Origin of the sequence: Salinarimonas rosea DSM 21201 (genome assembly GCF_000429045.1) — a bacterium.
GTDB lineage: Bacteria > Pseudomonadota > Alphaproteobacteria > Rhizobiales > Beijerinckiaceae > Salinarimonas > Salinarimonas rosea.
In genome coordinates, this window is sequence record NZ_KE386842.1 from 199,385 (window position 1) to 251,159 (window position 51,775).

Below are 51,775 nucleotides of genomic sequence, written 5' to 3' on the forward strand. Positions count from 1 at the left end.
CGGGGGAGGAGCGAGACGGCGGCCGCGCTCCCGCCCCATCGGGGCGGGGACGATCCGCGGGAGCGGATCAGGGGCGGGGTCCCCCGGCGCCGACGTGGGCGGTTTCGGCTGTCGCCGAACGCGCCTTCGGCGCACCCCCTCCGTCTCGTCGGCTCCGGCGCCGATCCACCTCCCCCGATGGGGGAGGTGCGAGACGGCGGCCGATCGGCTTGGTATACCGGGCTCGCCGCACGAAGGCCGACCGAAGGACCCACGCCCGATGCCCGCCCCCAGCCTCCTCCTCCTGAACGGCCGCGTCTTCGCCGGGCGCGCGGAGGGCGTCCACGAGGCGATCGCGCTCGCGGGGAACCGCGTCGCGGCGCTCGGCACGACGCGGGAGATCGCCGCGCTCGCCGGCCCGGGCACGCGCACGATCGACCTCGGCGGGCGGCTGGCGACGCCGGGGCTGATCGACGCGCACATGCATCTCCTGCCGCTCGGCCTGACCATGGTCGAGCTCGACCTGACCCCGCAGGCGGCGCCGACGCTCGACGCGCTCCTCGCCCGGGTGGCGGAGCGCGCGGCCGCCCTGCCGAAGGGCGCCTGGGTCCTGGCGCGGGGCTACGACCAGGCCCGCCTCGACGTCGGCCGCCATCCGACGCGCGACGAGCTGGACCGCGCGGCGCCGGACAACCCCGCCTACATCGTGCGGGCCTGCGGCCACGTCGCCATCTGCAACTCGCTGGCGCTGAGGCTCGCCGGCATCGACGAGACGAGCCGGGCGCCGCAGGGCGGGCTGATCGAGGCGGACGCGCACGGCCGCCTCACCGGCCTCCTCGCGGAGACCGCCCGCGACCCGGTGCGCGCGGCGATCCCCGACCCGTCGCAGGCGGAGCTCGTCGACGCGATCGAGCGCGCCGGGCGCGCCTGCCTCGGCCACGGCATCGTCGGGGTGATGGACGCGGCGGTGGGCATGCGCGCCGGCATGTCGGAGCTCGGCGCCTACGACGCGGCGCACGAAGCGGAACGGCTGCCGGTGCGCGTCTCGCAATGCCTGCTCGGCGGGCCCGGCGGCATCGCCGAGGCGGCCTACGAGGCGGGCTTCCGCCCCGGCCGGGGCGACGCGCGGCTGAAGGCCAAGCAGGTCAAGATCTTCACCGACGGCAGCGCCGGCGGGCGCACCGCGGCCATGAGCGCGCCCTATCTCGGCGCCCCCGAGACGCGCGGGCTCCTGTCGCTGACGGACGACGAGATGCGCGAATACACGCGTCGCTACCACGATCAGGGCTGGCAGCTCGCCGTGCACGCCATCGGCGACGCCGCCATCGAACAGACGCTGGACGCCATGGAGGCCGCGCTCGCCGCCGCGCCGGACCCGGACCGGCGCCATCGCATCGAGCATTGCGGCTTCGCCCGCCCGGACCAGACGGCGCGCATGGTGCGGCTCGGGATCGAGCCGGTGCCGCAGCCGGTCTTCCTGCACGATTTCGGCGACCTCTACGTCGACGTCCTCGGCGAGGCGCGTGCGCTCCCCTCCTACCCGACACGGACCTGGATCGAGGCGGGGCTCCACCCCGCCGCCTCGTCGGACGCGCCGGTCTGCGCGCTGGACCCGCGCCTGTCCCTCGAGGCGATGGTCACGCGGCGCACCCGCACCGGCCGCGTGATGGACGCGCGCGAGCGGGTCTCCCCCGACACCGCGCTCGCCGCCTTCACCGAGTTCGGCGCCTTCGTCGAGAAGGAGGAGGCCACGCGCGGGCGCCTCGCGCCCGGCATGCTGGCGGACGTCGCGGTGTTCACGCAGGACTTCCTCGCCGACCCCGACGCGGTGCGCGATACGCGTTGTGCCATGACCATCGTCGACGGCGCGATCGTTCACGAGAACGGGTGAGGCGTCGGACGCCGTGCGCGAGACGATCCCGATCACGGACCCGCACGACCCGCGCATCGGCGATTACCGGGCGATCCGCGAGAAGGATCTCGTCGGGCGGGCCGGCAAGTTCGTGATCGAGGGCGAGGTGGCGCTGCGCCTCGCCGCGCGGCGCGGGCGCTTCCCGCTCGCCTCGGTGCTCCTGTCGGAGAAGCGCGCGGCGCTGGCCGCGGCGATCCCCGAAAACGTGCCCGTCCACGTCGCGCCCCAGCCCGTGCTCGAGGCGATCGCCGGCTTCCCGATCCACCGCGGCGTGCTGGCCATCGGCCTGCGCGGCGCGGAGCCCGACCCGGCGACGCTGCTCGCGGGCCTGCCGCCGCGGGCGCTCGTCGTGGCGCTGATCGGGCTGACCAACCACGACAACGTCGGCGGCATCTTCCGCAACGCCGCCGCCTTCGGCGCCGACGCCGTGATCCTCGACGCCGAGACCTGCGACCCGCTCTACAGGAAGGCGATCCGCGTCTCCGCCGGCGGCGCGCTCCTCGTGCCCTTCGCCCGCGCGGGCGGACCGCTCGAGACCGTCTCGACGCTCGAGGAGGCGGGCTTCACGCCGCTCGCGCTCTCGCCGCGCGGGGAGGAGACGTTCGCCACGCTGGCCCGGCCGCGGCGCGCGGCGCTGGTGCTCGGCGCGGAGGGCCCGGGCCTGCCGGACGCGGTGCTCTCCCGCGCGCGCACGCTGCGCATCCCGATGGCGGGCGATTTCGACAGCCTCAACGTCGCGGTCACGAGCGGCATCGCGCTGCACGCCCTGGCGGGCGGCGGCTGAAGAGGTCCGTCGGGGCACATCTCGCCGCCGGGGTCGCCGTCTTCGGCTCGAATGCAACCTGAATTCACCCTTGGTTGGAGTGCTCGACGCCTCAAGGATGGCGAGTAGGTATATTTGCTTAAGTAATTATTCAGATGAATCCGTTAGAAATTAACTTGTCCTCCCCGGAGGCGTAGCAGCGCGGCGCGCGAAACACGCTCACGGAACGAGGATCGTCATGGTACGGCTTTCCCGTGACTGAGCTCGCGTTACGGCAACTCCCGGTCTCGAGGTCCCGGCTTCGGCACGGGCCGGGAGCGCCCTCGCCGGCCCGCGGACGACCGCGGGCCCCTTGATCTGCATTCCAGACGCGATGGAGTTCCCCCCGATGCTCGCTCTCAAGACCATGCGTTTCTCGTCGCAGGCGGGCGATGTCGGCCTCGATGCCCGCTTCGTCCTCGACGGCCTGCCGGACGCGGTGATGCTCTGCGAGGTGCCGAGCTTCGAGATCGTCTACGCCAACGAGGCCTCCCGCAAGCTCCTGCGCGCCATCGCCCACGAGCTCGACATCGACGTGGAGCGCATCGTCGGTACCTCGATCGACGTGTTTCACAAGCGCCCGGAGCACCAGCGCGCGCTCCTGTCGGACCCGCGGCGCCTGCCGCACACGGCCGACATCAAGCTCGGGCGCGAGCGCCTGTCGCTCAACATCGCCCCGGTCTTCGACGCACGCGGCCGCTACACGCACGCCTCGCTGACCTGGAACGTCACGACCAAGGCACTCGAGAAGGAAGCGGAGACGCAGCGCCTGCTGCAGATGATCGACGAGATGCCGATCGCGGTGATGACCTGCGACCCGGTCGACTTCAAGATCAACTACCTGAACAAGACCAGCCGCGAGACGCTGAAGCGGATCGAGCAGCATCTGCCGATCAAGGTCGACGAGATGATGGGCTCGACCGTCGACGTGTTCCACAAGAACCCGAGCCATCAGCACGGCATCCTGCGCGACCCCTCCCGCCTGCCGATGAACTCCAATATCCGCGTCGGCCCGGAGACGCTCAACCTCAAGGTCAGCGCCATGCGCGATGCGCAGGGCGCCTATATCGGCCCGATGGTCTCCTGGTCGATCGTCACCGACAACGTGCGCCTCGCAGCCGGCGTGACGCACACGGTCGATCAGCTGTCGGCGTCCTCGGCCACCATGGCGCAGTCGGCGTCGGGCATGGCGGAGACCGCCGAGCGGGCGCAGGCGATGGCGGCCTCGGTGTCCGCGGCGACCGAGGAGCTCGCCGCGTCGATCGGCGAGATCGCGACGCAGGTGGCGACCGCCACCGAGCTCGCCCGCGACGCCACCACCCAGTCGACCGGCGCGGACGGCATGGTCAAGCGCCTGGCGGAGGCAGCGGCGGCGATCGGCGGCATCACCGAGGTGATCCAGTCCATCGCGGCCCAGACCAACCTGCTCGCGCTCAACGCCACGATCGAGGCCGCACGCGCCGGCGAGGCGGGCCGCGGCTTCGCGGTGGTCGCCGCCGAGGTGAAGGCCCTCGCCACCCAGACGGCCAAGGCGACCGACGAGATCAAGGAGCGGATCGCCGGCATCCAGTCGATGACCGGCGACACGGTCGAGGTCATCGCCTCGGTCCGCTCCCAGATCGCGACGCTGAGCGAGACGTCCGACCAGATCGCCGCCGCGGTGGAGCAGCAGTCCGTCGCCGTGCGCGAGATCACCACCAACATGACCGGCGTCTCCGACGCCGCCGCCGACACCGGCCGCGCCGCCGCCTCGCTGAGCAGCGTCTCGAGCGATCTCGACAGCCAGACGGCCCAGCTCTCCTCCGAGGTGCAGAGCTTCATCACCAAGTCGCGGTGAGCGCGAGGGGCCCGCGGGACGGCCTGCGCGGCGTCCCCCGCCCCCTCGGCGGCCTCCGTCCCCGCTCCCCGTTCCCCGCTCCCAGTTTCCCGAGCGGGGCGATGTCCCGGGCGACCTACTCGCCGAGCCGGTAGGCCACGACCTGGTCGGCCACCTGGTCCTTGAGGATCGGGTTGCCGCCCACCGCGAAGACGACGTAGTCCGTCCCCTCGTGGGTGAACACCGCCGGAATCGAGACCGCCGGCGCATCGACGCGGTCCGACCAGATCTCCGCGCCCGTCGCGGCGTCGAGCGCGCGCACGCGGGCGTCCATCGAGGCCCCGATGAAGACGACGCCGCCGGCGGTGACCACCGGCCCGCCCAGCGTCGGCGTGCCCCAGTCGCGCAGCCCGTAGAAGCCCCAGTACTGGCCCATGCCGAAGGGCACCTCGTAGAGGCGCTCTCCCGTGCGCAGGTCGATCGCGGTGAAGGTGCCGAACGGCGGCTCCCAGCACGGGATGCCCGCCCAGTTGCTCCAGTCGGTCAGCAGGAAGCCGTAGGGCGAGCCCTCCTGGGGATAGTAGCCCTCCTCCGCGCCCGAGCCGCCGGCGATGCGCTCGTATTCCTCGCGCGGGATCAGCCTTATCGTCTGCACGACGCGCATCGCGTTGACGTAGAGGACGTCGTTGCGCGGATCCACGGCGACGCCGCCCCAGTTCGTCGCCCCGGCCGTCCCCGGGTACATCAGCGTCCCCTGCTCGGACGGCGGCGTGAAGATCCCCTCGTACCGGTACTGCTCGCGCTCGCGGGAGCATTGGCCGAGGCTCATCGCGTCCGCGAGCCACCACACCTCGGGCAGGTCGAGCGCGTCGCTGAGCGGCGCCGGCACGGTCGCGAAGGGCTGCGTGCCCGCGGCGACCTCGCCGGACGCGTTGCTGGGCGGCACCGTGCGCTCCTCGACCGGAAACAGCGGCTCGCCGGTGCGGCGATCGAGCACGAACAGGAAGCCCTGCTTCGTGGCCTGCACGAGCGCGGGGATCGTCTCGCCGCCCCGCTCGATGTCGACGAGGGTCGGCGCCGAGGGCGTGTCGTAGTCCCAGATGTCGTGGCGGACGTGCTGGAAGCTCCAGGCGATCTCGCCGGTCGCGACGTCGATCGCCGTCACGGAGGTCGCGAGCGGAACCGGGTCGGTGCGATCGCCGCCCCAGTAGTTCGGGCTCGGCGAGGAGACCGGCGCGTAGACGAGGCCGAGCTCGGGATCGACGGACATCGCCGTCCAGATGTTGGCCGTTCCCGTCCGCTCGATCATCGCCTCGGGAATGAACGCGGTCTCCCAGAGCAGCTCGCCGGTGCGCGCGTCGACGGCCAGCAGGTTCCCCGGGGGCGCGACGCTGTACTCCCAGTCCTTGCCGGCCCAGCCGAGCAGCAGAGTGTCGCCGACGACGGTGGGCGGCTGCAGGAGCGAGAACGGGAACTCGTCGTTCACGTCGTTCCACTGGTTGACGTTCAAGACGCCGCCCTCGCCGAAATCGGCGCAGGGCGTGCCGTCATCGGCATCGACCGCGTGCAGCGTGGCGTCCATCGTGCCGATGTAGACGCGCTTCTCGCAGGTCCCCTGCCCGCCGCTCTCCCAATAGGCGACGCCGCGGTTCTTCAAGGCGGGCTGCGTCAGCGCCTCCAGGGTGGAGCGCGTGTCGTAGCTCCAGATTTCCGACCCCGTCGCCGGGTCGAGCGCGATGATCCGGTAGAACGGCGTGCCGAGATAGAGCGTCTCGTTGGCGTAGACCGGCGTCGCCGACCACACGGTCGCCGGCAGCTCGCCGGAGCCGTCGGAGACGTCGCCGGTGCGGTATTCCCAGGCCCGCTCGAGCCGTCCGATGCTCTGCGGCGTGAAGCTCTCGACGTCGGCGAACTTCCGCGAGGCCAGATCCCCGTGGAAGGAGCGCCAGGCGGGCTGCTCGGCACGGGCCTGGAACGCACTGGCCGGGAGCGCGAGGAGCGATCCCGCGGCGAGCGAGGCGAGGAGGCCGAGGCGCGTCAGGGGAGCCTTGGAAGAGGCGGGCAGCACGCGCGCGACGACGAGCCCGCCGAACGCCACGATCATGGCCACGGCGAAGGCGTCCTGCATCAGGAACCAGGCGGCGAGCGCCGTGAGCAGCGCGCCGATCGCGAGGAGGACGTCGAGCGCGACGAGAAGGCCCGCGCGCATCGGCGCGAGCAGGGCGAGCAGCGCACCGGCGGCGACAGCGCAGGCGCCGACGAGGGCGAGCAACGCGCCGAGCGTCCCGTCGACGCCGGTCCGCGAGCCGAAATACGCCACGCCCGCGAGCGCCGCGCCGACGAGGGCGGGAACGAGTACCAGAGCGTAGCGGGTGCGCATCCGAGCCTCTCGAAAGTGGAGAAACTCGGCAACGCACCAGCACAGGAAGAGTTTCCCTCCCGGCCGGCGCTCAGCCCCGTCTCGGCGCCTCGCCCGGAGGCGTCACGGCCGATCCTCCGGCATGAAGTCGCCGCGCGCCGCCTTCACCTCCCGCACGAGGAAGTCCATCGTCGCTCGGATGCGGGCGATGTCCTTGAGGTCGGCGTGGACGATGAGCCAGTAGGAGCGCGAGAAGCTGGTCTTCTCCGGCAGGATCTGGACGAGGCGCGGGTCCTGCGCGGCGACGTAGTAGGGCAGCACGCACACGCCCGCCCCCGCCAGCGCCGCCTGCATCTGGGTGACGAGGGAGGACGACGCGATCTTGGCCCGCAGGCCCTTGTTGACCTCGTCGAGGTAATCGAGCTCGGGGGTGAAGATCAGGTCGTCGATGTAGCCGATGACCGGGTGGTCCTGGAGATCCTCGGGCGTCTCGATCGGCTTCGCCCGGTCGAGGTAGTCCCGGGTGGCGAAGACGCCGAGCTTGTAGTCGGTCAGGCGCCGCGCGACGATCTTCCCCTCCTTGGGCGGGGCCAGCGAGATCGCGATGTCGGCCTCGCGCTTCGAGAGCGAGAGCAGCCGCGGCATGGCGACGATCTGCAGCTCGAGGTCCGGGTACTGCTTGGCGAGGTCGGCCGTACGCGGGGCGAGGAACATGGTGCCGAAGCCGTCCGGCGCGCCGATGCGCACGGTGCCCGACAGCGCCAGGTCCGCCCCGCCGATCTCGGAGGAGACCGCGAGCGCCTGCGTCTCGATCGCCTCCGCCTTGGCGAGCAGCCGCTCGCCGTGCTCGGTCAGGGCGTAGCCCTGCGGGCGGCGCTCGAACAGCTTCGCCTTCAGCGCGTCCTCGAGCGCGGTGATCCGGCGCGAGACCGTGGCGTGGTCGGCGCCGAGCCGCCGCGCGGCGACGGTGAGACGGCCGACCCGCGCCACCGCGAGAAAGAAGCGCAGGTCGTCCCAATCGAAGCGACTCATGTTAGACTCCACCAGGCACCGGTCTCGAGCGGGACTCCCGGCGGGACGCACGGCCCCGTCCGCGGACGTTTCCCCCAGGGTGAGCACGCGTGCAGTTTCGCACGTGACGGCTTCGATTTCTCCTATAGCTGTGCAAATATCGCAAATGCTAACCGTATGCCGCGAGAGCAAGGGAGGCGTGCAACATGCGCACGGTCGGACATTTCATCGGTGGCCGCGAGGTCGAGGGTTCCTCGGGACGCTACGGCGACGTCTACGAGCCCATGACGGGCGAGGTGCGGGCCAAGGTCGCGCTCGCCACCCGTGACGAGGTCCGCGCCGCCGTCGAGAACGCCCTCGAGGCGCAGCCGGCCTGGGGCGCGACGAACCCGCAGCGCCGCGCGCGCGTGTTCATGAGGTTCATCGAGCTCCTGCATCGCGAGTACGACGCGCTGGCCGAGCTGCTCGCCCGCGAGCACGGCAAGACCATCCCCGACGCCAAGGGCGACATCCAGCGCGGGCTCGAGGTCTGCGAGTTCGTGCTCGGCATCGCCCACCTGCAGAAGGGCGAGTACACCGAGGGCGCGGGGCCCGGCATCGACATGTACTCGATGCGCCAGCCGCTGGGCGTGGTGGCCGGCATCACGCCGTTCAACTTCCCCGCCATGATCCCGATGTGGAAGTTCGCCCCGGCGATCGCCTGCGGCAACGCCTTCATCCTCAAGCCGTCCGAGCGCGACCCGGGCGTGCCGATGCGCCTCGCCGAGCTGATGATCGAGGCCGGCCTGCCGGCGGGCATCCTCAACGTCGTCAACGGCGACAAGGAGGCGGTGGACGCCGTCCTCGACGATCCGGACATCAAGGCGGTGGGCTTCGTCGGCTCCTCCGACATCGCGCACTACGTCTATTCCCGCGCGGCCGCGACCGGCAAGCGTGCACAGTGCTTCGGCGGCGCCAAGAACCACATGATCATCATGCCCGACGCGGACATGGACCAGACGGTCGACGCGCTGGTCGGCGCCGGCTACGGCTCGGCCGGCGAGCGCTGCATGGCGATCTCGGTCGCGGTCCCCGTCGGCAAGGCCACCGCCGACCGGCTGATGGAGAAGCTCGTCCCGCGCGTGGAGAGCCTCAAGGTCGGCCCCTCCACCGATCCCTCCGCCGACTTCGGCCCGATGGTGACGAAGGCCCACCTCGACAAGGTGCGCCGGTACGTCGACCTCGGCGTCGAGGAGGGCGCCAAGCTCGTGGTCGACGGCCGGGACTTCTCGCTGCAGGGCTACGAGAAGGGCTTCTACATGGGCGGCTGCCTGTTCGACGACGTGACGCCGGACATGCGCATCTACAAGGAGGAGATCTTCGGCCCGGTCCTCTCCGTGGTGCGGGCCAAGGACTACGACGAGGGCCTTCGCCTCGCCAACGATCACCAGTACGGCAACGGCGTCGCGATCTTCACCCGCGACGGCGACGCGGCCCGCGACTTCGCCGCCAAGGTCCAGGTCGGCATGGTCGGCATCAACGTGCCGATCCCGGTGCCGCTCGCCTACCACACGTTCGGCGGCTGGAAGCGCTCGGGCTTCGGCGACCTCAACCAGCACGGCCCGCACGCGATCCTGTTCTATACCAAGACCAAGACCGTGACCGCCCGCTGGCCCTCGGGCGTGAAGGAAGGCGCGGAGTTCTCGATCCCGACGATGCAGTGAGGGGCTCGCCTCCGGCGCCGGTGCCGCGTATGCTCCGGCGACCGGAGGTCCTCATGGGCTGCATGACCACGATCGACGGCGACGCGCTGTGGGCGAAGCACCTCGACGACGAGGTGCTCGCCGCTGCGATCCGCGGCATGCGTGAGGGCGAGGCGCTCACCCTGCTCGTCGCCGAGCGGCCGATCCGCTTCGTCAAGATGCGCAACGGACGCGACGGTCGACCGACCAACGCTCTCGAGCCGCTCGGGCAGGACAAGCCGCTCTGGGACGCGCTCCAGCGTCGACGCGGCGAGCCCGTCAGCGTCGCCCTGCCGCCGCGAACGACCGACCCGTATCTCCTCCATCTCGACGCACATCTACGGGAATGGGCATCCGCCGAGGACGAGGCCGCGTTCGATGAGCTTTGAGCGGTTCGACGTCGTCGTCGTCCCGTTTCCGTTCGTCGACATCGCAGTGTCCAAGCGGCGGCCGGTGGTCGTTCTCTCCGTCGGCCCCTTCAACGCAGCGCACGGGCATGTCGTCGTCGCGATGATCACCACGGCAGCCGCAGGCACGATTTCCTCCGACGTCAGGGTCACGGATCTGGCGGTTCGCGGCCTGACGCACCCCTGCGTCGTCCGTTGGAAGGTCTTCTCCATCGACAAGACGCTTGTCGGGCGCCGATTGGGAGCGCTTTGCGAAACGGACCGCACCTCGGTGGAGCACGGGCTTCGCTCGATGCTCATCGGGTGAACGCTGCGGCGTATCGTTGACGTGCCCAAAGGAGACGCTCATCGTGAGCGTCCCGTTTCATGAACGGAGGTCCGCCCCATGCCGACCAACGATCGCGAGGTCGAGCTTCGGCGAGCCGCAGTGCCGGATGCGCGTGCGCGCGCCATCCTGCGCGGGCGGGAGATCGCCGCGCAGGACCTTCGCGATGCGGGCGGAGCCTACGATCTCGAGCAGGTCAGGACCGTCCTCGGCGACATCTCACGGCAGATGGTCGCCCGCAAGGTCGAGGCGGGGCAGCTCCTCGCGGTGCCGGGCCCGAGCGGACAGCGGATCTATCCGACGTTCCAATTCGCGCCCGACGGATCGCTCCTGCCCAGCCTGCCCGCAATCCTCGCGGCGTTGCCGACGCGCGATCCCTGGGCCGTGCTCAACTTCCTCGTCAATTCCGACGAACGGCTCGACGAGCGTCGCCCCGTCGATCTGCTGCGGGAAGGGAAAAGCGCCGCCGTCTTGGCAGCCGCCGCTCACCTGGACGAGCAGGGCGCTTGAGGCGAAGCCGCCGAACGGCGCGCCCATTTCGCCATCGCGTGCGGATCGAACACCCGACCGCGCCCCGCCCCCCACGCTTGTCATCCCCGCCCCCACCCGCTAAGCCGCCCTCCTGCCCGCTCCGCACACAAGACGGCAACGGAGATCCCATGCGCGCCCTGCGTCTCCACGGCGACCGCGACCTCAGGCTCGAGAGCCTCGACGACCCGCCCGCCCCCGGGCCGGGGGAGGTGCAGGTGCGGGTGCGGGCGGTGGCGCTCAACTTCCTCGACGTGTGGGGCTTTCGCGGCATGGCCTTCGCCAAGCGCCGGCTGCCGCAGGTGGCGGGCGTCGAGGCGTCGGGCGAGGTCGTCGCCGTGGGCGAGGGCGTGTCCCGCTTCTCCGTCGGCGACGCCGTCGTGCCCTACGGCGCGGACACCTGCGGGGAGTGCCGCGCCTGCTGCGAAGGGCGCGACAATTTGTGCGAGAACGTCAAGGGCATCATGGGCTTCCATGTCGACGGCATGGCCCGCGAGCTGATGAACCGGCCCGAGCGGCTGCTCGTGAAGGTGCCCGCCGGCGTCGCCTTCGAGGACGCCGCCTGCGCCGCCATCGGCTTCGGCACGGTGCAGCACATGCTGTTCGACAACGCGAAGCTCGAGCCCGGCGAATCGATCCTCGTCCACGCCGGCGGCTCGGGCATCGGCACCGCCGCGATCAAGATGGCCAAGGCCATCGGCTGCACGGTCTACACGACCGTGGGCGACGACGAGAAGGGCGAGAAGGCGCGCGCGCTCGGCGCCGACCACGTGGTCAACTACCGCACCGAGCGCTTCGAGGGCGAGGTCCGCCGGCTGACCAAGCGCAAGGGCGTCGACGTCGTGTTCGAGCACGTGGGCGCCGACACCTGGAACGGCTCGCTCTTGTGCCTCAAGCGCGGCGGGCGCCTCGTCACCTGCGGCTCGACGTCGGGCGTCTCGACGCAGATGAACCTGATGCAGCTGTTCCAGCAGCAATACCGCATCTTCGGCTCCTTCGGCTGCTCGATGGCCAACATCGCGCAGTCGCTGGAGAAGATGGCGGGGGGCATGACCCCCGTGATCGACTCGACCTTCCCCCTCGCCGAGTTCCAGCAGGGGCTGGAGCGGCTGGAGGGGCGCAAGGTGTTCGGCAAGGTGGTGGTGACGCTGTAGCGGGCGGCGGCGCGGGGCGGCACCTTCGGCCTGGAGCAGCTTGACGCGACTACGTAACTCACGTATTCCTCTGGCTCCGTAAGTTACGTAGTCGCCGTCATGCATACGGTGTTGGAGACGAACGCGTTCAGGCGCGCCGCCGATCAGGTCGCTCTGTCCGAGGACGACCGTCTGCAGATCGCGGCGTTGGTCTCCGGGAACCCGACGATCGGAGACCTCATTCCTGGAACGGGTGGCGCACGCAAGTTCCGCTATGCGCCGCCGGGCCGCGGGAAGCGTGGGGGCTATCGCGTGATTTTCTACTTTGCTGCAGATGATGTCCCCGTGTTCCTGATGGATATCTATGCGAAAGGGGAGAAGATCACTTTGTCGAAAGGCGAATGCAACGCTCTAGCCAAGATACTCGGCAGCGTTGCCGAGGATTACCGGGCGTCTGCAAGTCAGAAGCTCAGGAAGCTTGTGGAGAGTTCGAGATGAGCAAGGCTGGAAAGCGGCTTCTCGGTGCCGCGCACGAGGTCGCGGCGATCGCGCGCGGGGAGATGCAGCCTGCACGCGTCCACCTGCCGGCCGACATCGACGTGAAGGCGATCCGCGGCGCGCTCGGCCTGTCGCAGGAGGACTTCGCGTCCTCGTTCGGTTTCACCGTCAACCAGATCCGGGACTGGGAGCAGGGGCGCTCTCGTCCGATCGGCGGCGTGCGTGCCTACCTGACGATCATCCGGACCGACCCTTCGAGCGTTCGCAGGCTCCTCGAGGAAACGCATCGGACAGCCGCCTGATCGTGCGGCATCGCACGAGTCCGCGGCGCCGGCACCGCCGCCTCGCTTGACCCCGCGCCCCCGATCGGCCAAACGGGCGCGCTCTCGATAATCCAGCAGGTCGTGGTGTCCGGTTTCCGTCTCCGTCTGGCTCGGCTCTCCGGGCGCGTTCTCGAAGGCCTGAGCGTCGCCGCGGTGCGGGCGGTGTTCGGCCTCGCCCGGCGGCTCGGGCCGGACCGGGCCGCGCGCGTCGGCGCCGCGATCACCCGCACGCTCGGGCCGCTCGTGCCGGCGCATCGCACCGCGCTCGCCAACGTCGCCGCCGCCTTCCCCGAGAAGTCGCCGGCGGAGCACCGCGCCATCGTGCGCGGCGCCTGGGACAACCTCGGCCGCACCGCGGCGGAATACGCCCATCTCGACACGATCTTCGACTTCGACCCCGAGAACCCCGCGGCCGGGCGCATCGAGGTCGAGGGCATCCCCTATTTCGAGGCGCTCCGCGACGACGGGCTGCCGGGCATCATCTTCTCGGCGCATCTCGCGAACTGGGAGCTGCCGGCGATCTGCGCCCAGCGCTACGGCCTCTCCGCCACCGCCGTCTTCCGGGCGCCGAACACGGCCGCCGTGGCGCGCGCGGTGATGGAGGTGCGCTCGCAGACCATGGGCGGGCTCGAGGCGGCGCGCCAGGGCGCGGCCTTCGCCATGGCCGGCGTGCTCGATCGCGGCGGGCACCTCGGCATGCTCGTCGACCAGCACTTCACCCGCGGCGTCGACGTGACCTTCCTCGGCATGCCGGCCAAGGCCAACCCGGTGCTCGGCAAGTTCGCGAAGCGCTTCGAGTGCCCGGTTCACGGCGTGCGGGTGATCCGGCTGCCGCAGGGCCGCTTCCGGCTCGAGCTGACGCCGCCGCTCGACCTGCCGCGGGACGCGGCCGGCGAGATCGACGTGCAGGGCGCCATGCAGGCGATGACGGACGTGGTCGAGGGCTGGGTGCGCGAGCATCCCGAGCAATGGCTCTGGCAGCACCGCCGCTGGCGGCCGGTGCCGAAGCGCGCGCGCTGACTCCCGCACGCGGGGCACCGCCGCTCACCGACGCCCTCGAGGCAACGTGAATTCGCCGTTCACCGCGTCCGTGCTTTAGATGTGCGCATGAAGCTCTCCTCCGCCTTCCTCGCGCTCGGCGCGACGCTCGCCGCCTGCCTGGCGCCGGCGAGCGGCGGCGCGCAGACGGCGCCGCGCGCCGTCGTCGAGCTGTTCACGAGCCAGGGATGCGCCTCCTGCCCGCCGGCGGACGCGGCGCTGGTCGAGATGGCGCGCGATCCCGATCTCCTGGCGCTGACGCTGCCGGTCGACTACTGGGACTATCTCGGCTGGGCCGACACGCTCGCCGATCCCGCCCACACCGCACGCCAGCGCGGCTATGCCGAGGCGCGGGGCGACCGCATGGTGTTCACGCCGCAGATGGTGGTGAACGGCACCTTCGCCTGCATCGGCTCGAAGCCCGCCGACGTCGCCGACGCCCTGGAGCGCGCCCGCGCGGAGGTCGCCGCCTCCGGCGAGCGGCTGCCCGTGCCGGTCGCCGTCGAGGTCGCCGCCGGCGAGGCGCGGATCGACGTCGGCGCGGGGACGGGCGACGCCGGCGCCCCGGCCGACGTCTGGCTCCTCGCGGTGGCTCGCGAGGAGGAGGTCGCCATCGGCCGCGGCGAGAATTCGGGGCGCCACGCGACCTACGCCAACGTGGTGCGCGGCATGACCAAGGTGGGCGAATGGACCGGCGAGGCGCGCACCTGGCGCCACGCGCTCGCCGGCCGGGGCGACTTCCACGTCGTCCTGGTGCAGACGCGCGACGGCGACCATCCCGGCCCGATCGTCGGAGCCGGCCGCAGCGACGCGCGCTGAGAGCCGCGCCGAGCCCACTCAATCGCGCGCGAACACCAATGTGCCGTCCTGCTCGCCGTCGTAGGTCGGATCGACCTCGTATCGCACGAGCAGGAAGCCGCCCTCCTCCTCGAGCAGGTAGACCGCGGACGCGTAGGCGTCGCCGAGGCCGCGCCAGGCGCTGTAGGTCGTGATCGCCCGCTTCTTGGGGTCGAACTCCGCGTTGACGAGGAGCGTGGTCGCCGAGAAGCCGTCGATCGTGACCGCGTCGGCCGCAGTCTGCTCCTCGTCGGCGTAGGCGATGGCGAGGTTCGGCTCGGCGAAGGCGACGGGCTCGAGGCCGTAGCCCTGGTCCAGGAAGAACGCGTTGACCGTATTGTAGGCGCCGCGCGTGCAGAGCGCACGATACAGCGTCGCCTCCTGCGGCTCGCTCGCCCAGGACGGGGTACGCACGATGGTCCAGGCCGCGATCTCCAGCGTCTCGATCGCCGGCGCCTCGGAGCCGGTGCACGCGCCCGCGTAGCCGCTCGCGAGCGCGGCCGCGATCGCGGCGGCGGCTTCGGGATCGGCCGTGCGCTCCGCCGCGACGACGGCGGGCAGCGCGAGGAGGCACGCGCCGCCCAACGCGGCCGCGGCGACGGAACGGTGAAAGCGGGTCACGACGGCGGTTCTCCGAGCGGGCGAACGACGCCGACGATGCCACGGCGGGCGACGGCTGTCATGCATCCTGCGCAGGGTCGCGGACCCGGTTTCCGCGTGACGCGGCTTCCGTCGCGACCTCGGGATGCTAAGCTCCCCCCGGCGGCTCGCGACCGGCCGCCCCAGAAAGGCCGCCTAGAGGCCGCCCCAGACTGAGGAGACCCCCATGCGCATCCCTCGAGACGCACGCGGACCCGCGCTCGCCACCGCGATCGCTGCCGCCCTGGCCTTGCCGGGCGCGGCGCTCGCCCAGATCGCCGATCTCGCCCCCGCGCCCGAAGCCGCGACCGGCGTGGCCGATGCCCGCGAGCCGGCGCGGGCCGAGCGCCGGATGGTGGCCGCCGCGAACCCGATCGCCGCCGAGGCGGGCCTCGCCATCCTGCGCGCCGGGGGCAGCGCGGTGGACGCCATGGTGACGACCCAGCTCGTCCTCAACATCGTCGAGCCGCAGAGCTCCGGCATCGGCGGCGGCGCCTTCCTGCTGCACTGGGACGCGGACCGCTCCGATCTCGTGACCCTCGACGGCCGCGAGACCGCTCCCGGGGCCGCGACGCCCGAGCGCTTCCTCGGCCCGGACGGCGAGCCGCGCCCGTTCATGGAGGCCGTGGTCGGCGGGCTCTCGGTGGGCGTGCCCGGCACGCCGGCGCTCCTCGCGGAGGCGCACGAACGCTTCGGCCGGCTGCCCTGGGAGAACCTGTTCACGATCCCGATCCGGCTCGCCCAGGACGGCTTTCCCGTCTCCGAGCGGCTCCACGCCCTACTCGACGGCGACCCGGCGCTGCGCGACGATCCCCGCGCCCGCGCCCTCTACTACGGGGAGGACGGCAGCCCGCTCCCCGTGGGCACGATGCTGAAGAACCCCGCGCTCGCCGAGACGCTGCGCGCGATGGCGGCCCGCGGCGTCTCCGCCTTCTACACGGGCGCCGTGGCGCAGGACATCGTCGACACGGTCCGGGGCCACCCGAGCAATCCCGGGGACATGACGCTCGACGACCTCGCCGGCTATCGCGTGGTCGAGCGCGAGCCGGTCTGCGTCCCCTATCGCGTCTACGAGGTCTGCGGCATGGGGCCGCCCTCCTCGGGCGCCATCGCGGTCGGGCAGATCCTCGGGCTCGTCGAGGGCTTCGACCTCGCCGCCATGGGCCCGGGGCCGGACGCGGCGCACGTGGTCTCCGAGGCGAGCCGCCTCGCCTTCGCGGACCGAAACCACTACGTCGCCGATTCCGACTTCGTCTCCGTGCCCGTCCGCGGCCTGCTCGACGAGGGCTACCTCGCCGAGCGCGCGGGGCTCATCGCCGACGACGCCTCGCTCGGGCAGGCCGAGCCCGGCGAGCCACCGTTCCTGCGCGAGGGGAGTCTCGCGCCCTCGATCGACCGCTCGACCGGCACGAGCCAGGTCTCGATCGTCGACGCCGACGGCAACGCCGTCTCGCTGACGACGACGATCGAGAGCGCCTTCGGCGCGCGGCTGATGACGCAGAGCGGCTTCCTGCTCAACAACGAGCTCACCGACTTCTCCTTCCGCCCGGAGGCGGACGGGCGGCCGGTGGGGAACCGGGTCGAGGCCGGCAAGCGGCCGCGCTCCTCGATGGCGCCGACGATCGTGCTCGACGCCTTCGGGCGGCTCTACGTCGTCGCCGGCTCGCCGGGCGGCAGCCGCATCATCGGCTACGTGACGAAGACGCTGATCGGCATCCTGGACTGGGGCCTCGACCCGCAGGCGGCCGCCGCCTTCCCCGGCTTCCTCTCGCGCAACGGGCCGACCGAGCTCGAGGAGGGCACCGCGGCCGCCGCGTGGGCGCAGGCGCTCGAGGCGCGCGGCCACGAGATCCGGCTCGCGGAGATGACGTCCGGCATCCACGCCATCGTCGTCACCCCGGCGGGCCTGCTGGGCGGCGCCGACCCGCGCCGGGAAGGCCTCGCCGTCGGCGACTGAGGAGCGATCGAGCCTGCGGGCCGCAAGGTTTCGTCAACCATGCGGCCCGATCCTCGTGCGATGAGACACGCACCGGCCCGCCTCCTCCCGCCCCTTCTCCTCGCCGCCGCCCTCGCGCTCCTGCCCGCGGGAGCCTCGGCACAGACCCTCGGCACGCTCGACCCGCGGCCGTGGCCGCCGCTGGCGAACCCGCAGGACCCCGCGCTCCCCGCCAAGGAGCTGTTCGGCCGTGCCGCCGAGCCCGCCCCGCTCGCGGCCCGCGCGCTCGGCTCCTACGCCGGCGGCTGCCTCGCCGGCGCCGTGGCGCTCCCCGTCGACGGGCCGGGCTGGCGGGTGATGCGCGTCTCGCGCAACCGCAACTGGGGCCACCCGGAGCTCGTCGCGCTGCTCGAGCGCCTCGCCGCGGCGACGCCGGAGGCGGTCGGCTGGCCCGGGCTCCTCGTCGGCGACCTCGCCCAGCCCCGGGGCGGTCCGATGATCTGGGGCCACGCCTCCCACCAGAACGGCCTCGACGCCGACGTCTGGCTCACCCCGATGCCGCAGGCCGGGGTCGACCGCGCCGCGCGCGAGACGATGATGGCGACCTCCGTCGTGCGTGCCGACCGCCGCGACGTCGATCCCGCGGTCTGGACGCCGGCCCACGCCCGCCTGATCGCGCTCGCCGCCCGCGAGCCGCGGGTCGAGCGGCTGTTCGTCAACGCCGCGATCAAGAAGGCGCTCTGCCGCGAGACCGAGGGCGACCGCTCCTGGCTCGGGAAGGTCCGCCCGATGTGGGGGCACGACTACCACATGCACATCCGCATCGGCTGCCCCGCGGGCGAGGACGGCTGCGAGCCGCAGGCCGCCGTCCCGCCGGGCGACGGCTGCGACGCGTCCCTCGACTGGTGGTTCAGCGACGAGGTGCTGAACCCGCGGCCCGGCGGCGGCGGGCGCCGCGAGAAGACGCTCGCCGACCTGCCGGACGCGTGCCGCCAGGTGCTGGTGACCCGGTGAGGCCGGGCGCAGCCGACCGTGCGGGTGGCGCGCGTGCGGGCTCAATCGGGAGTCATCCCGATGGCCGGTCTCCGTGCCGGCGCTACACTGCGGCGGGAACGCGGACCCGATGGAGGGATGGACCATGAGCGAGAACGGCACCGACGTGGAGGGAGAGTTCCTGCTGCCCATGCCCGAGGGGGCCGAGGCGCGCCCGTTCGTGCTCGCCTTCGTGGAGAAGACCGCCTGGGACCGGCTGCAGGGCGCGGATCTCGTCTTCTCGGAGGCGGTCGGCGGGCTCGAGGTCCACGAGGTGCGCGAGAAGGTCGAGGCGTCGGGCGGCAGCGGCACCGCGGGAATCGACACCACGTTCAGCTTCTGACGTGATCCTCGTCGTCTCCCACCTGCACGAGCCCTCGGTGAACGGCGTCGTGCGCGGCCTGGAGGCGCGCGGCGCGCCGTGGGCGCGCGTCAATACCGAGGAGTTCCCCCTGTTCCGCGCCGGGCGCATCGTGCTCGACGGGGCCGAGCCCTACGGGCTGATCGAGACCGATCGCGGTCGCGTCGACACCCGCGCCGTCTCGGCGGTGTGGATGCGCCGCGCCGCGCGGCCGGCGGTGCCGCGCGGCTTTCGTCCCAAGGACAAGGGCTTCATCGTCGACGAGGCGAGCGCCTTCCTGCACGGCTTCCTCGACCTCGTCGGCGGCGTCTTCGTGAACCCGCGCGAGGCCGAGCGGCGGGCCCGCAAGGTGCCGCAGCTGGCTCTGGCGCGCCGTTGCGGCTTCACGGTGCCCCGCACGCTCGTGACCAACGACGCGCAGGCGGTCCGCGCCTTCGTCGCCGAGGCCGCGGGACCCGTCGTCTTCAAGCCGCTCTCCGGCGTCACGTCGGGGGGCGCGGACTTCGCCCGCGCGCTCGAGCAGCGGTTCGGCGAGGCCGTCGAGGTGGAGCCGGAAAGCGCGCAGGCCACCGGAACGGCGGAGCTGGTCTTCAGCCAGATCCTCACGCCCGAGAGGGCCGCGCAGCTCGACGCCCTGCGCTACGCTCCCGTGATCTTCCAGGACTACGTCGAGAAGGCGTTCGACGTCCGGATCACCTACGTGGCCGGGCGGATCTTCGCCTGCCGGATCCACTCGCAGGAGGCCGGGGACACGGCGGTCGACTTCCGCCGCATGGCCCTGCGCCCGCGTGTCGAGGACGTGCGGCATGCACTGTTCGATCCTCCGGCTGCGCTGGCGGAGGGGATCGACGCCTTCATGCGCGCCGCGGGCCTGGTCTTCGGCTGTCTCGACTTCGTCGAGACGCCGGACGGCGATTTCGTCTTCCTCGAGGTGAACCCGAGCGGGCAATGGCTGTGGATCGAGCAATTGACCGGGGCGCCGATCACGGCGGCCCTCGTCGATGCGCTCTGCGCGTAAACGGGTGGCACCGGCGCCGATGGGCGCCTATCGAGGCGGCCCGACCACCGCTGCGGACCACGAGGCCCCCCGATGCCCGCCAACGTCATGTCCGCCCGCCAATGGGCGATGCTCGTGCTCCTCGCGCTCGTGTGGGGCGGGTCGTTCTTCTTCAACGCGGTGGCGGTGGCGGAGCTGCCGCCGCTGACCGTCGTCGCCGTGCGGGTCGCCGTGGCGGCGCTCGCGCTGCAGATCGTGCTCGCCGCGCGGGGGCAGCGGCTGCCGCTGCGCGGCCCGGTGCTCGTCGCCTTCCTCGTCATGGGGGTCCTCAACAACGCCGTGCCGTTCACCCTCATCGTCTGGGGACAGACGCACATCGCCTCCGGCCTCGCCGCGATCCTCAATGCCACGACGCCGCTGTTCGCGGTCATCGTGGCGCACGCCTTCACCCGCGACGAGCGCATCACGCCGCTTCGGCTGGCCGGCGTCGCGGTGGGCTTCGTCGGCGTCGTCGCCATGATCGGGCCCGCCGCGCTTTCCGGGCTCGGCGAGAGCGTCGCCGCGCAGCTCGCCTGCCTCGCGGCGGCCGTCTCCTACGCCGTATCGGGCGTCTACGGCCGGCGCTTCGCCGACCTCGGCGTGGCGCCGATGGCGACGGCGGCGGGCATGCTCGCCGCCTCCGCCCTCGTGCTCGTGCCGCTCGCGCTCGCGATCGACCGGCCTTTCGCCCTCCCGGCGCCCGGCCTCGCGACGGTCGCGTCCCTCGCGGGCGTGGCGCTGGTCTCCACGGCCTTCGCCTACATCCTCTATTTCCGCCTGCTCGCCACCGCGGGCGCGACGAACCTCCTCCTCGTCACCTTCCTCGTGCCGGTGAGCGCGATCCTGCTCGGCGTCCTCGTGCTGGGCGAGACGCTGGCGCCCAAGCACCTCGTCGGCATGGCCCTGATCGGTCTCGGGCTCGCCGCGATCGACGGCCGGCTGCCGCGCGCGGCCGCGGCACGGTGGGTGCGGGCGAGATAAATAGACGACGTATCTTGCTCTCCTGCGTGTGCTGCTCGACAAGGATCGGCCTGCAGCCTTTCCGGGCCGAGCGGGCCGCGGCACGCCCCGGAGTTTCCGCGGCTACGCCCGGCGAGGCGGCGGCCGTGCGCGTGACGGTGCACGGCCAATCCGAGCCGGCGGGCGGAAAGGAGGCTGTCATGACCAGCTTCGAGCTTGCGGTCGTCGTGCTCATGATCGCGCAGATCATGGCCACGCTCCTCGTCGGCACTGTGCGCTGAGGCCGCGAACGGAGACGCCGAGCCCCCGGGAGGGCTCGGCGTCTCTTCTTCGGCGAAGGCGAGCGTCGCAACGCCCGGACCTTCGCGCCTCGCGTTGGCGGGAAACGCGTGTGACGCCGCGTGTCCCGCGATGTGGAAAGGAGGCGGATTGACCGCTCCGAGCATCCGCAATATGCGCGCGCATCCGAGCGACGTCAACACCCGACCGACCTTCCCGTGGTGAAAGCCGCGGCTTCCGGTCCCGCCGGCTCGCCACCGCTTGTCCCGTGAGGGACTCACGCTCGCCGCGATTTTCCCCTATATGAGCCCGATCACGAGAACGAAGGTCACAGGTCCATGCCCCACGCGCTCGACATCGCGCGCCGGAACCCGAACGCGCCCGCCCTCGGCGGCAGCGAGGCGACCGCCGTCGACAAGGCCGCCGTCGACAAGGCCGCCATCGAGAAGGCGGCCGAGCTCGATCTCGCGCCGGGCGCCCAGGCCGGCCAGCCCTCGCTCGTCGGGCTCACCCGCGACGAGCTGAAGCAGCGCCTGCTCGAGGCGGGCGTGCCCGAGCGCGAGGCGAGGATGCGCGTCGCGCAGGTCTGGCACTGGATCTACTTCCGCGGTGCGCGCGACTTCGCCGCGATGACCAACGTCTCCAAGCACCTGCGCGCGCTGCTCGCCGAGCACTACACGCTGGCGCGCCCGGAGGTCGTCTCCGAGCAGGTCTCGAAGGACGGCACCCGCAAGTGGCTCCTGCGCATGCCCTCGACCGGCCCCCACGACAAGGGCGCCGAGATCGAGTGCGTCTACATTCCCGAGAGCGACCGCGGCACCCTGTGCGTCTCCTCCCAGGTCGGCTGCACGCTGACCTGCTCGTTCTGCCACACCGGCACGCAGAAGCTCGTGCGCAACCTCACCTCCGCCGAGATCGCGGCCCAGCTCGTCGTCGCCCGCGACCGCCTGGGCGACTGGCCCGACGCGACCCCGCCGGACGGCGCCTTCGTGCCCACCGACGGCGGGCGCTTCGTGACCAACATCGTCTTCATGGGCATGGGCGAGCCGCTCTACAACACGGACAACGTGGTGGCGGCGATCGGCGTCCTGGCGGACAACGAGGGACTCGGCCTCTCGCGCCGGCGCATCACGGTGTCGACGTCGGGCGTCGTGCCGCAGATCGGCCGGCTCGGCGAGGAGGCGCACAGCGCGCTCGCCATCTCGCTCCACGCCGTGCGCGACGAGCTGCGCAACACGCTGGTGCCGCTCAACAAGAAGTACCCGATCGCCGAGCTGATGCAGGCCTGCCGGGACTATCCCGGCCTCTCCAACGCCCGGCGGATCACCTTCGAGTACGTCATGCTCGACGGCGTCAACGATTCGGACGCCGACGCGCGGGCGCTGGTCAAGCTGCTCCAGGGCGTGCCGGCGAAGATCAACCTGATCCCGTTCAACCCGTGGCCCGGCTCGAAATACGAATGCTCCTCCTGGGAGCGGATCGAGCGCTTCTCGGAGATCGTCTACCGCGCGGGCTACGCGTCGCCGGTGCGCACGCCGCGCGGCCGCGATATCCTCGCCGCCTGCGGCCAGCTCAAGAGCGAGACCGAGAAGCTGCGCGCCCGCGCCCGGATGATGCTCGAGAGCGGCATCGGCGCGGAGGGGGTCTACGCGGCGGCGGCCGCCGAGGCCGGGGACTGAGGCGCCGGTGCACGCGCTCTCGCGCCTCGCCTTCTGGCTCGTCGGGCTCCTGCTCGCGATCCCCGCGGGTGCGGTGGCGCTCGCGATCGGCGTCCTGAACGATCCCGCCGCGCGCGAGACCATCGCGCGGATCGGGCTCGCCGCCTTCGCCGCCGTCTTCCGCATCGCCGCCGCCGGCGGCGATCCCGCGCCGGTGGTCGAGACGCTGTTCGTCGGCTTCTGGATGCTCGCGACCGTGCTCGTCGTCGCGCCCGTGACGTTGGCCTCCGCCGTGGGCGAGATCGCCGGGGCGCGCTCCCTCGTCCTCTACAGCGGGCTCGCCGCGGCGCTGACGGCCGCGGTGCCCTGGATCGCGCGCGGCGGCGCCGGCGAGGCGGCGGCGATGCCGGCGGAAGGGCGGCTGACCGCGATCCTGTTCGTCACCGGCGCCGTGGCGGGGCTCGTCTACTGGGCGGTGTCCGGCCGCTCGGCGGGGCGCCCGACGCGCGGTCCGGACCACGCCGGCCCCGGCAGCGGGCCGCGCCCATGACCGCTCCGACCGCGCCCGGGACGGACACCGTCTTCGCCCCCGCCTCCGGCTTCGGCCGCGCGGCGATCTGCGTCGTGCGCGTGAGCGGCCCCGGCACGCGCCGCGTGCTCGAGGCGCTCGCGGGAGGCCCGCCCCCGCCGCGCCGGCTCGCCCTGCGCACCCTGCGCGACCCGACGAACGGGGAGGCGCTCGACCGGGCGCTGGTCGCCTTCTTCCCGGCGCCGCACTCCTTCACCGGCGAGGACCAGGCGGAGCTGCACGTCCACGGCGGGCTCGCGACGCGCACGGGCGTGCTCGAGGCGCTGGCGCGCCTGCCCGGCTGCCGTCCGGCGGAGCCCGGCGAGTTCACCCGCCGCGCCTTCCTCGCCGGGCGCATGGACCTCTCCGCCGTGGAGGGCCTCGCCGACCTGATCGAGGCGCAGACGCAGGCGCAACGCCGCCAGGCGCTGCGGCAGCTGGAAGGCGGGCTCGGCGCGCTCGCGGACGCCTGGCGTGGGCGGCTCGTCGAGACGCAGGCGCTGCTCGAGGCCGCGCTCGACTTCTCCGACGAGGGCGACGTCGCCGCCTCGGTGGAGGCGCAGGCGGCGGAGCGGATCGCGGCGCTGGCCCACGAGATCGCGGCGGCGCTCGCCGACGCCGGGCGCGGCGAGCGGCTGCGCGAGGGCTACGTCGTCGTCCTCGCCGGTCCGCCCAACGCGGGCAAGTCCACCCTGATGAACGCGCTCGCGCGGCGCGACGTCGCCATCGTCTCCGCCGTCCCCGGCACGACCCGCGACGCCATCGAGGTTCGCCTCGATCTCGGCGGCCTTCCGGTGACGCTGATCGACACGGCGGGGCTCCGCGAGACGCAGGACGCCATCGAGGCCGAGGGCGTGGCCCGCACGCGGGCGCGGATCGCGGGCGCGGACCTCCTGGTCTGGCTCGATCCGGTCGACGCCCCGGCCGCGCCGGAGGCGGGCGGCGCGCCGCTCCTGCACGTGCGCGCCAAGAGCGACCTCGCGGACGACGCCCCGGCCGCGGACGCGCGCGGCGCGCTCGCCCTTTCGGCGACGACGGGGGCGGGCATCGCCGACCTGCTCGCCGCCATCGAGGACCGCGCCCGCGGCACCGTGGGCGACGGCGGCGACGCCGTCGTCACCCGGGCCCGTCACCGGATCGCGCTCGAGCGGGCGCGCGAGGCGCTCGACCGCGCCGCGGCGACCCTCGCCGCCGGCGAGACCGAGCTCGCCGCCGAGGACGTGCGCCTCGCCGCTCGCGCGGTCGGGACGATCGCGGGGCGCGTCGACGTCGAGGACGTGCTCGACGCGCTGTTCGGGGCGTTCTGCATCGGCAAGTGAGCGACGCGAAGTGAGGGCCGCAAAGTGAGGGCCGCGAAGTGAGGGCCGCGCCTGCGCCGCCCTGGATCACGCGACGCACAGCCTGTATATGCCGGGCATCCTTCCGCCCGCGAGACGAGAGCCGAGACCCGAGCGATGACCGCGCCCGCATACCCTGCGCCGGAGATGGAGGCCTTCGACGTCGTCGTCGGCGGCGGCGGCCATGCCGGCGTCGAGGCGGCGGCGGCGGCCGCGCGGATGGGGGCCGCGACGGCGCTCGTCACGCACAAGGCCGCGACCATCGGCGCGATGTCCTGCAACCCGGCCATCGGCGGGCTCGGCAAGGGCCATCTCGTGCGCGAGATCGATGCGCTCGACGGGCTGATGGGCCGCGTCGCGGACCGCGCCGGCATCCAGTTCCGCCTGCTCAACCGGCGCAAGGGCCCCGCCGTGCGCGGCCCGCGCACCCAGGCCGACCGCAGGCTCTACGCCCGGCACATGCAGGCCGCCCTCGCGGTCCAGCCGAGCCTCGCGATCGTCGAGGGCGAGGCGCACGACATCGACGTGGCGGACGGGCGCGTCGCCGGGCTCGTCCTCGCCGACGGGCGGCGGCTGCGCGCCGGCGCCGTGGTGATCACCACCGGCACCTTCCTGCGCGGGCTCATCCACATCGGCGAGCGCAAGATCCCCGCCGGCCGCGCCGGCGAGGCGCCCTCCGTCGGCCTCTCGGCGACGCTGGAACGCTTCGGCTTCGCACTCGGCCGGCTGAAGACCGGCACGCCCCCGCGGCTCGACGGGCGCACGATCGACTGGGCGGGCGTCGCCGTGCAGGAGGCGGACGACGACCCCGTGCCGTTCTCGGCGCTGACGACGCGGATCGGGACGCCGCAGGTGGCCTGCGGCATCACCCGCACGACGCCGGCGGCGCACGACCTGATCCGCGCCAACCTGCACCGCGCCCCGATGTATTCCGGCGACATCGCCTCCACCGGCCCGCGCTACTGCCCCTCGATCGAGGACAAGGTCGTGCGCTTCGGCGACCGCGACGGGCACCAGGTCTTCCTCGAGCCGGAGGGGCTCGACGACCCCACCGTCTATCCCAACGGCATCTCGACCTCGCTGCCGGAGGACGTGCAAGCCGGCGTCGTCGCGGCCATCCCCGGCTGCGAGCGGGCGCGTATCCTCCGGCCGGGCTACGCCATCGAGTACGACTACGTCGACCCGCGCAGCCTGTCGCCGACGCTGGAGACGAAGCGCATCGCCGGCCTCTTCCTCGCCGGCCAGATCAACGGCACCACCGGCTACGAGGAAGCCGGCGCCCAGGGGATCGCGGCCGGCATCAACGCGGCCCTCGTCGCCGGCGGCGGGGCGGGCGTGGTCTTCGACCGGGCGCAGTCCTATCTCGGCGTGCTGATCGACGACCTCGTCACCCGCGGTGTCAGCGAGCCCTACCGCATGTTCACCTCGCGCTCCGAGTACCGGCTGAGCCTGCGCGTCGACAACGCCGACGAGCGTCTCACGCCGGTGGGCCTCGCCGCCGGCTGCGTCGGCGCCGAGCGGGCGCGCGTCTTCGCGGAAGCGACCGCCCGGCTGGCGGCGGCGCGCGCGCTGCTCGAGGCGCGCACGCTCACGCCGAGCGAGGCCGCCGGCGTCGGGCTCGCCGTCAACCAGGACGGCATCCGCCGCTCGGCCTTCCAGCTGCTGTCCTATCCGCACGTCGGCTTCGACGACCTGGTGCGCGCCTGGCCGGACCTCGGCGCGATCGAGACGCCGCTGCGCGAGCGGCTGGAGACCGACGCGACCTACGCCGTCTACCTCGACCGGCAGGCGGCGGACATCGCCGCGCATCGCCGCGACGAGAGCGTGGTCCTCGCCGACGGCATCGACTTCGCCGCCTTGCCGGGGCTTTCCAACGAGATCCGCGGCAAGCTCGACCGGGTTCGCCCGCGCACGCTCGGCCAGGCTGCGCGCATCGAGGGCATGACGCCGGCCGCCATCACGCTGCTCGCCGCGCACGCCCGCAAGCGCGAGGGCGCAGGGGGACGTCCCGGCACGGACGGCTGACGCTCCGGCTTCCCGCCGCGCCGCGGGCGATCTATCCTGAGCCGATGGACGCCCTCCCGCACCCGCCACGGTCGCGCTTCGTCCCGCCGCTACGGCGGGGCCTGCTCGCGCGGCTCGCGGACGTGATCTACCCGCCGGCCTGCCCGTCCTGCGGCGGCGCGCTCGCGGAGACCCCGGGCCTGTGCGCCGCCTGCTGGCGCGAGCTGACCTTCCTCGAGCGACCCTGGTGCGCGCGGCTCGGGACGCCGTTTCCCGTCGAGATCGGGGACGGCGCGCTCTCGCCCGCGGCGATCGCCGCGCCGCCACCCTTCGCCCGCGCCCGGGCGGCGGTGGCCTACGAGGGCGCGGCGCGCACCCTCGTGCACAAGCTCAAGTACGGCGACCGGCTCGACGTCGCGCAGACGCTGGCGCGGATGATGCTGCGCGCGGGGCGCGAGCTCCTGGTCGACGCGGACCTGCTCGTGCCGGTCCCGCTGCATCGCGGCCGGCTCTGGAGCCGGCGCTTCAACCAGGCGGCGGCGCTCGCGCAGGCGCTCTCGCGTGCGAGCGGCGTGCCGGCGGACCCGCTCGTCCTGCGCCGCGTGAAGGCGACGCGCACCCAGGTCGGCCTCACGCGTCCCCAGCGCGCGCAGAACCTCGCCGGCGCGCTCGTGGTGCCGAAGGCGCTTCGCCCGCGCGTCGCCGGGCGGCGGGTGGTGCTCGTCGACGACGTGCTGACCACCGGCGCCACCGCCGAGGCGGCGGCCCGCGCGCTGCGCCGCGCCGGTGCCGCCCGTGTCGACGTGCTCGCCTTCGCGCGGGTCGTCGCCGAGGCCTGATGCGCGGCGCGGCCGCGAAGGATCGGGTTCCTTGCAGCGAAGCGCATTCACGTCGGCATTTGCGCAGACAGGCGCAGTCTACTTTGAGTCCGTGAGAATTCGTCAGCAGAGGCGCAGCATTATCATTTGTTACTCTACGGAAATAACCAACAGTTAAGGCACGGCGACTAGCGTCCCGCCACCTCCGGGCCAGGGGTCCGCGGGAACATCACGGGAGACGACGATGGTCAACCTGCACAACCTCCGGATCGCGCACAGGGTCCTGCTCGGCGTATCGGCCGTCGTGGCCGGCAGCGGCATCATCGGCGCCGTCGCGTTCTGGGAGCTCGGCGAGAGCAATCGCCGCCTGGAGGACATGTACGTGCAGGAGCTCCTGGCGATCGAGGCCCTCGACGACGTGAAGTCGGCGCTCTACCGGGTGCGGGGCGACTCCCTCGAATACGTGCTGGCCGAGCGCCCGGAGACCCGCAGCCGGCTGCGCGCCGAGATCGAGGCCCAGGCCGAGCGTCTCCTCGTGCGCTACGACGAGCTGCGCGGAACGCGGCTCTCCGCCGAGGAGGAAGGCTACCTCGGCACGCTCCAGCGGGCCTCCGCGGAGTACCTCGGCATGCTCGAGAGCGGCGTTCTGGCGGCGGTCGATTCGGGCGACCGCGACGGCGCCGAGCGCGTCGCCCGCACGTCCGCGGTCGAGAGCTTCCGCGCCGCGCGCGAGGGCGCCAACGGGTTCATGGAGTACACCGTCGAGCGGGCGCGCGCGCGCATGGAGAGCTCGCGGGCGGCGCATGCCACGGCGACGTGGGCGATGGCGGCCGCGCTCCTCGCGGCGCTCGCCGCCGCGGTCGGGGTGACCGTCTGGCTGACGCGCAGCGTGTCCGCGCCCATCCGGCAGATGACGCACGCGATGAGCCGCCTCGCCCGCAGCGACTGGAGCGTCGCGATCCCCGCGCAGGGGCGCGGCGACGAGGTCGGCGAGATGGCGCAGGCGCTCGCCGTGTTCAGGGAGAACGGCGTCGAGGCCGAGCGGCTGCGTGCCGAGGCGGCGCAGGCTCAGGCCGCGCGCGAGCGGCGCCAGGCGGCGGTGGAGGCGGCGGTCGCGCGCTTCGAGGAGAGCGCCGAGATGGTCACCGCCGCGCTCGACCGGTCCTCGGGCGAGCTCTCCGAGAGCGCACGGTCGATGTCGGCCACCGCCGAGGAGACGACGAACCAGGCGACGGCGGTCGCCGCAGCCTCCGAGCAGGCCGCCTCGAACGTCGAGAACGTCGCCGCCTCCTCGACCGAGCTCGCCACCACCGTGCAGGAGGTCGGCCGCCAGGTCGGCGAGACCGCCACGCTCGCCGGCGGCGCGGCCGACCAGGCCGGCCTCACGGTAGAGAAGGTCGGCCGGCTCACCGACGCCGCCCAGCGCATCGGCGACATCGTCGGGCTGATCCAGCAGATCGCCGAGCAGACGAACCTCCTCGCGCTCAACGCCACCATCGAGGCGGCCCGTGCGGGCGAGGCCGGCAAGGGCTTCGCCGTGGTGGCGGCCGAGGTGAAGTCGCTCGCCTCGCAGACCGCCAGGGCCACGGAGGAGATCGCCGAGCAGATCCGCGACATCCAGGGCGTGACCGGGGAGACCGCTTCCGCGATCGGCGAGATCGCGGCGGTGATCCGCAGGCTCGACACCTACGCGTCCGGCATCGCCGCCGCCGTGGAGGAGCAGAACGTCGCGACCCAGGAGATCGCCCGCAACGTCGCCGAGGCCTCCAGCGGGACGAACGAGGTCTCCGCCAACATCTCCGGCGTGCGCCAGGCGGCGGCGACCACGGGTGCGGCGGCCGACCGGATCCGCAGCTCGGCCGAGGACATCGACCGGCAGGCGGGCGAGCTGCGCACGCAGGTGACGGCGTTCCTGGCCTCGGTGCGCGCCGCGTGAGCTAACGGCGCGTTCACGATAGTTCGAATGCGACGGATCGGCTTTACCGGCCGTTCAGCCCGCCCGGTGCCTTCTCGTCCTCGTGATCGAGCCCGCGGCCGAGGTGGCCGCGGGTGCTGGACGAGGGGCCATCATGGCACGGGACACGAGCGGGACGGCGGCCTCGAGCGCGCGGTGCGGTGCGGATGCGGCGTTCGGCTACCGCGCCGGCGCGCGGGCTTCCCTGGTCGCCTCCGCGCTCGCCTGCGCCGGGCTCCTCGGCGGCGTCACGATGCTCGCGCTCTCGATGGTCTGAGCGGAAGGCTCAGGCGGCGCGGGCCATGGCGGCGTTGAGGCAGGCGATCTCGACCGGGCGGCCGGGCCGCGCCAGGAGGGTGCAGCCGCGCGGAATCTCGCGCCAGCCCTCGCGCTCGGCGTCGATCGGCTCGGAGACGACGAGGAGCCCGGTCGCGCTCTCGCGCCAGTAGAGCGAGGGCGGGCGGTCGTCGCAGGCCCAGCGATAGGCGACGAGGCTCTCGCCGTCCGTGAAGGCTGCCGTGAAGCGCACGGGCTCGTCGATGTCGGCGAGCCGCACCATCGCCCGCACCGTGGCGAGCGTGCGCGCCATGGCGCCGATCGGGTCCTCGGCGAGGCCGCCGGCCAGCGCCATCAGGAAGATCGCCTCCGAATCGGTGTTGCCCTGGCGCGCGTCGTAGAGCGTGTCGGGAATGAGCGCGTCGAGCTTGCGGCGGATGCGGGCGTAGCCGCCGATCTGGCCGTTGTGCATGAACAGGTGCCGGCCCTGCTTGAACGGGTGGCAGTTCGCCCGCGTCGTCGCGGTGCCGGTGGAGGCGCGCACGTGCGCGAAGAACAGGCGCGAGCGCACCTGCTCGGAAAGGCTCGCGAGGTTCTCGTCCGACCAGGCCGGGCGGATCTCGCGGTAGAGGCCGGGCTCGGGCCGCTCCCCGTACCAGCCGATGCCGAATCCGTCCCCGTTGGTCTCGGTCTTGGCCTCCGCGGCGTGCAGCGACTGGTGAACCAGCGAATGCTTGGGGGCGCAGACGAGATCGGAGACGAAGACCGGGTCGCCCCGGTAGGCGAGGAAGCGGCACATGGCCGATGGGACTCCTGAAGGGCCGCCGAATCGCGCGCGGCCCGCGCACGCGGACGATGACACGCGCGATCTTAGGACGGCGTGAACGTGGCGTCGGCGTGGCGGAGCGGGCCGATCGCGGAGAGCGTCGTCCGGGAGCGTCGCGCGGCGCCCCTCATCGGAAGTTCCGCCCCTTCGGCATGACCGCGGCGACCTCGGCGCGGACGGTACGCCGGGCCTCGTGGCGGGCGACGTCCTGCGCCGGCGCCGGCTCCGGTTCGTCCCCTCGGTGCACCAGCGCCCGGAAGCGGGCCTCGCGCTCGCGCCTCGTCTCCTTCTCGCGCGGGTCGGGGCTGGAGCCGCCCTTGACCTCGTCGGCGCGGGCGAGGGCCTCCGGCATCGCCTGCGCACCGAGCCGGGCGAGGAGCCCCGACCAGTCCTCCAGCCGGTCGGCGACGAGGTGGACGACGCCGTTCGCCCGCTGCAGGCGCCCGCGCACGCCCACCAGCCGCGCCCCGATGACGACCGGGCGGAAGGCCTCGAAGGTCTTGGGCCAGACGATCAGGTTGGCGATGCCGGTCTCGTCCTCGAGCGTCATGAAGATGACGCCCTTGGCCGACCCGGGGCGCTGGCGGATGAGGACGAGGCCCGACACCGCGACCCTAGCCCCGTCGCGGGCGCCGGCGAGATCGGCGTGGCGCGCCACGCCGCGCCGGGCCAGCTCCGCGCGCAGGAAGGAGACCGGGTGGGCCTTGAGCGAGAGGGTGAGGGAGCGGTAGTCGCACACCACCTCCTGGCCCGGCGGCATCGGGGGAAGGGCGGCGTCGGGCTCGCGCTCGGCCATCGTGGCGGCGCGGAAGAGCGGCAGGTCGTCCTTGTCGCCCGAGCGCCGGAGCGCCTTGACCGCCCACAGCGCGTCGCGCCGCGAGAGCCCGAGCGAGGCGAAGGCGTCGGCCTCGGCGAGGCGCTCCAGCACCGCCGGCGGCAGCTCGGTGCGCAGCCACAGGTCTCGCACGGAATCGTAGCCGGCTCCGCGCCGGGCGGCCAGCAGGCGCATCTCCGGCTCGCGCACGCCCTTGATCGTGCGCAGGCCGAGCCGCAGGGCGCGCTCCGTGCGGATGTCCCCGCGCATCGACGCGTGGGCCGGATGCAGCCGCTCGGCGGCGCGGGGACCGGGCTCGAGCGTGCAGTCGAAGGCGGAGGCGTTGACGTCGGGCGGGCGTACCTCGACGCCGTGCTCGCGGGCGTCGCGCACGATCTGCGCGGGGGCGTAGAAGCCCATCGGCTGGGCGTTCAGCAGCGCCGCGGCGAACACGTCCGGATAGCGCGCCTTGAACCAGCAGGAGGCGTAGACGAGGAGCGCGAAGGAGGCCGCGTGGCTCTCCGGGAAGCCGTACTCGCCGAAGCCCTCGATCTGCTTGAAGCAATGCTCGGCGAAGGACCGGTCGTAGCCGCGCGCCACCATGCCCTCGACCATCTTCCGCGCGAAGGTGCCGATCGTGCCCACCCGCCGGAAGGTCGCCATGGCGCGGCGCAGCCGATCGGCCTCGGACGGCGTGAAGCGGGCGGCGACGATGGCGATCTTCATCGCCTGCTCCTGGAAGAGCGGCACGCCGAGCGTCTTGCCGAGCACCCGCTCGAGCTCGTCGGGGGGACCGTGCCCGGGGGCGGGGGCGGGGTAGGACACCCGCTCGCGGCCCTCGCGGCGGCGCAGGTACGGATGCACCATGTCGCCCTGGATCGGCCCGGGGCGCACGATCGCCACCTCGATGACGAGATCGTAGAACGAGGCGGGCTTGAGGCGCGGCAGCATCGACATCTGCGCCCGGCTCTCGATCTGGAAGACGCCGAGCGTGTCGGCGCGTTGGATCATGGCGTAGACCCGCTTGTCCTCGGCGGGGATCGTCGCCAGCGTCAGGCGCTCGCCGTACTGGTCGGCGAGCAGGTCGAAGGCCCGGCGCAGGCACGAGAGCATGCCCAGCGCCAGGAGGTCGATCTTGAGCATGCCGAGCGCCTCGAGATCGTCCTTGTCCCACTCCACCGTGGTGCGGTCCTCCATCGCGGCGGGGGCGACGGGGGTGACCTCGTCGAGCCGCGAGCGGGTGATGACGAAGCCGCCGGTGTGCTGCGACAGGTGGCGCGGGAAGCCGGAGAGCTCCTCCGCCAGCGCCAGCACCCGGGCGAGGCGGGTCTCGCGCGGGTCCATGCCGAGCCGCTCGACCTCACGCTCCTCGACGGCCGCCTTCGACCAGCCCCAGATCGTGCCCGAGAGCGCGGCCACGCTGTCCTCCGACAGGCCGAAGACCTTGCCGACCTCGCGCACGGCGGAGCGGGCGCGGTAGGTGATGACGCTCGCCGCGAGCCCGGCCCGCTCGCGGCCGTAGCGCTCGTAGACGTACTGCATCACCTCCTCGCGCCGCTCGTGCTCGAAGTCGACGTCGATGTCGGGGGGCTCCTTGCGCTCGTTGGAGACGAAGCGCTCGAACAGGAGGTCGTGCTTGGTCGGGTCGACCTCGGTGATGCCCAGGCAGAAGCACACGGTGGAGTTCGCCGCCGAGCCGCGCCCCTGGGCGAGGATGCCCCGCGAGCGGGCGAAGCGCACGATGTCGTGGACGGTGAGGAAGTAGGGGGCGTAGGCCAGCTCCGCGATGAGGGCGAGCTCGTGGCGGATGGCGGCGGCGACCCTGTCCGGCACGGCCTCCCCGAAGCGCCGGCGGGCGCCCTCCCAGGCGTGGTGGGCGAGCGCCGCCTGCGGGTCGGCGAAGCCCTCGCGGCCCTCCTCGGGATATTCGTAGCGCAGGTCGTCCAGCGAGAAGGCGAGGCCGTCGAGGAAGCGGATCGTCTCGGGGATCGCGCCCGGCGCCTCGCGGAACAGCCGCGCCATCTCCGCGGCGGGCTTGAGGTGGCGCTCGGCGTTGGCGCAGAGGCGGCGGCCGGCGGCGTCGAGCCCGACGCCGTGGCGGATGCAGGTGAGCACGTCCTGAAGCGCGCGCCGCTCGGGGGAATGGTAGAGCACGTCGCCGACCGCGATCGCAAGCACGCCGCCCGCCCGCGCGAGGGCGAGGGTGCGCGCGAGCGCGGCCCGGGGTGCGCGGCCGTAGCCGGCGCGGGCGGCGAGCCAGGTGCCGGCGGAGGCTTCCGCGAGGGCGGGCAGGAAGCCCAGATCGTCGTCCGCCCGGTCGAGCCGCGGCAGCACGATCAGCTGGAGGCCGTCGGCGCGCGCGAGGAGGTCGTCGCGATGCAGCGCGCACGATCCCTTGGGCGCGCGGCTCTTGCCCAGCGTGAGCAGCCGGCAGAGCCGGCCCCAGGCCGCGCGGTCCCTCGGGTAGGCGAGGATGTCGGGCGTGCCGTCGGCGAAGGCGAGGCGCGCGCCCGGCGCGAGGCGCAGGTCGCGCGTGCCGGCGGCGTTCTCCGCGCGCCATTCCCGCAGCGCCACGTGGGCGCGCACGACGCCGGCCACCGAGTTGCGGTCGGCGATGCCGATGCCCGCGAGCCCGAGGCTCGCCGCCTGCGCGACCAGCTCCTCGGGATGCGAGCCCCCCTCCAGGAAGGAGAAGTTCGTCGTCACGGCGAGCTCGGCGTAGGGCAGCCGCAGGGGGAGGAAGCCGGTCACGGCGGGGCTCCGTTCGTGGTCTCCTCCGTCGAAACCCCGCTCCTCCCCCATCGGGGGAGGTGGATCGGCGCCGAAGGCGACGAGACGGAGGGGGTGCGCCGAAGGCGCGCTTCGGCGAAGCCGAAATCGGCAGGCGTCGAGCCGGGAGACCCCGCCCCTGGCTCGCCGAAGCGAGCCTGTCCCCGCCCCGACGGGGCGGGAGCGGAGCGCGGCATCGCGGTCGCGATCGTCCTGCACGCCCCACACCCCCGGCCCCTCTCCACGAGGGAGAGGGGAGACGGTCGGCGGCCTTCGTGAGCGCCGCTCATCCGAACAGCCCGTGCACGTACCAGCGCGGCGCGTCGGTCTCGTGGCCCCACAGGCCCTCGCGGAAGATCCAGAAACGGCGCCCCGCGCGGTCCTCGGTGCGGAAATAGTCGCGGGTGAGGCCCTCCCCGTCCCACCAGGCCGGGGCGATGCGCTCGGGACCCTCGTAGGCGGCGGTCTCGTGCAGGACGCGCCGCCAGCGGAAGCGCAAGGGCGGGCCGTCGGGCACGGTGGCGACCGCCTCGATCGGCTCGGGCCGGGCGAACAGCCGGATCGGCCGGTCGGGCGCGGCGTCGGGGACGGGCGGCAGCCACCCGGCGGCAGGGTCGTCCTCGCGGCGCCTCCCCCCGCGATCGCCCTCCGGGCGGGTCGGCGCGCCCGGCGGCACGAGGGAAGCGGCCGCCTCCGGCCAATGGCTGTCGCAGGGCGCGATGCGGCGCACGCGCTCCGTCCCGAGCCGGGCGCCGAGCGCGTCGACGAGGCGGGCGAGATCCTCCCCCGCCACCGAGCCGTCGAGCCGGCGGGCGGCCTCGTCGAGCCGGCGCGCGGAGAGCGCGGCGAGGCGCACGACGTCGAAGCCCCAGCCGATGTCGAGCTCGTCGCGCTCCCCGGCGAGCGTCTCGCGGAAGAGCAGCGCCATGCGCGCCGGCTCGCGGGTGGGGCGGCTCGCGCCCACCCGCAGCCGCCGCACCGCCCCGTCGACCCGGAACAGCGCGAGCTCGAGGGCGAGCGCCCCCTCGCCGTGGCGCTCGAGCATGCCGGCGAGCTCCTCGGCGAGGCGCGCCAGCGTGCGCGAGACGTCCTCGGGCGTGAGGATCGGCTCGAAGAAGCGCCGCTCGACCACGTAGGGCGGAGCCTCGAGCCGCGCGCCGATGGCGGAGCGGGTGCGCCCGAGGGCGGCGTCGAGCCGGCTCACGAGATCCGTGCCGAAGCGCGCCGCGAAGGGCGCGCGCGGGCGCAGCGCCACGTCCTCGATCCGCGTCAGGCCGAGCCGTGCGAGCCCGTCGACCACCTCGTCGGCGACGCCGAGCGCGCGCACGGGCAGCGGCGCGAGCGCCCGCGCCTCCTCGCCCGAGGCGACGATCGCCCCGTCCGCCGCCCGCGCCAGCGCCGCCGCCGCCTCCGGCGTGCCGGCGACGGCGGCGCGGGCGGCGAATCCGAGGCCGGCGAGGCGGGCGACCGCGTCCGCCCGCAGGGCCGCCTCGCCGCCGAAGAGGTGGGCCGAGCCCCCGACGTCGAGCACGAAGCCGTCCGGCGGCAGCGGCGCGACGAGGGGCGTGAAGCGCCGGCCCCAGTCGGCGAGCCGCACCAGCGCCGCGGCGTCGCCCTCGGGATCGGCGTCCACCACCGCGAGCGCGGGGTGCAGCGCGCGGGCATCGGCGAGCGACAGGCCGGGACGCAGCCCCAGCGCGGCGGCGCGGGCGTCGCAGGCGGACAGGCGCAGCGCCCCGCGGACCTTCGCCACCGCGGCGAGCGGGATCTCGCCCCTCGCGGTCCGGTCCCTCGCGCCCGCGCCGCCCTCAGCCCCGCGCGGCGAAGCGCAGGAGCCGCCCGCCTCGGCTCTCCGGGCCCGGTCCGTCGCGAGCGTCGGCAGGACGAGGGCGAGATAGCGCTTCGATGGACGTGTCTCGCGTGCGGTCTCGCGGGAGGTCGCGCGAGAAATCCCGGAAGACTCGGTCGTCATGGCTCCACTCCAGGTGATAGAGGCCTTCGCGCCCGCCGCGATGGCGGGCGAGCCGGACGCGCCAGGCCGGCGCGCCGGGGGTGCCGGCGAGCCCGGGACGGCTCGGCGCGGCATGGACGACGAAGCGGGTCTCGGCGGCGCTGGCGCGCGGCCCCTCCCCCGCCCCGAAGGCGGCCTGCACGACGAGGCCGGTCGTGCCGCCCTCGCGGGCGGCGAGCACCAGCCGGCGCGAGGCGGTGAGGTCGTAGAGCCCCGGCAGGCGCGCGATCTCGGCGAGGACGGCGGCGAGCGACCGGCAGCGCAGGGCCTGCTCCGTCGCCCACAGGGCCTCGCGCGCGTCGCGGGCGCGCACCAGGACGAGATGCGCGGGATCGAGCCCGGCGAGCGCCAGGCCCGGCCCGTAGGGCAGGCCGTCCTCCCGCGCGGCCTCCTCGTCCTGGACGAGGAGCACGCGGCCGGGCGGGCCGAGCCGCGCGGGAGCGGCGGAGACAGAGGCGGCGGGGACGGGAGCGGCGAGCCGCGCCGCGCAGGCGAGCGCGAAGCCGTGCGCCGCGCCGAGATCGCCGGCCTCCCCGGCGAGGATCTCGTGGATCGTGCCGCGGGCGAGCCCGCCGCCGAGCGCGGCGTCGAGCGCGGTCGCGCCCTCGCCCTCGCCGAGCGGTGCGGGGGGGCGGCGCGTCCGGCGGGGGAGGGCGGGCTCCGCCGCCGAGGGCTCCGTGCGGAAGGGCTGCTGCGGCACCATCCGCGTCCGCCGCGGCCGAGCGGCACGGCCCGCCGAGCCCCCCACCGAGTGCACCGCGTGCGCGGCCCCGCCGAACCCGTTCGAGGCCCCCTCTCCCGCCGTCCCCTCTCTCGTCGACCCCTCCCGTGCCGACCTCTCGCGCACCGGACCTTCGCCCGCCTGCGCGGCGGCGAGCGCGGCGCGCGCGCGGGCGATCCGCTCGGCCGGGGTCTCCTCCGCGCCGAACGCGTCTCCCGGCATCTCGCCGGGCACGGCCCCGGGCATGGCCCCAGGCATGGCCCCAGGCATGATGGCCCCAGGGATGGCCCCAGGCACGGCGGTACCGTCCGCCGACGCCGGGGCGCCGTCGCGAGGCTCGTGACGAGCCATGGTTCGATCCCTATCTGTTCCTAATCCGTTCCATCATGGATTCCATCGCGACGGATGGGAGTCAAGCAGGGAATCGGCGGATCGGGACCGGCGCCGGAATCGGACGTTGCGCGGGACGCGGGGCGTGGCGGGAGCGCCGGCCGCCTTCAGGCCGCCGCGCGCTCCAGCCGCGCGCAGCTGTCGCGCACCACGAGCTCGGGCGGGATCAGGTGGCGCTCGCGGGCGGCCTCGGGCTCGGCGATGCGGCGCAGGAGCACCTCCGCCGCACGCCGGCCGATCGCCCCGTGATGGGCCCGCACGGTGGAGAGCCGCGGCTCGGACACGGCGGCCTCCGGCGCATCGCCACAACCGACGATCGAGAGATCGCGGCCCGGGCGCCGCTCGGCGCGGGCGAGGCCGGTCATGGCGCCGAGCGCGGTGAGATCGTCGACGCACACGACCGCCGTCGGCGCGTTCGGCAGCCCCAGCAGGCGCCCGACGCCGTCGATCCCGGTCTCGCGGCTGCCGTAGCCGTCGATCAGCCAGCTGCCGTCGATCGGCACGCCGGCGCGCTGCAGCGCCTCGCAGAAGGCGCGCCGCCGCGCGCGGTGGCAGGAGAGCCCGTCCGCCCCGCCGATCATGCCGATGCGCCGGTGGCCCAGCGCGAGCAGGTGCTCCACGGCGAGGCAGGCGGCCATCGTGTCGTCGCTGCCCACGTAGTCGAAGGCGAGCCCCTCGACCTCCCGCGAGACCTGCACGACGGGGATGCCCGCCGCGACGAGGTGGTAGAGCGCCGCCGCCGTGGTGCCGCCGGCGGGGACGATCAGCAGGCCGTCGGGGCGGAACTCGCCGAGCATGGCGAGCACCCGCTCCTGGCGGGCGACGTCCTCCGCCGTGGTGCCGAGCAGGATCGTGCGCCCCGCCTCGCGCGCGGCGTCCTCCACCGCGCCGAGGATGGCCGCGTGGTCCGGCAGCGCCACGTCGGAGAGCGCGACGGCGAGCATGTCCGAGCGCGCGGTGCGCAGCGCGGCGGCGCCCCGATTGTAGGTGTAGCCGAGCTCGCGCGCCGCCTGCTGCACGCGCAGCCGCGTCGCCTCCGCGACCACGGGGGCATTGCGCAGGGCGAGCGAGACGGTCGCGGTCGAGACGTCGAGCACGTCCGCGATGATCTGCAGCGTGACGCGGCCGCGGGCCCCCAATGCCGGCCCCGACGATGACGATTTCATGCAGCCCAGTCCCCCGGCGAAACCGGCACAGGTTAGCCGTACGGACTGCGCGGTCCATCGGGGAACATACTTAACCGAGAAACCGGATCAGCTCCGGCGCGTTCGCGCGCGCTCGCGCGCGAGGAGGTAGAGGCCGGAGGCGACGACGACCGCCGCCCCCACGAGCGTCCAGGCGTCCGGCAGGTCGCCGAAGACGAGCCAGCCCAGCGCCAGCATCCAGACGATCTGCGTGTAGAAGAACGGTGAGAGCGCCGCCGCGGGGGCGCGGGCGTGGGCGAGGATGAGGAGCCAGTGCCCCACCGCCCCGAAGGCGCCGAGGCCGGCGAGGAGGAGCCAGGACAGCGCCGAGGGCGGCGCCTCCCAGACGAAGGGCGCGATCGGCGCCGTCACGGCGACGCCCACGAGGCCGGAATAGACGAGCGTGGTGCGCGAGCTGTCGTGCCCGGCGAGCATGCGCGTCGTCACGCCGTAGAGGGCGTTGCACACCGCCGCCCCGACCGAGAGCAGCGCGGCGGGGTGGAAGCCCTCGAGCCCCGGACGCACCACGACGAGCACGCCGACGAACCCCACCGCGATCGCCGCGAGCCGGCGCGGCCCCACCCGCTCGCCGAGGAGCGGCCCGGCGATCAGCGCCACGATGAAGGGCGTCGAGAACATGATCGCCATGGTCTCGGCGAGCTGGAGCCAGCGCAGCGCCGTGAAGTTGAGCAGCGTGCCGCCCATCAGGAAGAGCGAGCGCAGCACCTGCAGCCCCGGCCGCGCCGAGCGCGTCACGCCCGGGGTCGTCAGCCCGTTGACGACGAACGAGATCAAGACGATCGAGCCGAGATAGCGGAGGAACACGACCTGCAGGGTCGGCAGCCCCTGCTCCCCGAGCCACTTGGCGCTCGTGTCGAGGCCCGAGAAGCAGATCAGCGCCCCGCACATCAGCCCGATCGCCACGAGCCGCTCGCGGCTGGCGGCGGCGTCGAGCGGGGCGTCGAGGTCGGTCCGCGGCGGACGGCGACGGGGCGGGCCACGGGAAGGATCGAGGGAGGTCATGCGGTTGCGAGACTAGCCGCGCGGGAGGGCGGTGGGCAGGGGGGCGGGACGCATGCCCGGTGTGCGCGCGGGCGCGCGGCGCGGGGACGCCTCCCGGTGCGAGGATCGCATGGACAGCGCCGGAACGCGGCCATAATGTCCGGCCATGTCGCGTCCTTCCGCCGCTCCCGACATCGAACGTTTCATCGCGCAGGTGAAAGCCGCCGGTGGACCCGAACGCGCGAACCTGCCGATCTTCGTCCAGGAATTGTGCGGCATCCTCGGTGTCCAGGAAACGCCTCGTCTGTCGAGCGACGAGAACCGGCTCAACGATTACGTGTTCGAGCGCCGCGTCGACTTCCGCCACGCCGACGGCTCGACCTCTCCCGGCTGGATCGACCTCTACAAGCGCGATTGCTTCGTGCTGGAGGCGAAGCAGTCGAAGAAGCGCGGGCGTGCCGAGCCGGAGGCGCCGGACGCCGACCTTCTCGGCCCGCGCACGCCTGCCCCGGCTGTGCTCGGACGCGGCTGGGACAAGGTCATGATCGAGGCGCGCCGGCAGGCGGAGAACTACGCCCGCGCGCTGCCCGTCGATCACGGCTATCCGCCCTTCATCCTCGTCGTCGACATCGGCCACGTCATCGAGGTGTTCGCGGACTTCTCCGGTCAGGGCAAGAACTACGCGCATTTCCCGGATCGGACGTCCTACCGAATCCGAATGGACGATTTGCGTGACGATGCCGTGCGCGCCCGTCTGAAGGCGATTCTTCGAGGACCCACGCTCGCTCGACCCGGCGCGGATCTCGGCGGAGGTCACCCGCGACGTCGCGGAGCGGCTCGCGCGCATCGCCAAGCGGCTCGAGGGCCGGCACGACCCCAAGGACGTCGCCGAGTTCCTGATGCGCTGCCTGTTCACGATGTTCGCGGAGGACGTGGGGCTCCTGCCGGACCAGGCGTTCTGCACGCTCGTGGGTGAATTGAAGGACAACGAAGCCGCCTTCGTCGCGGCGCTGGAGAGCCTCTGGCGCTCGATGGACAAGGGGCTCTACGAGCCGCGCGCGATGAAGACGCTGCGCACGTTCAACGGCTCGCTCTTCGCGCATTGCCGGGCGCTGCCGCTCGCCCGAGAGGACATCCACGAGCTGCACGTCGCCGCGCAGCGGGACTGGCGCGACGTCGAGCCGGCGATCTTCGGCACGCTGCTCGAGCGCGCGCTCGACCCGCGCGAGCGCGCCAAGCTCGGCGCGCACTACACGCCGCGCGCCTATGTCGAGCGCCTCGTCGTGCCCACCATCGTCGAGCCGCTGCGCGAGCAATGGAACGAGGTGTCCGCCCGCTCGAAGGAGCTGGTCGAGGCGGGGCGGCCTGACCAGGCGCTCGCGCTCGTCAACGCATTCCACCACGAGCTGTGCACCATCCGCATCCTCGATCCGGCCTGCGGCACCGGCAACTTCCTCTACGTCGCGCTCGAGCTGGTGAAGCGGCTCGAGGGCGACGTGCTGGAGGCGCTCGACGCGCTCGGCGAGGACCAGGCGCGGCTCGCGCTCGAAGGCGAGACCGTGTCCCCCAAGCAGTTCTGGGGTCTGGAGATCAACCCGCGGGCCGTGCCGATCGCCGAGCTGGTGCTGTGGATCGGCTACATCAAATGGCAGCTGCGCACCGGCGGGCCGGGCTCGATCACCGATCCGGTGCTGCACGCCTACGGCACGATCCGGCAGCAGGACGCGCTCATCGCCTACGACCGCCAGGACCTGCTGCGGGGGGAGGACGGCAGGCCGCTGTCGCGCTGGGACGGGGTGACGACGAAGCGCCACCCGATCACCTTGGAGGAGATCCCCGATCCGGATGCGCGGATCGAGCTGTATTCCTACGTCAACCCGCGCCGGGCGCCCTGGCCGGAGGCGGATTTCGTCGTCGGCAACCCGCCCTTCATCGGCGGCAAGGACATGCGCGCCGAGCTCGGCGACGGCTATGCCGAGGCCTGCTGGAAGGCCCGCCCGCACATTCCCGGCGGAGCGGATTTCGTGATGCACTTCTGGGACGAGGCGGCGACGCGGCTGCTGGCGGAGCCGGCGAAGGGCAGGGGGAAAGGCAAGGCCAAGGCCGACGAGCCCGCGCGGCGGCTGCGGCGCTTCGGCTTCATCACCACGAACTCGATCGTGCAGACGTTCTCGCGCCGCGTCGTCGAGCGCCACCTCGCCGCCAAGCCGCCGCTCTCCCTCGTCTTCGCCGTGCCGGATCACCCCTGGCTCAAGGCCTCCGACAAGGCTGCCGTGCGCATCGCGATGACGGTGTGCGAGAAGGGCGGGCACGAGGGCGTGCTGGCGGAGGTGGTGTCCGAGGTGGGGCTGAACACCGATACGCCGGTGGTCGATCTGGAGAGGCGGGAGGGGAAGGTCAGGGGGAACCTGCGGCTGGGCGTCGATCTTTCGGCGCTGACGCCGCTCCTCGCCAACGCGGCGATCGCCAGCCCCGGCGTGAAGCTTCACGGCGCGGGGTTCATCGTCACGCCGGCAAAGGCTAAGGCGCTCGGGCTCGGAACCGTGCCGGGCCTGGACAAGCACATCCGCCCATACCGCAACGGCCGAGACCTGACGGCGCGCCCTCGCGGGGTCATGGTGATCGATCTGTTCGGGCTGGCCGAGGCCGAGGTGCGGAACCGGTTTCCGGCGGTGTATCAGCATGTCGTTGACCGCGTGAAACCCGATAGGGACCAAAACAACAGAACTTATCGGAAGCAGAACTGGTGGCTGTTCGGTGAAAACAACCCCTTAATGCGCCAGGCGCAGGAGGGTCTGGCATCTTTCGTTTGTACAGTAGAGACAAGCAAACACCGCTTTTTCGAGGTGCTTAGAGGCGATGTTCTGCCAGACAATATGCTTCTTGCTGTCTCCTCAGATCGGCGAGACCTACTTTCCGCGGCATCATCTCGCCCCCACCTCGTCTGGGCTCTTCAATCGGGTGGAACGCTTGAAGACCGGCCAAGATACAACAAGACCATCACCTTCGACCCCTACCCCTTCCCCGCCTGCATCACCGACCCCGCCCACCCCCTCACCCTCCGCCTGCGCGACCTCGGCGAGCGGCTGAATGCGCATCGCAAGGCGCGGCTCGCGGAGCACGGCGATCTCACCGTGACCGGGCTCTACAACGTGCTGGAGCGGGTGCGGGCGCTCGAATCGGGCGCGGAGGTTCCGGCGCTCACGGAGGCCGAGCGCTCGGTGTACGAGCGTGGGCTCGTCGCGGTGCTCAAGGCCATCCACGACGACATCGACCGGGTGACGCTGGAGGCCTACGGCTGGGAGGACCTCGCCCCCGCGCTCGTCGGCAAGCCCGGCGCGACGACGCCCTCGCCGCACAAGACAAGGCGCAGGAGGCGGCGGAGGAGGAGCTTCTGTCGCGCCTCGTCGCGCTCAACAAGGAGCGCGCGGCGGAGGAGAAGCGCGGGATCGTGCGCTGGCTGCGGCCGGACTACCAGATCCCGAAGCTGCGCCACAAGCTGCCGGAGGCGGCCGAGCAGCTCGACATCGGCGTCGCAGCCGCGCCGGTCGTGGCGGAGCGTCCCGCCTGGCCGGCGGACGGGCTCGAGCAGATCCGCGTGGTGCGCGACGTGCTCTCCCGCGCGCCCGCGCCCGCGCCCCTCGATTCCATCGTCACGAGCTTCGCCGGCCGCGCCACGCCGGCGCGCCGCGCCCGCGTCGAGGCGGTGCTCGCCACCCTGGTCGAGCACGGCCTCGCGCGGCCGGTGGAGGGCGCACCCACGCGGTGGTTCACGCCGCGGTGAGAACGCTTCCCGTCATCCCGGGTCGCGAAGCGGGCCCGGGATCCAGAACCACCTCCGTTCCGCTCAGCGTGCGCGAAGCGCGCGCGTCCACGGACGCTGCCGGAAGCCGTTCCCGCCGCGGCGCTGGCGCGCCGCTCCACGAACACCTGTGGCTCTGGGTCCCGGACTTGCTTCGCAATCCGGGATGACAGTCGCTGTCGCGAAAAAGGAAAAAGGGGCGGCATCTCTCGATCCGCCCCCCATCCGTCAGCGTCGGCCTCTTCTCAGATCACGTAGCTCTTCAGCGGCGGGAAGCCGTTGAACGCCACGGCGGCGTAGGTGGTCGTGTAGGCCCCGGTCCCCTCGATCAGCACCTTGTCGCCGATGGAGAGCGACACGGGCAGCGGGTAGGGGGTCTTCTCGTACATCACGTCGGCCGAATCGCAGGTCGGACCGGCGAGCACGCAGGGCGCGGTCGCCTCGTCGTCCCGGTCCGTGCGGATCGGGTAGCGGATCGACTCGTCCATCGTCTCGGCGAGGCCGCCGAACTTGCCGATGTCGAGGTAGACCCAGCGGATCTCGTCCTCGGACCGGCTCTTCTTCGACACGAGCACCACCTCCGCCTCGATCACGCCGGCATTGCCCACCATGCCGCGGCCCGGCTCGATGATGGTGGCCGGGATGCGGTTGCCGAAGTGCCGCGACAGGGCCTCGAAGATGGACTGGCCGTAGGCCTCCACCGCCGGGATGTCCTTGAGGTACTTCGTCGGGAAGCCGCCGCCGAGGTTGACCATCGACAGGTGGATGCCCTTGTCGGCGCAGGCGCGGAAGATCGCCGCCGCCGAGCCGAGCGCCTGGTCCCAGGCCTCGGTGTTGCCCTGCTGCGAGCCGACGTGGAAGGAGACGCCGTAGGCCTCGAGCCCGACGCGATGGGCGTGCTCGAGCACCTCGACCGCCATGCCCGGCTCGCAGCCGAACTTGCGCGAGAGCGGCCACTCGGCGCCGGCGCCGTCGCAGAGGATGCGGCAGAACACCTGCACGTCCTCGGCGCCGACGGCGGCCTTGGCGCGGGCGACCTTCTCGACCTCGTCCTCGCAGTCGACGGCGAACAGGCGCACGCCGAACTCGAGGGCGCGCACGATGTCGCGCTCCTTCTTGATCGTGTTGCCGAAGGAGATCCGGTCGGGCGTCGCGCCGGCGCCGAGGGCGAGCTCGATCTCCACGACGGAGGCCGTGTCGAAGCACGAGCCGAGATCGGCGAGGAGCGACAGCAGCGCGGGCTCGGGGTTCGCCTTCACGGCGTAGAAGACGCGCGTGTCGGGCAGCGCCCGGGCGAACTTGGAATAGTTGTCGCGCACGACCTCGAGGTCGACGACGAGGCAGGGCCCGTCCTCGCGGCGGCGGCGCAGGAACTCACGGATGCGCTCGGTCATGGCGCTCTCCCCCATAGGCTCGCGGGCGGCCGTGCGGTGCGGCCGCCGATTGATCACGATCGCGACCTCGCCCGAGGTCGCGCAAGCTCGATGGGACGCCTCTTCGACGGGCGAGCGCGCTTTGGAGACGCGAACGCGCGATCGACGGAGCGACCCGACGTGCTGCCATGGATTGGAGCGGGATGACCCGTCCGCACGCCCGGCAATGATGAGACAAGCCTCTTCGGTGACCGACCTTTGGAGGGCCGATCGAGACCAAAAAAGCCCGTGTCGTCGTTGCTTTAAGTCGCGTTCCCCGCTGAGGGCGGAGTGCGCCGGTTTCGCCTCCGGCTGCCGGTCAGGGGTGTCGGGGGAAGTCTCCCCCGGGCGGCTGTCCGGTCTCTTGCCCGGATGCCCACCGACCGGCACGCGACCACAGGCACGTGCGAAATTGGGCAAGGGCGTAGGTAATGCCGATTCTTCGGCGGATCAATGGGTTTGTGGGCCGGTTCGCGAATTTTTCTCGGACCCGTCCGCGAGCAGGTCGCGGATCTCGGCGAGCAGCTTCACGTCGGCGGGGACCTCGGGCTCGGCGGGCGGCTCGGGCGGGGCGGCGACCTCCGCCTCCTGGCGGGCGCGCAGCCGGTTGATGCCGCGGATGACGAAGAACAGCACCCAGGCGACGATGAGGAAGTTGATCGTCGCCGTGACGAAGGACCCGTAGGCGATCACCGCCCCCTGCTCGCGCGCCTCGGCCAGCGTCGTCGCCGTGACCTCGGAGGAGAGCGCGAGGAAGTAGTTCGAGAAGTCGAGCCCGCCGGTGACGACGCCGATCAGCGGCGTGAACACGTCCTCCACCAGCGAGGAGACGATGCGCGAGAAGGCGGCGCCGATGATGACGCCGACCGCGAGGTCCACCACGTTGCCCTTCAGCGCGAAGGTCCTGAACTCGTCGACGATGCCGGCCATGGGTCCCTCCCGAGCGTGCGCCCTGCCGCGGCCGAGCTTACGCCGGGGCGCCGGCCGCGCAAGACGCCCCGCGATTGCGCCCCGGACGTGCGAACGCCTCCGGACGGGCTTCGTCCGGAGGCGTCCTGCGGGCCCTGCCGGCCCCTCCCGATCGCGCGCGATCAGGCCGTCTGCGGGCCCTCGCCGCCGGGCGCCGTCGCCTGCGCCTGCTGGGCGGCGGCGACGCGCTGGCGGTAGAGCGCGACGAAGTCGATCGGGTCGATGTAGAGCGGCGGGAAGCCGCCGTTGCGCACCGCGTCCGCCACGATCTGGCGGGCGAAGGGGAAGAGCAGGCGCGGGCACTCGATCATGACGACCGGGTGGAGCTGCTCCTTGGGCACGTTCTTCACCCGGAAGACGCCGGCGTAGTTCAGCTCGAACTTGAACATCACCACGTCGTCGGTCTTGGCGTCGCCCTCGAGCTTGAGCTCGACCTCGTAGTCGGTCTCGCTCATCTGCTTGGCGTTGACGTTGACCTGGATGCCGATCTTCGGCTGCGCCTGCTGCGGGGCGAGCGAGCGCGGCGCGGTCGGGTTCTCGAAGGAGAAGTCCTTCGTGTACTGCGCGAGCGCGTTGAGCGAGGGCGCGCTCGCCGCGCCGGCGGCGCCGCCGCCGTTCGGGGCGCCGCCGTTCTGGGCGCCGTTGGTCGCCGGGGTGTCGGCCATCGGGATGTCTCCGAATTCCTGAAGTCAGGACTTCCTGCGTGAGCGCCCGACCGGGCGCGGGAAGGCGGGCGGGGACCGGAGCAGGGGCCTCGCCGGCCTCGATGAGGGCGCGCTAACACGCTTCGCGCGAGGGAACAAGCGCGGGCGGCGTGCGGATCCCGCCACGGGCTCGCCACGCTCGTGCGCGATGGTCGCGTCGTGGGCCGATCCACGACGCGAGAAAAAGCCGCGTTGTCACGCTCCTTGTCGCGACAGTGGGTGGATGTTACGACCCACCTTGCCCATATGCGGACGAGGGCGCGGCGCGTCGGCGAATTATCGCCGCCGCGGCGCCCTCGAACAGACGCCCGCTTCCCGGGAACTCCAGGCCGGACCGACGATGCAAGAGTCCTTCGACCTCACGACGCTCATCTTCCTCGCGCTCGCCGTCTTCGTGATCTGGCGCCTGCGCTCGGTGCTCGGCACCAAGACCGGGAACGAGAAGCCGCCGCAGGATCCGTTCCGGCGCGAGGCGTCCGGCCCGCGCGGCGGGCGTCCCGGCGCCGACAACGTCGTGCGCCTGCCCAACGGCGCGGCCGGCGCCCCCGCCTCGCCCGACCGCTGGAAGAGCATCTCCGCGCCCGGGGCCGAGGTCGGCGCCGGGCTCGACGAGATCGCCCGGCAGGAGCCGGCCTTCAACGGCCGCGAGTTCCTCGAGGGCGCCAAGATGGCCTACGAGATGATCGTCACCGCCTTCGCGGCGGGCGACCGCAAGACGCTCAAGGATCTCCTGTCGAAGGAGGTCTACGAGGGCTTCGAGGCGGCGATCACCGATCGCGAGACCCGCGGCGAGAAGGCCGAGACCACGTTCGTCGCCATTGACAAGGCCGAGGTGACCGGCGCCGAGGTGAAGGGCAAGACCGCCCAGATCACCGTGCGGATCGTCTCCGAGCTGATCTCGGTGACGCGCTCCGCCGCCGGCGACGTCGTCGAGGGCTCCGCCGACCAGGTCGTCGACGTCACCGACGTGTGGACCTTCGCCCGTCAGCTCGGCTCGCGCGACCCCAACTGGCAGCTCGTCGCGACCGAAGCGGGGCAATGAGGGGCGCGCGTCGCGCGCTCCTCCTCGCGCTGGGTGCGGCCATGGCGCTCGGCCCTCCTCCCGTCGCCGCCCTCGCGACCGCACCCGACGTCGGCGGCGCCCGGCTCGAGCGCGTCGCGTACACCGATCTCCCCGGCTGGGAGGCGGACGACCACGCCGCCGCGCTCGCCGCCTTCCGCGTCTCCTGCGACCCGATCCTGGAGGGCCGCGCCGCCCTGCGCCCGGCCGCAGCGGCCGGGGTCGACCTGCTGGCGGCCTGCCGCGCGGCGCAGGGCGTCGCGGCCGGCGACGCCCGCGCCTATTTCGAGCGGACCTTCGTCCCCCACCGGGTGATCCCCCCCTCGGGCCGCGGCTTCCTCACCGGATACTACGAGCCCGAGCTCGCGGGCTCGCTCGTGCGCACGCCCCGCTTCGCGACGCCGCTGCGCGCCCGCCCCGCCGACCTCGTCACGCTCGCCGAGGGCAAGACGCGGCCGGGCGTGGACGGCTCCCTGCGCGCCGCGCTGACGGACGACGCCGGCGGCTTCCGGCCGGCGCCGACGCGCGCCGAGATCGAGGAGGGCGCGCTCGGGGACGCCGCGCCGCCGATCGTCTGGCTGGAGGAGCCCGGCGAGGCCTTCATCGTGCACGTGCAGGGCTCGGCGCGCATTCGCCTGGAGGACGGGCGGGTGCTGCGGGTCGGCTATGCCGGGCGCAACGGCCACCCCTACACCTCGATCGGGCGCCTGCTGGTCGAGCGGGGCGCCATCGACCGCGACGCGATGAGCCTCGAGCGGCTGCTCGGCTGGCTGCGGGAGAACCCCGAAGAGGCCCGCGCGCTGATGCGCGAGAACGCCTCCTACATCTTCTTCGCCGTCCTCGACGCGAACGATCCCGCGCACGACCGGGCCCCCGGCCCGACCGGCGGCGCCGGCGTGCCGCTGACGCCCGGGCGCTCGCTCGCGGTGGACCGGGGGCTGTGGCCCTACGGCCTGCCGTTCTGGCTCTCGGGCGCGCTGCCGGATGCCGACGGGGTCGTGCATCCGCTGGCGCGGCTGATGGTGGCGCAGGACACGGGGTCCGCCATCCTCGGCCCGGCGCGCGGCGACTATTTCGTCGGCTCCGGCGCCCGGGCCGGGACGCGCGCGGGGCTGATCCGGCACGCGACGGACTTCTTCGTGCTGCTGCCGCGCCCCGAAGCGGAGATCGCTGCGCCGCCGGCGCTGCGCCCGGGGAACGGCCGATGACCCGGCGGCGCCGGCGCGAGCTCACCGAGGAGGAGCGGCTCCTGTGGCGCCACGTGGTGCGCCATGTCGAGCCCCTGCCCGGCAAGGCGATCCCGCCGGAGCCCGCGCCGCCCGTCCCGCCGACCGCGACCGCGGCACCCCCGAAGGTCGCGCGCACGAAGCCGGCCCCCGGGCGCGCGCCCGGCGTCCCGCCGAAGCCCCGCGCGCCGACCGCGGCGCCCTACCGCCCGACGCCCCCCGCTCCGCCGCCGATCCCCCCGCTGTCGAAGCTCGCCCGCAAGGAGCGCACGGCGCTCGCCCGCCGCTCGCGCCGCCCCGACGCGACGCTCGACCTGCACGGCATGCGCCAGGGCGAGGCGCACCTCGCGCTCCACGGCTTCCTGCACCGCGCCGCCGCGCAGGGGCAGGCGATCGTGCTCGTGATCACCGGCAAGGGCGCGCCGGGGCGCGGCGGAGAGACGGGCGCGCTGTTCGAGGAGCGCGGCGTGCTGCGCCGGCTCGTGCCGCACTGGCTCGCCGAGCCCGGCCTGCGCGGCCTCGTCGTGGGCTTCGAGCCGGCGGCGCACCACCACGGCGGGGAGGGTGCGCTCTACGTGCGGCTTCGCCGACGCGACTGGCGCTGAGGGAGGCGGCCGTGGCGCGCCGAACCCGCGATCCGCAGGCCGAGGCGCGCGCGCTGACGCCCTTCGGCCGGCACGTGCGCCGGCTGCGCGCCGCGCGCGGGTTGCAGCTCAAGCACATGGCGGCGCACCTGGGCGTCTCGAGCGCCTACCTCTCGGCGCTGGAGCGGGGCGAGCGCGGGCGCCCGACCTTCACCCTCGTCCAGGGCACGATCCACTATTTCGGCGTGATCTGGGACGAGGCGGACGAGCTCCAGCGCCTCGCCGAGCTCTCCGACCCGGCCCCCCGCATCCCCGCCGCCGCCGCCGGGCCCGACGCGGTGCTGCTGGCCAACCGCCTCGCGCGCGAGATCGGGGGCCTCGACGCGGGCCGGGTCGAGGCGATGCTCGCGATCCTGGATGGCATTCCTGCGACGCCGGATGCGGCGGCGGAGCTTGACGGGCCGGGCACGAGCGGGTCTAACCCGTCGCGTTCCGGCGCGCCCGCCCCGTCCCGCGATCCGTCGCCCGACCAAGACAGCAACTGAGGATGAACATGCCCGAGCTCGACGTCCTGACCCTCGGCAACGCCATCGTCGACGTGATCGCCCACACCGACGACGCCTTCCTGGTCTCCGAGAAGCTTCACAAGGGCTCGATGAACCTCATCGACGAGGCGCGCGCCGAGGACCTCTACGCCCGCATGGGCCAAGCGGCGATCATCTCCGGCGGCTCGGGCGCCAACACGGCGGTGGGCGCGGCCTCGCTCGGCGCCCGCGCCGGCTTCATCGGCAAGGTGCGCGAGGACGAGCTCGGCCGCATCTACCGCCACGACATGAACGCGACGGGCGTGCGCTTCGAGACCGCGTACGCCGCGGCCGACGGCCCCGCCACGGCGCGCTCCTTCATCCTGGTGACGCCCGACGGCGAGCGCACCATGAACACCTATCTCGGCGCCTGCCAGAACCTGACGCCGGACGACATCGACGCGGCGACCGTGCAGGGCGCCGCCATCACCTATCTCGAGGGCTACCTGTGGGATCCGCCGGCGGCGAAGGAGGCCTTCCGCAAGGCGGTCTCGATCGCCCACGGCGCCGGCAACAAGGTGGCGCTGACGCTCTCGGATTCCTTCTGCGTCGACCGTTACCGCGCCGAGTTCCTCGACCTCGCCCGCACCGGCGCGCTCGACATCCTGTTCGCCAACATCCACGAGCTCAAGGCGCTCTACGAGACCGCCGACGAGGACACGGCGCTGGCCGCCCTGCGCGAGGAGGGCCACCCCGACCGCGACTTCCTCGCCGTGGTGACGCGCTCGGAGCGCGGCTCGCTGATCGTCAGCCGCGCCGGCACGCACGCCGTGGACGCCTATCCGCCCGAGGCGATCGTCGACCTCACGGGCGCGGGCGACCTCTTCGCCGGCGGCTTCCTCGCGGGCCTCACGCGCGGGCTCGACCACATCGCCTGCGCCCGGCTCGGCGCGATGGCCGCCGCCGAGGTCATCTCCCACATCGGCGCGCGCCCGCAGCGCAGCCTGAAGGAGATGGCGGAGGCGAACGGGCTGCTGGGCTGAGGGCCGGCCACGCGCGGCATCCGAGGCGGAGCCGGCCCGGCCGACGGTGACGACGCCGGCACAGGCGGCGGAGACCGCGACGATGCCGGCGTTCGGCGGTGACCGCTCCTGTTGCCCCGGGCCCCCGCGAGGGAGGCCCGGGGCGGCCGACCGCCTCCGGTCGTCCGTCTTCAGTTCGCCTTCTCGATCCGCGTGATCGTGAGGGCGCCGTTCACGCGGTCGGCCTCGAAGGTGACGCGGTCGCCGACGGCGAGGCCGGAGGCCATCCCCGTCTCGGGCATGCGGAACACCATCGTCATGGCGTCCATGCCGAGGTTCTCGATCGGACCGTGACGCACGGTGAGCTTGCCCGCGGCGGCGTCGATCTTGCGGATCTCGCCTTCGGTGGGCGAGGCGGCCGCGAGGGCGGTCGAGAGGAGCAGCGCTGCGAGCGCGGCGGCCGAGGTCTTGTGTGTCATGAGTGGTCTCCAGTGTTGGCGGCGTCGCGGACCACGATGGTGCCGCGCATGCCCGCTTCGAGGTGTCCAGGGATCAGGCAGGCGAACTCGAACTCGCCGGCCTCGGTGAACTGCCAGAGCAGCTCGCCCCGGTGCGCCGCATCGAGCCGCCGCGCATTCGGGTCGTCGTGCTCCATCTCGGGGAACTTCATCATCATCTGCCCGTGCTTGCGGTTCTCCTCGACGGTGCCGATGACGAACTCGTGCTCGAGGGCGCCGGCGTTCGAGAGGACGAAGCGGATCTGCTCGCCGCGCGCGACCTCGACCAGCGCCGGCTCGAACTGCATGGTGCCCTGGCCCTCCAGCATGGTGACCTCGACGACGCGCGCGGGCTTGCTCGGGTCGCCCTCGCGGCCGAAAGCGTAGTCGTGGGGGTGTCCCTGGGCGCCCGGTCCGGCGAGTGCCGCCGTGCCGGCGAGCGTCAGCGCTCCGGCGAGCGCGAGCGTGTATCCACGAAAGATCATGCGGCTGTCTCCTTGTCGTGTCTGGGGGTCAGTGGTCGTTGTGGCCGCCGGACGCGGGTGCGTCGCGGCGGGTGCGCCGGTCGACGACGCGGAACTCCGCCGTGTCGGCGGCGGGTGCGTCGGCGCGGGCCGCCTCGGGAGCCTCGCCCGTCCACTCGTAGGCGACGGTACCGGCCGGGTGGCCGTACCAGCCGGGGTCGGCATAGTCGTTCGCCGCCAGGCCCTC

At 73.1% G+C, this 51,775-nt stretch carries 46 protein-coding genes and 1 pseudogene; 32 read left to right on the forward strand and 15 right to left on the reverse strand.

Annotation, left to right across the window (positions count from 1 at the left end):
* Window positions 1–259: 259 nt before the first annotated feature.
* The 3 genes from G407_RS0124235 (at window position 260) to G407_RS0124245 (ending at window position 4,530) form a co-directional block, all read left to right on the forward strand.
* The gene (locus G407_RS0124235) at window positions 260–1,870 is read left to right on the forward strand and encodes an amidohydrolase (RefSeq protein WP_029032885.1); all 1,611 of its coding nucleotides are present in this window, start codon (window positions 260–262) and stop codon (window positions 1,868–1,870) included.
* 13 nt (window positions 1,871–1,883) lie between these two features.
* Window positions 1,884–2,675, forward strand: a complete 792-nt coding sequence (locus G407_RS0124240) for a TrmH family RNA methyltransferase (RefSeq protein WP_029032886.1) — start codon at window positions 1,884–1,886, stop codon at window positions 2,673–2,675.
* 367 nt (window positions 2,676–3,042) lie between these two features.
* Window positions 3,043–4,530 carry a methyl-accepting chemotaxis protein gene (locus G407_RS0124245; protein WP_169728831.1) on the forward strand — a complete coding sequence of 496 codons (1,488 nt, stop codon included), beginning with the start codon at window positions 3,043–3,045 and terminating at the stop codon, window positions 4,528–4,530.
* A gap of 115 nt (window positions 4,531–4,645) precedes the next feature.
* Here the strand turns inward: G407_RS0124245 and G407_RS0124250 are convergent, their stop codons facing one another.
* Window positions 4,646–6,889 (reverse strand): outer membrane protein assembly factor BamB family protein, encoded by a 2,244-nt coding sequence (locus tag G407_RS0124250; protein WP_084327782.1) that lies wholly within the window; start codon window positions 6,887–6,889, stop codon window positions 4,646–4,648.
* Between the two features lie 102 nt (window positions 6,890–6,991).
* Window positions 6,992–7,900 (reverse strand): LysR family transcriptional regulator, encoded by a 909-nt coding sequence (locus G407_RS0124255; RefSeq protein ID WP_029032889.1) that lies wholly within the window; start codon window positions 7,898–7,900, stop codon window positions 6,992–6,994.
* A gap of 185 nt (window positions 7,901–8,085) precedes the next feature.
* Between G407_RS0124255 and G407_RS0124260 the strand changes: the two genes are divergently transcribed.
* The 9 genes from G407_RS0124260 to G407_RS0124300 all read left to right on the forward strand — a co-directional run bounded on the left by G407_RS0124260 (window position 8,086) and on the right by G407_RS0124300 (window position 14,671).
* Window positions 8,086–9,582 (forward strand): CoA-acylating methylmalonate-semialdehyde dehydrogenase, encoded by a 1,497-nt coding sequence (locus G407_RS0124260; protein WP_029032890.1) that lies wholly within the window; start codon window positions 8,086–8,088, stop codon window positions 9,580–9,582.
* 62 nt (window positions 9,583–9,644) lie between these two features.
* Window positions 9,645–9,989 (forward strand): hypothetical protein, encoded by a 345-nt coding sequence (locus G407_RS0124265; protein WP_210163158.1) that lies wholly within the window; start codon window positions 9,645–9,647, stop codon window positions 9,987–9,989.
* A complete protein-coding gene (locus G407_RS0124270; RefSeq protein ID WP_029032892.1) occupies window positions 9,979–10,314 on the forward strand; it encodes a type II toxin-antitoxin system PemK/MazF family toxin in 336 nt (111 codons plus the stop codon). The genes G407_RS0124265 and G407_RS0124270 overlap by 11 nt, the downstream gene beginning before the upstream one ends.
* Before the next feature lie 78 nt (window positions 10,315–10,392).
* Window positions 10,393–10,842 (forward strand): hypothetical protein, encoded by a 450-nt coding sequence (locus G407_RS29860; RefSeq protein WP_052341845.1) that lies wholly within the window; start codon window positions 10,393–10,395, stop codon window positions 10,840–10,842.
* A 149-nt stretch (window positions 10,843–10,991) separates the two neighbouring features.
* Window positions 10,992–12,014 carry a zinc-binding dehydrogenase gene (locus tag G407_RS0124280; RefSeq protein WP_029032893.1) on the forward strand — a complete coding sequence of 341 codons (1,023 nt, stop codon included), beginning with the start codon at window positions 10,992–10,994 and terminating at the stop codon, window positions 12,012–12,014.
* A gap of 99 nt (window positions 12,015–12,113) precedes the next feature.
* Entirely contained in the window at window positions 12,114–12,491 is a 378-nt protein-coding gene (locus G407_RS0124285; RefSeq protein ID WP_029032894.1) for a type II toxin-antitoxin system RelE/ParE family toxin, read from the forward strand.
* Complete coding sequence (locus G407_RS0124290) at window positions 12,488–12,793, forward strand: helix-turn-helix domain-containing protein (RefSeq protein ID WP_029032895.1); 306 nt, start codon at window positions 12,488–12,490, stop codon at window positions 12,791–12,793. Before G407_RS0124285 ends, G407_RS0124290 begins: the two co-directional genes overlap by 4 nt.
* Window positions 12,794–12,898: 105 nt before the next feature.
* Window positions 12,899–13,834: a lipid A biosynthesis lauroyl acyltransferase gene (locus G407_RS29865; protein ID WP_043540514.1), complete on the forward strand. Its 936-nt coding sequence runs from the start codon at window positions 12,899–12,901 to the stop codon at window positions 13,832–13,834.
* Between the two features lie 87 nt (window positions 13,835–13,921).
* Window positions 13,922–14,671 (forward strand): DUF1223 domain-containing protein, encoded by a 750-nt coding sequence (locus G407_RS0124300; protein ID WP_029032896.1) that lies wholly within the window; start codon window positions 13,922–13,924, stop codon window positions 14,669–14,671.
* An 18-nt stretch (window positions 14,672–14,689) separates the two neighbouring features.
* Here G407_RS0124300 and G407_RS30845 read toward each other — a convergent pair whose 3' ends face one another.
* Window positions 14,690–15,310: a DUF1176 domain-containing protein gene (locus G407_RS30845; RefSeq protein WP_029032897.1), complete on the reverse strand. Its 621-nt coding sequence runs from the start codon at window positions 15,308–15,310 to the stop codon at window positions 14,690–14,692.
* 205 nt (window positions 15,311–15,515) lie between these two features.
* Here G407_RS30845 and ggt point away from each other — a divergent pair, with 205 nt between their 5' ends.
* The 13 genes from ggt (at window position 15,516) to G407_RS31945 (ending at window position 29,548) form a co-directional block, all read left to right on the forward strand.
* Window positions 15,516–17,285 carry a gamma-glutamyltransferase gene (gene ggt / locus G407_RS0124310; RefSeq protein WP_029032898.1) on the forward strand — a complete coding sequence of 590 codons (1,770 nt, stop codon included), beginning with the start codon at window positions 15,516–15,518 and terminating at the stop codon, window positions 17,283–17,285.
* A gap of 60 nt (window positions 17,286–17,345) precedes the next feature.
* The gene (gene mepA, locus G407_RS0124315; protein WP_029032899.1) at window positions 17,346–18,278 is read left to right on the forward strand and encodes a penicillin-insensitive murein endopeptidase; all 933 of its coding nucleotides are present in this window, start codon (window positions 17,346–17,348) and stop codon (window positions 18,276–18,278) included.
* 124 nt (window positions 18,279–18,402) lie between these two features.
* Entirely contained in the window at window positions 18,403–18,639 is a 237-nt protein-coding gene (locus G407_RS0124320) for a hypothetical protein (protein ID WP_156917706.1), read from the forward strand.
* A gap of 1 nt (window position 18,640) precedes the next feature.
* Complete coding sequence (locus G407_RS0124325) at window positions 18,641–19,675, forward strand: MvdC/MvdD family ATP grasp protein (RefSeq protein WP_029032901.1); 1,035 nt, start codon at window positions 18,641–18,643, stop codon at window positions 19,673–19,675.
* Between the two features lie 72 nt (window positions 19,676–19,747).
* Entirely contained in the window at window positions 19,748–20,674 is a 927-nt protein-coding gene (locus tag G407_RS0124330; protein WP_029032902.1) for a DMT family transporter, read from the forward strand.
* 125 nt (window positions 20,675–20,799) lie between these two features.
* On the forward strand, window positions 20,800–20,934 hold the full coding sequence (locus G407_RS32785; RefSeq protein WP_280742988.1) for a hypothetical protein: 135 nt from the start codon (window positions 20,800–20,802) through the stop codon (window positions 20,932–20,934).
* Between the two features lie 336 nt (window positions 20,935–21,270).
* Window positions 21,271–22,611 (forward strand): dual-specificity RNA methyltransferase RlmN, encoded by a 1,341-nt coding sequence (gene rlmN / locus G407_RS0124340; RefSeq protein WP_029032903.1) that lies wholly within the window; start codon window positions 21,271–21,273, stop codon window positions 22,609–22,611.
* 7 nt (window positions 22,612–22,618) lie between these two features.
* Entirely contained in the window at window positions 22,619–23,140 is a 522-nt protein-coding gene (locus tag G407_RS29875; RefSeq protein WP_052341846.1) for a hypothetical protein, read from the forward strand.
* Window positions 23,137–24,477: a tRNA uridine-5-carboxymethylaminomethyl(34) synthesis GTPase MnmE gene (gene mnmE, locus G407_RS0124350; RefSeq protein ID WP_029032904.1), complete on the forward strand. Its 1,341-nt coding sequence runs from the start codon at window positions 23,137–23,139 to the stop codon at window positions 24,475–24,477. Before G407_RS29875 ends, mnmE begins: the two co-directional genes overlap by 4 nt.
* Window positions 24,478–24,612: 135 nt before the next feature.
* Window positions 24,613–26,520: a tRNA uridine-5-carboxymethylaminomethyl(34) synthesis enzyme MnmG gene (gene mnmG / locus G407_RS0124355; protein ID WP_245259167.1), complete on the forward strand. Its 1,908-nt coding sequence runs from the start codon at window positions 24,613–24,615 to the stop codon at window positions 26,518–26,520.
* Window positions 26,521–26,564: 44 nt separating this feature from the next.
* Window positions 26,565–27,338, forward strand: a complete 774-nt coding sequence (locus G407_RS0124360; protein ID WP_052341847.1) for a ComF family protein — start codon at window positions 26,565–26,567, stop codon at window positions 27,336–27,338.
* 223 nt (window positions 27,339–27,561) lie between these two features.
* Entirely contained in the window at window positions 27,562–29,253 is a 1,692-nt protein-coding gene (locus G407_RS0124365; protein ID WP_029032906.1) for a methyl-accepting chemotaxis protein, read from the forward strand.
* 133 nt (window positions 29,254–29,386) lie between these two features.
* Window positions 29,387–29,548 carry a hypothetical protein gene (locus tag G407_RS31945; RefSeq protein WP_156917707.1) on the forward strand — a complete coding sequence of 54 codons (162 nt, stop codon included), beginning with the start codon at window positions 29,387–29,389 and terminating at the stop codon, window positions 29,546–29,548.
* Window positions 29,549–29,557: 9 nt separating this feature from the next.
* On the opposite strand, the gene G407_RS0124375 is transcribed toward G407_RS31945, so the two are convergent.
* The 6 genes from G407_RS0124375 to G407_RS0124405 form a co-directional block, all read right to left on the reverse strand.
* Window positions 29,558–30,346: a class II glutamine amidotransferase gene (locus tag G407_RS0124375; protein ID WP_029032907.1), complete on the reverse strand. Its 789-nt coding sequence runs from the start codon at window positions 30,344–30,346 to the stop codon at window positions 29,558–29,560.
* A 154-nt stretch (window positions 30,347–30,500) separates the two neighbouring features.
* Entirely contained in the window at window positions 30,501–33,938 is a 3,438-nt protein-coding gene (locus G407_RS0124385; protein WP_245259168.1) for an error-prone DNA polymerase, read from the reverse strand.
* A 304-nt stretch (window positions 33,939–34,242) separates the two neighbouring features.
* Window positions 34,243–35,709, reverse strand: a complete 1,467-nt coding sequence (locus tag G407_RS0124390) for a Y-family DNA polymerase (RefSeq protein ID WP_043540466.1) — start codon at window positions 35,707–35,709, stop codon at window positions 34,243–34,245.
* A gap of 55 nt (window positions 35,710–35,764) precedes the next feature.
* On the reverse strand, window positions 35,765–36,934 hold the full coding sequence (locus G407_RS32210) for an ImuA family protein (protein ID WP_052341848.1): 1,170 nt from the start codon (window positions 36,932–36,934) through the stop codon (window positions 35,765–35,767).
* 251 nt (window positions 36,935–37,185) lie between these two features.
* Window positions 37,186–38,244: a LacI family DNA-binding transcriptional regulator gene (locus tag G407_RS0124400; RefSeq protein ID WP_052341849.1), complete on the reverse strand. Its 1,059-nt coding sequence runs from the start codon at window positions 38,242–38,244 to the stop codon at window positions 37,186–37,188.
* Between the two features lie 87 nt (window positions 38,245–38,331).
* A complete protein-coding gene (locus G407_RS0124405; RefSeq protein ID WP_029032911.1) occupies window positions 38,332–39,285 on the reverse strand; it encodes a DMT family transporter in 954 nt (317 codons plus the stop codon).
* 145 nt (window positions 39,286–39,430) lie between these two features.
* Here G407_RS0124405 and G407_RS32695 point away from each other — a divergent pair, with 145 nt between their 5' ends.
* Window positions 39,431–40,240 carry a type IIL restriction-modification enzyme MmeI gene (locus tag G407_RS32695; RefSeq protein ID WP_245259169.1) on the forward strand — a complete coding sequence of 270 codons (810 nt, stop codon included), beginning with the start codon at window positions 39,431–39,433 and terminating at the stop codon, window positions 40,238–40,240.
* Window positions 40,164–43,349, forward strand: coding sequence for a class I SAM-dependent DNA methyltransferase (locus G407_RS29885; RefSeq protein WP_245259170.1), 3,186 nt, complete (start codon window positions 40,164–40,166; stop codon window positions 43,347–43,349). The genes G407_RS32695 and G407_RS29885 overlap by 77 nt, the downstream gene beginning before the upstream one ends.
* On the opposite strand, the gene G407_RS0124415 is transcribed toward G407_RS29885, so the two are convergent.
* The 3 genes from G407_RS0124415 to secB form a co-directional block, all read right to left on the reverse strand.
* Entirely contained in the window at window positions 43,312–44,460 is a 1,149-nt protein-coding gene (locus tag G407_RS0124415) for a type III PLP-dependent enzyme (protein ID WP_029032912.1), read from the reverse strand. The two genes, G407_RS29885 and G407_RS0124415, sit on opposite strands and share 38 nt — an antisense overlap.
* A gap of 468 nt (window positions 44,461–44,928) precedes the next feature.
* Entirely contained in the window at window positions 44,929–45,399 is a 471-nt protein-coding gene (gene mscL / locus G407_RS0124420; protein ID WP_029032913.1) for a large conductance mechanosensitive channel protein MscL, read from the reverse strand.
* A gap of 170 nt (window positions 45,400–45,569) precedes the next feature.
* Window positions 45,570–46,112 (reverse strand): protein-export chaperone SecB, encoded by a 543-nt coding sequence (gene secB / locus G407_RS0124425; RefSeq protein WP_029032914.1) that lies wholly within the window; start codon window positions 46,110–46,112, stop codon window positions 45,570–45,572.
* A gap of 379 nt (window positions 46,113–46,491) precedes the next feature.
* On the opposite strand from secB, the gene G407_RS0124430 reads away from it, so the two are divergent.
* The 5 genes from G407_RS0124430 to G407_RS0124450 are packed head-to-tail and all read left to right on the forward strand — an operon-like array spanning window position 46,492 to window position 50,588.
* On the forward strand, window positions 46,492–47,193 hold the full coding sequence (locus tag G407_RS0124430) for a Tim44/TimA family putative adaptor protein (protein WP_029032915.1): 702 nt from the start codon (window positions 46,492–46,494) through the stop codon (window positions 47,191–47,193).
* The gene (gene mltA, locus G407_RS29890; protein WP_043540468.1) at window positions 47,190–48,419 is read left to right on the forward strand and encodes a murein transglycosylase A; all 1,230 of its coding nucleotides are present in this window, start codon (window positions 47,190–47,192) and stop codon (window positions 48,417–48,419) included. The genes G407_RS0124430 and mltA overlap by 4 nt, the downstream gene beginning before the upstream one ends.
* Complete coding sequence (locus tag G407_RS0124440) at window positions 48,416–49,042, forward strand: Smr/MutS family protein (protein WP_029032916.1); 627 nt, start codon at window positions 48,416–48,418, stop codon at window positions 49,040–49,042. The genes mltA and G407_RS0124440 overlap by 4 nt, the downstream gene beginning before the upstream one ends.
* Window positions 49,043–49,053: 11 nt before the next feature.
* Entirely contained in the window at window positions 49,054–49,566 is a 513-nt protein-coding gene (locus G407_RS32810) for a helix-turn-helix domain-containing protein (RefSeq protein ID WP_342418144.1), read from the forward strand.
* Window positions 49,567–49,568: 2 nt separating this feature from the next.
* Window positions 49,569–50,588 carry an adenosine kinase gene (locus tag G407_RS0124450; protein ID WP_029032917.1) on the forward strand — a complete coding sequence of 340 codons (1,020 nt, stop codon included), beginning with the start codon at window positions 49,569–49,571 and terminating at the stop codon, window positions 50,586–50,588.
* A gap of 170 nt (window positions 50,589–50,758) precedes the next feature.
* Here G407_RS0124450 and G407_RS0124455 read toward each other — a convergent pair whose 3' ends face one another.
* From G407_RS0124455 to G407_RS32215, 3 genes and pseudogenes are all read right to left on the reverse strand, one after another.
* A complete protein-coding gene (locus tag G407_RS0124455) occupies window positions 50,759–51,046 on the reverse strand; it encodes a copper-binding protein (RefSeq protein WP_029032918.1) in 288 nt (95 codons plus the stop codon).
* Window positions 51,043–51,549, reverse strand: a complete 507-nt coding sequence (locus G407_RS0124460; protein ID WP_029032919.1) for a cupredoxin domain-containing protein — start codon at window positions 51,547–51,549, stop codon at window positions 51,043–51,045. The genes G407_RS0124455 and G407_RS0124460 overlap by 4 nt, the downstream gene beginning before the upstream one ends.
* 28 nt (window positions 51,550–51,577) lie before the next feature.
* A pseudogene (locus G407_RS32215) lies at window positions 51,578–51,775 on the reverse strand (copper oxidase); the annotation flags it as partial.

Bases quoted from the DNA above. Each gene is read 5' to 3' on its own strand.
- G407_RS0124375 (WP_029032907.1), bottom strand. From the start codon at position 30,346: ATGTGCCGCTTCCTCGCCTACCGGGGCGACCCGGTCTTCGTCTCCGAT.
- mepA (WP_029032899.1), top strand. From the start codon at position 17,346: ATGAGACACGCACCGGCCCGCCTCCTCCCGCCCCTTCTCCTCGCCGCC.
- G407_RS0124440 (WP_029032916.1), top strand. From the start codon at position 48,416: ATGACCCGGCGGCGCCGGCGCGAGCTCACCGAGGAGGAGCGGCTCCTG.
- G407_RS0124430 (WP_029032915.1), top strand. From the start codon at position 46,492: ATGCAAGAGTCCTTCGACCTCACGACGCTCATCTTCCTCGCGCTCGCC.
- mnmG (WP_245259167.1), top strand. From the start codon at position 24,613: ATGACCGCGCCCGCATACCCTGCGCCGGAGATGGAGGCCTTCGACGTC.
- G407_RS0124235 (WP_029032885.1), top strand. From the start codon at position 260: ATGCCCGCCCCCAGCCTCCTCCTCCTGAACGGCCGCGTCTTCGCCGGG.
- G407_RS0124285 (WP_029032894.1), top strand. From the start codon at position 12,114: ATGCATACGGTGTTGGAGACGAACGCGTTCAGGCGCGCCGCCGATCAG.
- G407_RS0124250 (WP_084327782.1), bottom strand. From the start codon at position 6,889: ATGCGCACCCGCTACGCTCTGGTACTCGTTCCCGCCCTCGTCGGCGCG.
- G407_RS32210 (WP_052341848.1), bottom strand. From the start codon at position 36,934: ATGCCCGGGGCCGTGCCCGGCGAGATGCCGGGAGACGCGTTCGGCGCG.
- G407_RS0124270 (WP_029032892.1), top strand. From the start codon at position 9,979: ATGAGCTTTGAGCGGTTCGACGTCGTCGTCGTCCCGTTTCCGTTCGTC.
- G407_RS0124415 (WP_029032912.1), bottom strand. From the start codon at position 44,460: ATGACCGAGCGCATCCGTGAGTTCCTGCGCCGCCGCCGCGAGGACGGG.
- G407_RS0124450 (WP_029032917.1), top strand. From the start codon at position 49,569: ATGAACATGCCCGAGCTCGACGTCCTGACCCTCGGCAACGCCATCGTC.
- ggt (WP_029032898.1), top strand. From the start codon at position 15,516: ATGCGCATCCCTCGAGACGCACGCGGACCCGCGCTCGCCACCGCGATC.
- G407_RS29885 (WP_245259170.1), top strand. From the start codon at position 40,164: ATGCGCTGCCTGTTCACGATGTTCGCGGAGGACGTGGGGCTCCTGCCG.
- G407_RS0124365 (WP_029032906.1), top strand. From the start codon at position 27,562: ATGGTCAACCTGCACAACCTCCGGATCGCGCACAGGGTCCTGCTCGGC.
- G407_RS0124360 (WP_052341847.1), top strand. From the start codon at position 26,565: ATGGACGCCCTCCCGCACCCGCCACGGTCGCGCTTCGTCCCGCCGCTA.
- G407_RS0124455 (WP_029032918.1), bottom strand. From the start codon at position 51,046: ATGACACACAAGACCTCGGCCGCCGCGCTCGCAGCGCTGCTCCTCTCG.
- G407_RS29860 (WP_052341845.1), top strand. From the start codon at position 10,393: ATGCCGACCAACGATCGCGAGGTCGAGCTTCGGCGAGCCGCAGTGCCG.
- G407_RS0124290 (WP_029032895.1), top strand. From the start codon at position 12,488: ATGAGCAAGGCTGGAAAGCGGCTTCTCGGTGCCGCGCACGAGGTCGCG.
- G407_RS0124405 (WP_029032911.1), bottom strand. From the start codon at position 39,285: ATGACCTCCCTCGATCCTTCCCGTGGCCCGCCCCGTCGCCGTCCGCCG.
- G407_RS0124330 (WP_029032902.1), top strand. From the start codon at position 19,748: ATGCCCGCCAACGTCATGTCCGCCCGCCAATGGGCGATGCTCGTGCTC.
- G407_RS0124300 (WP_029032896.1), top strand. From the start codon at position 13,922: ATGAAGCTCTCCTCCGCCTTCCTCGCGCTCGGCGCGACGCTCGCCGCC.
- G407_RS31945 (WP_156917707.1), top strand. From the start codon at position 29,387: ATGGCACGGGACACGAGCGGGACGGCGGCCTCGAGCGCGCGGTGCGGT.
- secB (WP_029032914.1), bottom strand. From the start codon at position 46,112: ATGGCCGACACCCCGGCGACCAACGGCGCCCAGAACGGCGGCGCCCCG.
- G407_RS0124460 (WP_029032919.1), bottom strand. From the start codon at position 51,549: ATGATCTTTCGTGGATACACGCTCGCGCTCGCCGGAGCGCTGACGCTC.
- G407_RS0124320 (WP_156917706.1), top strand. From the start codon at position 18,403: ATGAGCGAGAACGGCACCGACGTGGAGGGAGAGTTCCTGCTGCCCATG.
- rlmN (WP_029032903.1), top strand. From the start codon at position 21,271: ATGCCCCACGCGCTCGACATCGCGCGCCGGAACCCGAACGCGCCCGCC.
- G407_RS32695 (WP_245259169.1), top strand. From the start codon at position 39,431: ATGTCGCGTCCTTCCGCCGCTCCCGACATCGAACGTTTCATCGCGCAG.
- G407_RS0124245 (WP_169728831.1), top strand. From the start codon at position 3,043: ATGCTCGCTCTCAAGACCATGCGTTTCTCGTCGCAGGCGGGCGATGTC.
- G407_RS0124265 (WP_210163158.1), top strand. From the start codon at position 9,645: ATGACCACGATCGACGGCGACGCGCTGTGGGCGAAGCACCTCGACGAC.
- G407_RS0124260 (WP_029032890.1), top strand. From the start codon at position 8,086: ATGCGCACGGTCGGACATTTCATCGGTGGCCGCGAGGTCGAGGGTTCC.
- G407_RS0124280 (WP_029032893.1), top strand. From the start codon at position 10,992: ATGCGCGCCCTGCGTCTCCACGGCGACCGCGACCTCAGGCTCGAGAGC.
- mnmE (WP_029032904.1), top strand. From the start codon at position 23,137: ATGACCGCTCCGACCGCGCCCGGGACGGACACCGTCTTCGCCCCCGCC.
- G407_RS0124255 (WP_029032889.1), bottom strand. From the start codon at position 7,900: ATGAGTCGCTTCGATTGGGACGACCTGCGCTTCTTTCTCGCGGTGGCG.
- G407_RS0124400 (WP_052341849.1), bottom strand. From the start codon at position 38,244: ATGAAATCGTCATCGTCGGGGCCGGCATTGGGGGCCCGCGGCCGCGTC.
- mltA (WP_043540468.1), top strand. From the start codon at position 47,190: ATGAGGGGCGCGCGTCGCGCGCTCCTCCTCGCGCTGGGTGCGGCCATG.